General features: G+C 57.0%; 57 protein-coding genes (2 of these 57 only partly in view). 31 read left to right on the top strand and 26 right to left on the bottom strand.

Annotated elements, in window-relative coordinates; translation table 11 throughout:
• The 3 genes in view from gyrA to dnaN are tightly spaced (at most 53 nt apart) and all read right to left on the bottom strand, a layout consistent with a single transcriptional unit that may run on beyond the window.
• Positions 1–2,406, bottom strand: the 5' portion of a protein-coding gene (gyrA, locus tag ACWGKN_RS15305) for a DNA gyrase subunit A (protein WP_452095567.1). It extends 45 nt beyond the left edge of the window; the window shows 2,406 of its 2,451 coding nt (coding positions 1–2,406); it begins with the start codon at positions 2,404–2,406; its stop codon lies off the left edge, out of view.
• 53 nt (positions 2,407–2,459) lie between these two features.
• Entirely contained in the window at positions 2,460–4,877 is a 2,418-nt protein-coding gene (gene gyrB / locus ACWGKN_RS15300) for a DNA topoisomerase (ATP-hydrolyzing) subunit B (RefSeq protein ID WP_452095566.1), read from the bottom strand.
• Between the two features lie 36 nt (positions 4,878–4,913).
• The gene (gene dnaN, locus ACWGKN_RS15295; RefSeq protein WP_452095565.1) at positions 4,914–6,050 is read right to left on the bottom strand and encodes a DNA polymerase III subunit beta; all 1,137 of its coding nucleotides are present in this window, start codon (positions 6,048–6,050) and stop codon (positions 4,914–4,916) included.
• 316 nt (positions 6,051–6,366) lie between these two features.
• Between dnaN and ACWGKN_RS15290 the strand changes: the two genes are divergently transcribed.
• Positions 6,367–7,509, top strand: a complete 1,143-nt coding sequence (locus ACWGKN_RS15290; protein ID WP_452095564.1) for a serine hydrolase domain-containing protein — start codon at positions 6,367–6,369, stop codon at positions 7,507–7,509.
• A gap of 69 nt (positions 7,510–7,578) precedes the next feature.
• Here ACWGKN_RS15290 and ACWGKN_RS15285 read toward each other — a convergent pair whose 3' ends face one another.
• The 4 genes from ACWGKN_RS15285 to ACWGKN_RS15270 form a co-directional block, all read right to left on the bottom strand.
• Positions 7,579–7,752: a hypothetical protein gene (locus ACWGKN_RS15285; RefSeq protein ID WP_424254817.1), complete on the bottom strand. Its 174-nt coding sequence runs from the start codon at positions 7,750–7,752 to the stop codon at positions 7,579–7,581.
• 26 nt (positions 7,753–7,778) lie between these two features.
• Complete coding sequence (locus ACWGKN_RS15280; RefSeq protein WP_035231752.1) at positions 7,779–8,084, bottom strand: hypothetical protein; 306 nt, start codon at positions 8,082–8,084, stop codon at positions 7,779–7,781.
• Between the two features lie 11 nt (positions 8,085–8,095).
• The gene (locus ACWGKN_RS15275) at positions 8,096–8,410 is read right to left on the bottom strand and encodes a hypothetical protein (protein WP_035231755.1); all 315 of its coding nucleotides are present in this window, start codon (positions 8,408–8,410) and stop codon (positions 8,096–8,098) included.
• Between the two features lie 91 nt (positions 8,411–8,501).
• Positions 8,502–8,759: a sulfurtransferase TusA family protein gene (locus ACWGKN_RS15270; RefSeq protein WP_052160187.1), complete on the bottom strand. Its 258-nt coding sequence runs from the start codon at positions 8,757–8,759 to the stop codon at positions 8,502–8,504.
• A 315-nt stretch (positions 8,760–9,074) separates the two neighbouring features.
• Between ACWGKN_RS15270 and ACWGKN_RS15265 the strand changes: the two genes are divergently transcribed.
• The 6 genes from ACWGKN_RS15265 (at position 9,075) to cmk (ending at position 14,900) form a co-directional block, all read left to right on the top strand.
• Entirely contained in the window at positions 9,075–10,319 is a 1,245-nt protein-coding gene (locus tag ACWGKN_RS15265) for a YeeE/YedE thiosulfate transporter family protein (RefSeq protein ID WP_035231756.1), read from the top strand.
• Between the two features lie 77 nt (positions 10,320–10,396).
• Positions 10,397–11,014: a 5-formyltetrahydrofolate cyclo-ligase gene (locus tag ACWGKN_RS15260; protein ID WP_424254820.1), complete on the top strand. Its 618-nt coding sequence runs from the start codon at positions 10,397–10,399 to the stop codon at positions 11,012–11,014.
• Positions 11,015–11,145: 131 nt separating this feature from the next.
• A complete protein-coding gene (locus ACWGKN_RS15255) occupies positions 11,146–12,252 on the top strand; it encodes an HD domain-containing phosphohydrolase (protein ID WP_035231758.1) in 1,107 nt (368 codons plus the stop codon).
• A 33-nt stretch (positions 12,253–12,285) separates the two neighbouring features.
• On the top strand, positions 12,286–12,570 hold the full coding sequence (gene gatC / locus ACWGKN_RS15250; RefSeq protein ID WP_035231760.1) for an Asp-tRNA(Asn)/Glu-tRNA(Gln) amidotransferase subunit GatC: 285 nt from the start codon (positions 12,286–12,288) through the stop codon (positions 12,568–12,570).
• Between the two features lie 63 nt (positions 12,571–12,633).
• A complete protein-coding gene (gatA, locus tag ACWGKN_RS15245) occupies positions 12,634–14,091 on the top strand; it encodes an Asp-tRNA(Asn)/Glu-tRNA(Gln) amidotransferase subunit GatA (RefSeq protein ID WP_424254823.1) in 1,458 nt (485 codons plus the stop codon).
• An 80-nt stretch (positions 14,092–14,171) separates the two neighbouring features.
• Positions 14,172–14,900 carry a (d)CMP kinase gene (gene cmk / locus ACWGKN_RS15240; RefSeq protein WP_452095563.1) on the top strand — a complete coding sequence of 243 codons (729 nt, stop codon included), beginning with the start codon at positions 14,172–14,174 and terminating at the stop codon, positions 14,898–14,900.
• An 11-nt stretch (positions 14,901–14,911) separates the two neighbouring features.
• On the opposite strand, the gene pal is transcribed toward cmk, so the two are convergent.
• Positions 14,912–15,508, bottom strand: a complete 597-nt coding sequence (gene pal / locus ACWGKN_RS15235; protein ID WP_052160189.1) for a peptidoglycan-associated lipoprotein Pal — start codon at positions 15,506–15,508, stop codon at positions 14,912–14,914.
• A gap of 200 nt (positions 15,509–15,708) precedes the next feature.
• Between pal and rlmKL the strand changes: the two genes are divergently transcribed.
• The 9 genes from rlmKL to tsaA all read left to right on the top strand — a co-directional run bounded on the left by rlmKL (position 15,709) and on the right by tsaA (position 24,523).
• On the top strand, positions 15,709–17,844 hold the full coding sequence (gene rlmKL / locus ACWGKN_RS15230) for a bifunctional 23S rRNA (guanine(2069)-N(7))-methyltransferase RlmK/23S rRNA (guanine(2445)-N(2))-methyltransferase RlmL (protein ID WP_035231767.1): 2,136 nt from the start codon (positions 15,709–15,711) through the stop codon (positions 17,842–17,844).
• Positions 17,845–17,980: 136 nt separating this feature from the next.
• The gene (locus ACWGKN_RS15225) at positions 17,981–18,196 is read left to right on the top strand and encodes a response regulator (RefSeq protein WP_035231768.1); all 216 of its coding nucleotides are present in this window, start codon (positions 17,981–17,983) and stop codon (positions 18,194–18,196) included.
• A 251-nt stretch (positions 18,197–18,447) separates the two neighbouring features.
• On the top strand, positions 18,448–18,666 hold the full coding sequence (locus tag ACWGKN_RS15220) for a hypothetical protein (protein ID WP_424254826.1): 219 nt from the start codon (positions 18,448–18,450) through the stop codon (positions 18,664–18,666).
• A 243-nt stretch (positions 18,667–18,909) separates the two neighbouring features.
• A complete protein-coding gene (locus tag ACWGKN_RS15215) occupies positions 18,910–20,625 on the top strand; it encodes a response regulator (RefSeq protein WP_424254828.1) in 1,716 nt (571 codons plus the stop codon).
• A gap of 145 nt (positions 20,626–20,770) precedes the next feature.
• Positions 20,771–21,829 (top strand): 3-oxoacyl-ACP synthase III, encoded by a 1,059-nt coding sequence (locus ACWGKN_RS15210; protein WP_424254830.1) that lies wholly within the window; start codon positions 20,771–20,773, stop codon positions 21,827–21,829.
• Positions 21,816–22,376, top strand: coding sequence for an AmmeMemoRadiSam system protein A (gene amrA, locus ACWGKN_RS15205; protein WP_035231774.1), 561 nt, complete (start codon positions 21,816–21,818; stop codon positions 22,374–22,376). The genes ACWGKN_RS15210 and amrA overlap by 14 nt, the downstream gene beginning before the upstream one ends.
• Before the next feature lies 1 nt (position 22,377).
• Complete coding sequence (locus tag ACWGKN_RS15200; protein WP_035231777.1) at positions 22,378–22,983, top strand: hypothetical protein; 606 nt, start codon at positions 22,378–22,380, stop codon at positions 22,981–22,983.
• Between the two features lie 21 nt (positions 22,984–23,004).
• Positions 23,005–23,586 carry a PaaI family thioesterase gene (locus tag ACWGKN_RS15195; protein ID WP_452095562.1) on the top strand — a complete coding sequence of 194 codons (582 nt, stop codon included), beginning with the start codon at positions 23,005–23,007 and terminating at the stop codon, positions 23,584–23,586.
• A 202-nt stretch (positions 23,587–23,788) separates the two neighbouring features.
• Complete coding sequence (gene tsaA, locus ACWGKN_RS15190; RefSeq protein WP_052160192.1) at positions 23,789–24,523, top strand: tRNA (N6-threonylcarbamoyladenosine(37)-N6)-methyltransferase TrmO; 735 nt, start codon at positions 23,789–23,791, stop codon at positions 24,521–24,523.
• On the opposite strand, the gene lptC is transcribed toward tsaA, so the two are convergent.
• From lptC to ACWGKN_RS15145, 9 genes are all read right to left on the bottom strand, one after another.
• Positions 24,510–25,088, bottom strand: a complete 579-nt coding sequence (lptC, locus tag ACWGKN_RS15185) for an LPS export ABC transporter periplasmic protein LptC (protein ID WP_424254835.1) — start codon at positions 25,086–25,088, stop codon at positions 24,510–24,512. The two genes, tsaA and lptC, sit on opposite strands and share 14 nt — an antisense overlap.
• Positions 25,085–25,729 (bottom strand): KdsC family phosphatase, encoded by a 645-nt coding sequence (locus tag ACWGKN_RS15180; protein ID WP_035231783.1) that lies wholly within the window; start codon positions 25,727–25,729, stop codon positions 25,085–25,087. The genes lptC and ACWGKN_RS15180 overlap by 4 nt, the downstream gene beginning before the upstream one ends.
• Before the next feature lie 22 nt (positions 25,730–25,751).
• The gene (kdsA, locus tag ACWGKN_RS15175) at positions 25,752–26,594 is read right to left on the bottom strand and encodes a 3-deoxy-8-phosphooctulonate synthase (RefSeq protein ID WP_035231785.1); all 843 of its coding nucleotides are present in this window, start codon (positions 26,592–26,594) and stop codon (positions 25,752–25,754) included.
• The gene (locus ACWGKN_RS15170) at positions 26,587–28,245 is read right to left on the bottom strand and encodes a CTP synthase (protein WP_035231787.1); all 1,659 of its coding nucleotides are present in this window, start codon (positions 28,243–28,245) and stop codon (positions 26,587–26,589) included. Before ACWGKN_RS15170 ends, kdsA begins: the two co-directional genes overlap by 8 nt.
• A 134-nt stretch (positions 28,246–28,379) precedes the next feature.
• Positions 28,380–29,012 carry a nitrite reductase gene (locus ACWGKN_RS15165; protein ID WP_035231790.1) on the bottom strand — a complete coding sequence of 211 codons (633 nt, stop codon included), beginning with the start codon at positions 29,010–29,012 and terminating at the stop codon, positions 28,380–28,382.
• Positions 29,013–29,017: 5 nt separating this feature from the next.
• Positions 29,018–29,761 (bottom strand): hypothetical protein, encoded by a 744-nt coding sequence (locus tag ACWGKN_RS15160; protein WP_052160193.1) that lies wholly within the window; start codon positions 29,759–29,761, stop codon positions 29,018–29,020.
• Positions 29,762–29,848: 87 nt separating this feature from the next.
• Positions 29,849–30,298 carry a YqaA family protein gene (locus ACWGKN_RS15155; RefSeq protein WP_035231818.1) on the bottom strand — a complete coding sequence of 150 codons (450 nt, stop codon included), beginning with the start codon at positions 30,296–30,298 and terminating at the stop codon, positions 29,849–29,851.
• 32 nt (positions 30,299–30,330) lie between these two features.
• A complete protein-coding gene (locus ACWGKN_RS15150; protein ID WP_424254839.1) occupies positions 30,331–30,525 on the bottom strand; it encodes a hypothetical protein in 195 nt (64 codons plus the stop codon).
• A 132-nt stretch (positions 30,526–30,657) separates the two neighbouring features.
• A complete protein-coding gene (locus ACWGKN_RS15145) occupies positions 30,658–32,313 on the bottom strand; it encodes a hydantoinase/oxoprolinase N-terminal domain-containing protein (RefSeq protein ID WP_424254841.1) in 1,656 nt (551 codons plus the stop codon).
• Positions 32,314–32,572: 259 nt separating this feature from the next.
• On the opposite strand from ACWGKN_RS15145, the gene ACWGKN_RS15140 reads away from it, so the two are divergent.
• From ACWGKN_RS15140 to ACWGKN_RS15130, 3 genes are read left to right on the top strand one after another with little or no spacing between them, the layout of a single operon-like run.
• A complete protein-coding gene (locus tag ACWGKN_RS15140) occupies positions 32,573–33,388 on the top strand; it encodes an enoyl-ACP reductase FabI (RefSeq protein ID WP_452095561.1) in 816 nt (271 codons plus the stop codon).
• A gap of 18 nt (positions 33,389–33,406) precedes the next feature.
• Complete coding sequence (locus ACWGKN_RS15135) at positions 33,407–34,240, top strand: nitroreductase family protein (RefSeq protein WP_035231795.1); 834 nt, start codon at positions 33,407–33,409, stop codon at positions 34,238–34,240.
• 25 nt (positions 34,241–34,265) lie between these two features.
• On the top strand, positions 34,266–34,802 hold the full coding sequence (locus ACWGKN_RS15130) for a signal peptidase II (RefSeq protein WP_452095560.1): 537 nt from the start codon (positions 34,266–34,268) through the stop codon (positions 34,800–34,802).
• On the opposite strand, the gene speB is transcribed toward ACWGKN_RS15130, so the two are convergent.
• The 5 genes from speB to ACWGKN_RS15105 all read right to left on the bottom strand — a co-directional run bounded on the left by speB (position 34,766) and on the right by ACWGKN_RS15105 (position 41,149).
• Entirely contained in the window at positions 34,766–35,674 is a 909-nt protein-coding gene (gene speB, locus ACWGKN_RS15125; protein ID WP_452095559.1) for an agmatinase, read from the bottom strand. The genes ACWGKN_RS15130 and speB overlap by 37 nt on opposite strands.
• Positions 35,671–36,852 carry a carboxynorspermidine decarboxylase gene (gene nspC, locus ACWGKN_RS15120; protein ID WP_424254849.1) on the bottom strand — a complete coding sequence of 394 codons (1,182 nt, stop codon included), beginning with the start codon at positions 36,850–36,852 and terminating at the stop codon, positions 35,671–35,673. Before nspC ends, speB begins: the two co-directional genes overlap by 4 nt.
• Positions 36,853–36,856: 4 nt before the next feature.
• A complete protein-coding gene (locus ACWGKN_RS15115; protein WP_424254851.1) occupies positions 36,857–38,074 on the bottom strand; it encodes a saccharopine dehydrogenase family protein in 1,218 nt (405 codons plus the stop codon).
• Positions 38,075–38,117: 43 nt separating this feature from the next.
• The gene (gene speA, locus ACWGKN_RS15110; protein WP_035227425.1) at positions 38,118–40,043 is read right to left on the bottom strand and encodes a biosynthetic arginine decarboxylase; all 1,926 of its coding nucleotides are present in this window, start codon (positions 40,041–40,043) and stop codon (positions 38,118–38,120) included.
• Positions 40,044–40,864: 821 nt separating this feature from the next.
• On the bottom strand, positions 40,865–41,149 hold the full coding sequence (locus tag ACWGKN_RS15105) for an antibiotic biosynthesis monooxygenase family protein (protein WP_035227427.1): 285 nt from the start codon (positions 41,147–41,149) through the stop codon (positions 40,865–40,867).
• A gap of 236 nt (positions 41,150–41,385) precedes the next feature.
• Between ACWGKN_RS15105 and pyrF the strand changes: the two genes are divergently transcribed.
• Complete coding sequence (pyrF, locus tag ACWGKN_RS15100; protein WP_035227428.1) at positions 41,386–42,099, top strand: orotidine-5'-phosphate decarboxylase; 714 nt, start codon at positions 41,386–41,388, stop codon at positions 42,097–42,099.
• A gap of 23 nt (positions 42,100–42,122) precedes the next feature.
• Here the strand turns inward: pyrF and ACWGKN_RS15095 are convergent, their stop codons facing one another.
• Positions 42,123–42,575, bottom strand: coding sequence for a hypothetical protein (locus tag ACWGKN_RS15095; protein ID WP_424254854.1), 453 nt, complete (start codon positions 42,573–42,575; stop codon positions 42,123–42,125).
• Positions 42,559–43,587 (bottom strand): omptin family outer membrane protease, encoded by a 1,029-nt coding sequence (locus tag ACWGKN_RS15090; RefSeq protein WP_424254856.1) that lies wholly within the window; start codon positions 43,585–43,587, stop codon positions 42,559–42,561. The genes ACWGKN_RS15095 and ACWGKN_RS15090 overlap by 17 nt, the downstream gene beginning before the upstream one ends.
• A gap of 328 nt (positions 43,588–43,915) precedes the next feature.
• Between ACWGKN_RS15090 and ACWGKN_RS15085 the strand changes: the two genes are divergently transcribed.
• Positions 43,916–44,395 (top strand): hypothetical protein, encoded by a 480-nt coding sequence (locus ACWGKN_RS15085; RefSeq protein ID WP_424254858.1) that lies wholly within the window; start codon positions 43,916–43,918, stop codon positions 44,393–44,395.
• Here the strand turns inward: ACWGKN_RS15085 and surE are convergent, their stop codons facing one another.
• Positions 44,396–45,208 carry a 5'/3'-nucleotidase SurE gene (gene surE, locus ACWGKN_RS15080; RefSeq protein ID WP_424254860.1) on the bottom strand — a complete coding sequence of 271 codons (813 nt, stop codon included), beginning with the start codon at positions 45,206–45,208 and terminating at the stop codon, positions 44,396–44,398.
• A 30-nt stretch (positions 45,209–45,238) separates the two neighbouring features.
• The gene (ilvY, locus tag ACWGKN_RS15075; RefSeq protein WP_035227434.1) at positions 45,239–46,147 is read right to left on the bottom strand and encodes an HTH-type transcriptional activator IlvY; all 909 of its coding nucleotides are present in this window, start codon (positions 46,145–46,147) and stop codon (positions 45,239–45,241) included.
• Positions 46,148–46,307: 160 nt separating this feature from the next.
• Between ilvY and ilvC the strand changes: the two genes are divergently transcribed.
• From ilvC to ACWGKN_RS15025, 10 genes are all read left to right on the top strand, one after another.
• A complete protein-coding gene (gene ilvC, locus ACWGKN_RS15070) occupies positions 46,308–47,780 on the top strand; it encodes a ketol-acid reductoisomerase (RefSeq protein ID WP_452095558.1) in 1,473 nt (490 codons plus the stop codon).
• Between the two features lie 162 nt (positions 47,781–47,942).
• Positions 47,943–48,392 (top strand): ComEA family DNA-binding protein, encoded by a 450-nt coding sequence (locus ACWGKN_RS15065; protein WP_052159733.1) that lies wholly within the window; start codon positions 47,943–47,945, stop codon positions 48,390–48,392.
• A 779-nt stretch (positions 48,393–49,171) separates the two neighbouring features.
• Positions 49,172–49,636 (top strand): universal stress protein, encoded by a 465-nt coding sequence (locus tag ACWGKN_RS15060; RefSeq protein WP_035227438.1) that lies wholly within the window; start codon positions 49,172–49,174, stop codon positions 49,634–49,636.
• Positions 49,637–50,169: 533 nt separating this feature from the next.
• On the top strand, positions 50,170–51,009 hold the full coding sequence (locus tag ACWGKN_RS15055) for a hypothetical protein (protein ID WP_452095557.1): 840 nt from the start codon (positions 50,170–50,172) through the stop codon (positions 51,007–51,009).
• 36 nt (positions 51,010–51,045) lie between these two features.
• Positions 51,046–51,660, top strand: coding sequence for a trimeric intracellular cation channel family protein (locus tag ACWGKN_RS15050; protein WP_035227440.1), 615 nt, complete (start codon positions 51,046–51,048; stop codon positions 51,658–51,660).
• 268 nt (positions 51,661–51,928) lie between these two features.
• Positions 51,929–52,336, top strand: coding sequence for a 4Fe-4S dicluster domain-containing protein (locus ACWGKN_RS15045; RefSeq protein ID WP_035227441.1), 408 nt, complete (start codon positions 51,929–51,931; stop codon positions 52,334–52,336).
• A gap of 9 nt (positions 52,337–52,345) precedes the next feature.
• Positions 52,346–53,230: a heterodisulfide reductase-related iron-sulfur binding cluster gene (locus tag ACWGKN_RS15040; protein ID WP_452095556.1), complete on the top strand. Its 885-nt coding sequence runs from the start codon at positions 52,346–52,348 to the stop codon at positions 53,228–53,230.
• A gap of 61 nt (positions 53,231–53,291) precedes the next feature.
• On the top strand, positions 53,292–54,089 hold the full coding sequence (locus ACWGKN_RS15035; protein ID WP_452095555.1) for a 4Fe-4S dicluster domain-containing protein: 798 nt from the start codon (positions 53,292–53,294) through the stop codon (positions 54,087–54,089).
• Positions 54,090–54,126: 37 nt separating this feature from the next.
• Complete coding sequence (locus ACWGKN_RS15030) at positions 54,127–55,803, top strand: FAD-binding protein (protein ID WP_035227444.1); 1,677 nt, start codon at positions 54,127–54,129, stop codon at positions 55,801–55,803.
• Positions 55,804–56,016: 213 nt separating this feature from the next.
• Positions 56,017–56,665, top strand: partial view of an ABC transporter substrate-binding protein gene (locus tag ACWGKN_RS15025; RefSeq protein WP_035227446.1) — the 5' portion only. It continues 512 nt past the right edge of the window; only the first 649 of its 1,161 coding nucleotides appear in the window; it begins with the start codon at positions 56,017–56,019; the stop codon falls past the right edge of the window.

The following is a 56,665-nucleotide window of genomic DNA, read 5'->3' as shown; positions in this document are numbered from 1 at the left end:
GACTGAATCCATGCCGACGACCTTTTCCCCCTCTTCCAGGTTTATCATTTTGACCCCCTGAGTGCTTCTGCCGATGATTCGAATCGACGATAGATCCATCCGAATCATCTTCCCCGAATCGGCGATGACGATGATTTCATCGTCATCCTTAACCTGTTTTGCGTCGATCACATTACCATTCCTTTCGCTGGCCTTGATTCCAAAAACACCCTTGCCGCCCCGTTTTTGGATCCGGAACTCGTCGATCGCACTGCGCTTGCCATATCCGTTTTCGGTAACGGTAAGGATGGAATGATCGGAAGAGACGACGATCGCACTGACGACCTTGTCGTTGCCCACAAGTCGGATGGCCCTCACTCCGGCCGCGGCCCGTCCCATACTGCGAATATCATCTTCATGAAAGTGAATGCACATTCCTTTTTGGGTATAAAGCAGAATACTGCTGCTTCCATTCAGTATATGAGCGGCGATGATCTCATCGCCCTCGTTAATGGTAAGGGCTTTTTTTCCACGTCGCAGTGGGCGGCTGAACTCCTGCATATCGGTTTTTTTGATACGTCCGGAACTCGTTACCATCATGATGGTTTTATCGCTGTTTTCCACATCCAGATAGGAAACCGGCAGTATGGCAGCCACCCTTTCGCCATCCGCCAGGTTCAGGAGGTTGACAATCGCCTTGCCCCGCGCGATTCTTCCGGCCAAGGGTATCTGATAGACTTTTCGCCAGAAGACCTTGCCATGGTTGGTGAAAAACAGGAAGGTATCGAGAGTCGACGCGACATAGAGATTGGAGACAAAATCCTCCTCGATATTCTTGACCCCGGTAACGCCCTTGCCGCCTCGGTTCTGTGATCTGTAGAGACTTACCGGGTTTCTCTTGATATATCCCGAGTGGGTGACGGTGATGACCATGTCCTCCGGGGCGATCAGATCCTCAGGCAGGATTTCATCTGTGGCATCGACTATTTCCGTTCGGCGATCGTCACCATATGTGTCTCTGATTTCGAAGAACTCCTCTTTGATTATCTCCATGACAAGGATTTCGTCACCAAGAATTTTTTTGAGTTTCTCGATTTCTATTAATATTTCATTATATTCCGAGACGATCTTTTCTCTCTCAAGGCCGGTCAGGCGCTGCAGCCGCATATCGAGAATAGTCTGCGCCTGAATCTCCGAGAGGCTGAACCGGCTGATCAATTGCTCCTTGGCCTCCTGCGGGTTTTTCGCCGCCTTGATCATCTCGACAACTTCATCCAGGTTGCTGATCGCGATATTCAGTCCGGCCAGGATATGGGCCTTTTCTTCCGCCTTGTTCAATTCGAATGCGGTCCGACGGTAAACGACACTCTTGCGATGAATAATGAAATGCTCGAGGATTTCCTTGAGGTTGAGTATCTCGGGTTTGTTGTTGACGATAGCGAGGAAGATGATGCCAAATGATTTTTGCATCGGCGTCATCTTGTACAACTGATTGATGACGATATCGGCTATCTCGTCCTTTTTGAGTTCCAGGACAATTCGTAATCCGTGCCTGTCCGATTCATCCCTTACCTCAGAAATTGAATTTATTTTTTTGTCTTTGACAAGTTGTGCGATTTTCTCAACCAGAACAGCCTTATTCTGCTGAAAAGGGATTTCGGTCACTATGATCGATTCCTTCTTGGAATCTTTCGATCTCTCGATATGAGTCAAGGCGCGAGTGACTATAATTCCTTTCCCGGTTTCATACGCCTCACGGATCCCGGCCCGGCCGCAGATCAACCCACCGGTTGGAAAATCGGGGCCGGTGATGATCTTCATCAGTTCACTGATGGTGATATTGGGATCTTCTATCAGGGCAATGAGGCCATTTATGACTTCCGTTATGTTGTGGGGAGGTATATTCGTCGCCATGCCAACGGCAATTCCGGAACTGCCATTGATAAGCAGATTTGGAATCTTGCATGGCATGACCGAAGGCTCGGTGAGAGAATTATCGTAGTTTGGTACGAAATCAACGGTGTTCTTATCCAGATCACCTACCACCTCCCGATCGATCCTGGTCATCCGCGCCTCGGTATATCGCATGGCGGCAGCGGAATCTCCATCCAGGGACCCGAAGTTGCCCTGGCCATCAACCAGAGGATAACGCATCGAAAAATCCTGCGCCATGCGGACTATTGTATCGTAGGCTGCCGTATCCCCATGAGGATGAAACTTACCGATAATGTCGCCGACAATTCTGGCTGATTTGACATATGCCCGGTTATAGAACACACCGAGTTCGCGCATCGCATACAGGGATCGCCTGTGAACAGGCTTCAGTCCATCCCTGACATCCGGCAAGGCCCTGCCGATGATGACACTCATCGCATAATCAAGGTATGATTTCTTTAATTCATTCTCTATTGCTATGTTACTGATCATATTTTTTCACTGTCCGGTTATTACTGAAAATCTCTTGAGGTAATGCAGGAATATCAGATATCAAGATCGACAACTTCCAAGGCGTGGTTCTGGATGAATTCCCGTCTTGGTTCCACCTTGTCGCCCATGAGGGTTGTAAAAATATCATCCGCCTGTTCGGCATCATTGATCATCACTTTGACCAACCGTCGCTTTTCGGGGTTCATTGTGGTATCCCAAAGCTGCTCCGGATTCATTTCACCCAGACCTTTATACCTCTGCAGGTGACTTCCCTTGAAGGATTCATCGCGTACGGTCTGGAGCAAAACTTTCCAGTCCGGTACATTCAGTGTCGTTTCCTGACCGCTGCCTGTCTGTATGCTGAGAATGAATCCCTCGGTCAGAACCGGTTTGATCTGCTGAAAAAGATTGATGGCTGTGCGGTATTCGTTGATCAAGGGTATCTGCGGCCCCAGTGTCGTCCTGGCCTGAACCTGGCCTTTCAGGGCAATATCGAACTCATAACAGGTGGGTCGCCAACGGCAGGATCGGATCGTTCCTATGATGTATTTCTTTTCCGGAATCTTTCCAATCAGGTCTCTGACAAACGATTCATCGGTGAATTGATCTGCCGACTGGAGCCCGTTCTCAAGCAACAGATAAAGCAAATCCTCAGTTATGTTCATCCGCTGCATGTATGAAACTATTTTCTGATACACCGAGAGCTTTTCGAGTATGGAGACAAAGTCGTTCCCATCGATGAACGATTCTCCATTTTCAAATTTCATTTTGATCCTGTCGCTGGCCTGACTGAAAAGAAAACTGTTCAATTCAGATTCCTCGAGGAAATATTGTTCCTTTTTCCCTTTTCCCAGCCTGAACAGCGGCGGTTGGCCAATATAGACATAGCCCCCCTGAACGAGCGGCAGCATCTGTCGATAAAAAAAGGTCAGCAATAATGTTCGAATATGGGCGCCGTCGACGTCGGCGTCGGTCATGATGATGACTTTATGATAACGCAGGCGTTCGAGATCAAATTCATCCTTGCCGATGCCGCATCCCAAGGCGCTGATGAGTTGCTTTATCTCCTCACTTTCAAGCACTCGATCAAAACGAGCCTTTTCAACATTCAGAATCTTGCCGCGCAGGGGCAGGATAGCTTGGATAGATCGGTCTCTGCCCTGTTTGGCCGAGCCGCCGGCGGAATCACCCTCGACGATGAATATTTCCCGTTTTACCGGGTCTTTTTCCTGACATTCAGCCAACTTTCCAGCCATCAGCAGACTGGTTGAGCCTTTTTTCCGCGACAGTTCCCGTGCCCGTTTGGCTGCCTCACGGGCACGGGCCGCTTCAACCACCTTGAAGAGAATTTTCTTGGCGATAACGGGGTTCTGTTCAAAAAATATGGTCAGCTTTTCATTGCAGACGGATTCGACGATTGATTTGACTTCGGAATTTCCCAGCTTGGTCTTGGTCTGCCCTTCAAACTGCGGATTGGGGACCTGCACGGAGATGACGCACGTCAGTCCTTCACGCACATCATCCCCTCCCATTTTTTCCCGCAGATTCTTGGGGATGATATCGTCACTGGCGTATCGGTTGATGCACTTGGTCAGAGCCGCCCTGAACCCGGCTACATGCGTTCCACCCTCTCTTGTGCTGATATTGTTGACAAAAGAAAAAAGCCGTTCAGAATATCCATCAAAATACTGTATTCCTATCTCTACCTTGACCTGGTCCCTTTCCGCGGCGATCACAATCGGTTCAGGAAACAGGGGTGTTCTGTTCCTGTTGAGATATTCGACATAGGAGTGTATTCCTCCCGGGGCATGAAATTTATCCTCTGCGCCGCTTCGCTCATCCTTGAGATAGATGTGCACATCCTTATTGAGAAAGGCCAGTTCCCTGAGTCGGTTTTTTACCGTATCGTAAATATAGACAGTCGTTTCCTGAAATATTTCGGGATCAGCCTGAAAAGTTATTTTCGAACCCGTTCTTTCACTCTCGCCAACAATTTCGAGTTCGGTTGTCTTTTGTCCACATCGATAGGTCTGTCGGTATATTTTGCCGTTTCTCTTTATCTCCGCCACAGTGTGGATCGAAAGCGCATTAACGACGGAAACACCCACGCCGTGGAGACCTCCTGAGACCTTGTACGTAGCGTGGTCAAACTTTCCTCCGGCATGGAGGGTGGTCATGACAAGTTCAAGGGCCGAAATTTTCTCCGTGGGATGCATATCAACAGGAATACCACGACCGTTGTCTTCAACTGAAACAGAGTTGTCGGCATGTATGGTTACCCTGATATGGGAACAATAACCGGCGAGGGCTTCATCAATGCTGTTATCAACCACTTCCCATATGAGGTGGTGCAGACCTTCTTCACCTGTATTTCCAATGTACATCGAAGGTCGCTTGCGCACGGCCTCCAATCCATCCAAAACCTTGATCTGTTCAGCACCGTAATCTTCGTGTTTTTCTGTACCGCTCATTAGCATTGCCTATAAATTCTTTTAAAATTCAGTGTATTATAGCTGCATCGGCATAATAATACTAAGAAAACCAGTGTCTGTATCCGATCTCAACATGCATGGACTGCTGCTGCTGTTGATGTAGGCTTCCAAACGTTCACATTCCATGACCTGCAGGGTTTCAATGAAATAACGACAATTGAAACCCAAAACCATTGGCTCGCCTGAATACGAGATGGTCTGTTCGTCCTTGGCATTTCCCAATTCGGCGTTTTGTGACGACAGAATCATTTTGTTATTTTCTATGCTTATCCTGATGGTATGAAAATTATCCTCAGTAAATAGATTGATGCGTTTCAATGAATCAAGAAAAGGAATCCTATCCATCTCCATTTTGTTTTCCTGTCTGATAGAATTGACTATGGCATTGTAGTTGGGAAATTCGCCGCCTTTCAATCGAATGACCATCGTTGCCTTGTCATCTTTTAAAACCATTTGTTTTTTTTCAAACGAAACAGAGAAACCGTCTCTCCCTTCACAAAATTTCTTCAACTCCTGAATTCCTTTTTTCGGGATCAGCGTAACGGGATTGAGAGTCAACGCTTCAATATCCTTGTCAACCTGCTTTTCCATAATGGATAGACGATGGCCATCGGAAGAGATCATCTTGAGGTAGGTGAGACCTTCCTTCTTTTCTTTTTCAAAGAGTACTGCGTTCAACGAGTAGATGTTCTCTTGTTCATTGGCGATCGAATAGAAAATTTTATCGATGAGTTCGAGAAATATATGGGAATCTAACAAGACGAACGTATCGTCTTCGATTTCTGGAAATTCAGGAAAATCGTCACTTGCCATGCCTGCCAGGTTGTAGGTGCTCTTCCCGGCGGTAATGACGACCCAGTTGTTTTCAGTTTCCTGGATAGTGATCATGTTGTTTCCTGATTCACGTACTATCTCGAAGAGCTTTTTGGAGGGAAGGGTAATGCTTCCTTCTTCCATTACGTCGGCGCTGATATGCAATCGAAGTCCTACCTCAAGGTCGGTGCCTGTAAGAATCAATTCTCCTTCGCGTACTACCTCGATGAGCACATTGGAGAGTATTGCCATGGTAGTGCTCTTTTTTGTTGTTATGTTCTGCAGACTGTTCAACCCTTCGATGAGAATATCACGAGACACGGAGCAATGGATAGGCATCGTAGACTCCTTTTATTATTTCTTTTTATTATTGTTATTGTCAGTGGGGAAATGTTGAAGTGTAGGATAAGACACTGAATTAAAATAAATTTTATTTAACAACCACACATTGTATAAGTGGTCGGTTTTTGCCGATATCGAGATATGAACAACCTTTGCACAAACAGTAATAAAAATTTTGAGAAATTCGAGTGGAAATTAATGTTAATATATGGTGAACAGGCAGCATAAACGATTATAAAAAAATCAATAAAAACAGACAAATAAAAAACGACCTGACAAATGGTTACTTTACTCCAAATTGGCTGAAAATTCAATGAAATTGCGTCCTGAAACGGTGAAAGGTGGCTTTTCTCAAGACCTTGAAAAAAAAGGGCTGGAGGTGTTGCAGAAAGGTTTGTCCGACGGGGTATTTCCGGGAGGGGCCGGGGGTATAATAATTGATAGGCATGATATAAAGGAAAACGTGGTATGGATCTGCGGCTATACTGACCATAATCGCAGCAGAAAGGTTCAGAGAACGACATTTTACGATCTTGCTTCGTTGACCAAACCTTTTGTTACGGTATTGTCCCTGCTCGTTCTCATCGAGAAAAAATTGGTCACTTGGAACACACCACTCGCAGACCTTCTGCAGCGCAGTGTTCCAGCCGAAAAGAAAGGAATAAACCTTACCGGTCTGATACAGCACAGTTCGGGTTTGCCGGCGTATAAACCCTATTATCTTGGTCTAATGCAAATTGCTGATGAGCAGGCTCGCAAGGCGAGGATGGTGGATTGGATACTCAACGAGCCAATTGAGTATATGCCCGGAACAAAAACCATTTACAGTGATCTCGGCTTTATACTCCTCGGTCATGCTATTGAACAACTGTCGGGCGAATCTCTTGATGCGTTTTGGGAAACCAATGTTGCGATGCCTCTATCGCTGGAAAAAAAACTATTGTTTTCACCAAATAGGAAAAAAATAAGCGACAGACTTGTGGCTTCGACGGAATTGTGTCCTTGGACCAAAAAAATGCTCTGTGGAGAGGTTCATGACGAAAACTGCAGAAGCATGGGGGGAGTTGCCGGCCATGCGGGACTGTTTGGCACAGTTGAAGGGGTACTGAGCATCTGCAGCCATTTACTCAGACAATGGAGAGGAGATGAAGAGCATCCGAACTATTCTTCGAATCTCTTGCGGGATATATTCGCGTATAGGTCCGATTCGGCCTGGCGCTATGGCTTTGATACACCGTCAAAGATCAATTCAAGCAGCGGACAATTATTCTCATCTCTGAGTGTCGGTCATCTCGGCTTCACCGGCACATCTTTCTGGATCGATCTCGAAAGGGGAGTGGCAGTTGTCCTACTGACCAACAGGGTTCATCCAAGTCGAGCGAACGAAAAAATACGCTGGTTCAGGCCAATATTCCACAATGCTGTCATGCAGTCAGTCATCAAACTTATCGCTTAAAAGATCAAGGCACGATGTTTCTTTTCTCCATCGTGCCTTGATCCTTCTGTTTCATGCAATCCCTTTCTCTTACCACCAACTTATGGTTTGATCTGCGGCAAAAATTTTATCAACAAGCTGATCGTAATCAGGTTTTTCGACATTGAGATAGAACTCATCCGACTCCCTGTCTCTGGTAACAATTTCAATAAGCTTTTTGGTAGTATCGTCAGGTTCGGATCGGTATACATTTAAAATCTTCATAAATAACGGTCTCCCTTGGATATGGGCTATTTTATACCATAAGGAATGATATGGGTCATATCGCGCAGTTTCTCTCCCAATTCTTCCAAAGAAATCGCTTCAAGACTGAGATTCTCAACATTTGCAGGTACGGTCGAATAGATTTCACCTTCCATATCACGCAACATTTCGATGCTTTCCTGAGTGTTGTCATCCAGGGCTTCGATCTGTGTATCCATGACGACGCCATATGAGTACATATTCTCGACGGCAAGCCCCAGGGCCGACCTTATCCCGTCAACAGCGTAGTCTTTGTGTCTGTACATGAAACAAACTTTTTTATAATCGGACATCACTCCCTCCTCTACAGACTGAGATAACAGTCGAAATCTTCAATTATTATGCCGTGCTGTGCTTGAGTGGCCATCTTTTTTGGCGTCAGACCGGTAGGAACGTCGTTGATGTCGTATCCTTGTTTTCTATAGCTGTCGACACATATCGACACATCGTCGGCTATTTCACACAGAGTCGGAAAAAGGGGATCCTTGCTTGCGTGAGTGGCGATCCAGGTAAAGAAGACCTTGACCGTTGATCCCTTTGCCTTGGCAGCCTTGGTTATGCCAAGCACGTGGGGGAGACTTTCTTTTGTGGTAACGAAAATACCAAGACTTTTTGCCATAGTATCCTCCGGCGGAGTAAAGAGATATGCTGGAAAGTGGTTCAGAGCGGACCGGTCCGGTTAAAGACCGATCCGGGAGGTAATATTTGAATCAACCTTTTTTGATGAAAAAGCTGATATAACCGGAGTGTTCCTTCTCACCGAGATATTCATGGCCCGATCTTTCACACCAACCGGGAATATCGTTGCGGGAACCAGGATCGGTTCCATCGACCTGCAGGATCTCTCCGGCAGAGAGTTTTCCGATCTCTTTTTTGGTGCGCAGCAGCGGCATCGGGCAACTCAGACCTTTTGCATCAAGCACCACTTTCGGCTGAATTCCATCGGCGGCTACTTTAAAATCACTCATGATTGTCCTCCTGGGATTGAATAGGTAGTCTGTTAGGTGAATACACGATCTAAGTAAACATATTTCTTCTGAATTTTACAATAACATTATGTGTTATTACTTTAGCGAAAATGTAAAGTCAAGATCAAAATTTCTGTATGGTAAGTGTTTGATAATAGAAAAAAATATGATTAAAAAATTTTTAGGAAATCGAAAAATTGAGACCATAACGGAGTCCCTGGCCATACATTCTTGACAAATGATTTTTCGGAGGGTAGAGCTTAAAAAATTCGTTTGAAAACAAGGAACAAACATTATTTTCCTGGAGGATGAGTCATGAGTGAAGAAAGTATTGTGAAAACCAAGGCTGGTGAACTCTACAAGGCGATCTGCCAAAGTGAGTGGAATCCAACCGTAACCGGGGTCGTCATCGCCTTTCTCTCGGTCATGATGATGGCCTGGTGGCGCCCCTGGGGTGCTGTAGGAGCCCTGAGGAATTGGGGCGACTGGATCATGTACTGGCTGGCCGGCCTGCTCGGTACGGATGCCGGAATCTTTGCCTTCTATGAAGAAGCCCCAAGATCGGTATTTATCGACTCCGGATCAATCATCGGGATCGGGTTTATCGGCGGCGCCTTCATCTCCGCCTGCCTGGGCAAGGATTTTGCCTTCAGGATTCCCCCTTATCGGGAGATGGTCAAGGCGATCATCGCCGGTATCCTGATGGGCGTTGGCGCCTCGCTTGCCGGCGGGTGCAATGTCGGGGGGTTCTATAACGCCATCGGTAATCTGGCCGCCAATGGTTTTGCCATGTGGCTGGGACTGGTGTTCGGGGTCATTCTGGGACTCAAACTCCTCTATCTCGAGATGGAACATATCGAGTGGGGCGCGGGCGGAGCCAAGACGCTGAGTATCCCCACCGGTGTCCTGCCCTACATCGGTATCGCGGGTGTAGTTGTCCTTCTGTATGTGGCAAACGTGTTTTCCGGCAACGAGGATGACGATTATATCGCCTCGCTCGGAGGTGTCATCATTCTTGCCGCCGCTCTGGGTTATGCGATGCAGCGAGGACGGTGGTGTATGGTTCAGGGCTTCCGCGAACCTCATATGACCGGTGATTGCACGATGGCGAAATCGGTCATGTTGTCGATCGTTCTCGTGGCGGTTGGAGCCGCGATCTTGAAATATGCCGTGCCGATGCGGGCCGGGGGAGAGGCGGTGCTCGACCCCATCAGCTATGTACGTGGGACCTTCGGCTGGGGAGGGGTTGTCGGGGGTTTTGTTTTTGGACTTGGCGCCATGTTTGCGGGTGGCTGTGGTTCCGGAACCCTGTGGCGCGTCGGGGAGGGACAGGTGAAGCTGATGATGGTGGTGCCGTTTTTTGCCGTTTCGACCTCGATCATGACCGCATGGTTCAGGGAGAACGATTTTGAGGCGGACGGTGTCCTCGGTTCATACGTTTATCTGCCGGATGTCATGGGGTATGGCCCGACCCTGCTGTTGATCATTGCCTCCATGGTCATCTGGTATCTGGTGGTTACATGGAATGAAGAGACCAATAAACTGATTGTGCCGATGTGAATTAACCCCCTGTCCGGAGGGATACATCGCCAGCTCTCAAGGTCGAGTTGGCGATTTTTTTTTGGAGGATTGAAACCATGTGCGATACCGACAGTATGCGTAAGCAGGTGCTGGCACAACGGGATATGCTCGGTCCCGGGGAGAGAAAAGAAAAGAGCGAGAGGATTCGTCATCGCTTTCTTGACCTGGTGAATCCCTTTGATCCCGCCACGTTCTTCCTGTTTGTCAACTTCAGAAGCGAAGTTGAAACGTTGGAACTTATTGGGCAACTGCTCGAATCCGGTAAGACCGTTACGGTGCCCCTTGTCTCCGTTAACGAAAAATCAATGACCGCTGTGCGTCTGATCGATCCCGATAAAGATCTCGTCCCCGGCTATTACGGGATTCTTGAACCACGCAAGGATTTGCTGAAGACACGGACAATCGATCACAAAACCATCGATATCGTGGTGCTGCCGGGGTCGGTTTTTGATGAAAGAGGGGGCAGGCTCGGGTATGGGGGAGGATTTTATGACCGTTTTATTGCAAATGAGGTTCTTCCTTCGGCCCTGCGGATCGCCCTGGCCTTTGAGCTTCAGGTTCAGAGTGAAATTCCCCAGCAACCGCATGATCAGCCCGCCGATTTCATTATAACCGAACAACGGGTGATCCACGGGAATCTGGACCCCTCGCGTCGAATATATACAGGGAGATAGTTGGTGCATCAATCCTGAGAAAAGTATCGGCAGTGGTATATACTGGTAGGGGAGTTGCAAAAAAAATACGGAAATTGTACATTTTGCCCTCGCAATCCACCTGAGAGGTGGTTCCTTCCGGAGACGTTCTGTTGATAAAGAAACAAGCAAAGATCCTTGTTGCGGATGACGATGTGATGGTCCGCACCACGGTGACGAAGATACTTGAGATGTTCGGTCACAACGTGGTGACGGTGTCTGACGGCAAAGGGGTAATCGATGCCGTTGACGACAGTTTTGATGTCATTATCCTTGATATCAACATGCCGGACATGGATGGTTTTGCAACCATCAATGCCTTGAACCAGCTGGACCACAACATCCCGGTTCTCTTTCTCACTGGAGCTGGTTCGATGGATTATGCGGTCAGAGCCATAAATCTGGGCGCCTATGATTTTCTGACGAAACCCATCGAGGATCTGGATATTTTCAACGTCAAGATTCGCAGAGCCATTGAAAAGAGAACGTATGTCCTGCAGGAACGGCGGTACAAGGAGTACCTTGAGGACGACATCCAAAAGAAGGCCCGGCAACTGGAGGAGCAGAACCAGCTCTTATTGAGATACAGCAACAGTCTGGAGAATGCTACCCTTCAACTCATGAGCAGTTTCCAGAACGCCATGGAGGAGAAGGACTACTACACGGCGGGCCATACCATGCGAGTCACTGAGTATGCGGTGATGCTGGGAAAAGCCGTGGGGCTGGCCGAGCAGGATATCTTGGTCTTGCGTCGGGCGGCCCAGTTCCACGATATCGGTAAGCTTGTCATCGATCTGTCGTGTATTCAGAAACCGGGAAAATTGACTGAGGATGAGTGGGTCCTCATCCGCAAACATCCGAGTGTGGGCGCCAATATCATTGAACCGCTCGGGTTCATGGAGAGGGAACAGTTCATTATCCGCCATCACCACGAACGCATGGATGGAAGTGGATATCCGGATGGTCTGAAGGGGGGAGATCTAGACGAACTGACCAAGATACTGATTGTCGTTGACAGCTATGATGCCATGACCTCCCGACGTAATTACAGAAAGAACATGACGATGAGGGAGGCTGTTTCGGAATTGCTCAGATGCAGCGGCAGTCAGTTCGATTCCTCTATCGTCGAGGTTTTTTCAAGGAGCATTTTCGATTTCACATCATCCAACACTATTTTTTCTCAGGGATATCTTGAACCGGCATGTAACAGGCGGAACTAGCCAGACATACCCCTGGATTCGGAGTTATGATCAATGAAGATATCAAGAGCCGAAGTAGAGCATGTCGCTCATCTGGCACGTTTGCACCTGACCGAAAGCGAATTGTCGAAGATGACAGAGCAACTGGGTATGATTCTTTCGTATGTGCAGAAGTTGCAAGGGTTGGATACCAAAGACCTTCCTCCGACCACCCACGCCATATCGGTGTGCAACGCCTTTCGTGAAGATCGGGTCTTGCCGTCGTTACCGCAGAAGGTGGCGCTTTCCTGTTCTCCCGGGCATAACGAGGAGATGTTCCAGGTTCCGCGGATCATCTGAAAATGTGCGATCCCGTTTCCAATTCCATCAGGCTGCGAAGCAGACCGGATTTTCGAGGGTTACATGAATCTGTATGAATTGACCGTCGCTGAGGCGATGTCGAGAATGGCGATCGGTGATCTAACCTCCGAGGCCCTGACCAGGAGCTGTCTTGATCGTATCGATCAGGTCGACGGTGAGGTGGGGGCCTTCATCACTCTTGATCGCGAGGGGGCTCTCGAGCAGGCCCGAAAAGCCGATAGTGAGCGTAGGCGGGGGCGGGTCGGGACCTTGTGCGGTATCCCCGTCGCCATGAAGGATCTCCTGTGCACCAAGGGCATGAGGACCACCTGCGGTTCAAAGATACTGGCAGATTTCATACCTCCGTATGACGCCACGGTAGTGGAAAAAATCAGAGGACAGGGAGGTGTCATCCTGGGCAAGGTGTCGATGGATGAATTCGCCATGGGTTCAACCTCCGAATCCTGTGCCTTCGGCGTACCGCAAAACCCATGGAAAAAAGGGTATGTCGCCGGAGGCTCTTCCGGAGGATCGGCGGCGGCGGTCTCCGCCGGTGAATGCCTGGCCTCGCTTGGTTCCGATACCGGAGGCTCAATCCGGCAACCGGCCTGCCTCTGCGGCACGGTCGGTATGAAGCCGACGTACGGCAGGGTTTCCCGATATGGCCTGGTGGCATTCGCCTCGTCTCTGGATCAGGTGGGTCCCCTCTGTCGTGATGTCACCGACTGTGCGATTCTGATGAATGCCATCAGCGGCCATGATCAGCGCGATTCGACCTCGGTGAAAATCGAGGTCCCTGATTTCACATCGTTTCTGGTTGGAGATGTCCGCGGATTGCGCATCGGGGTGCCCCGGGAATATTTTACCGCCGGGCTCGATCCTGAAGTTGAAAGGGTCGTCAGAAACGGGATCGATCTTCTCCGCCAGGCGGGTGCCGAAGTGGTGGACATTGCCCTGCCGCATACGGAATATTGTGTCGCCGCCTATTACCTGATCGCTCCAGCTGAGGCCAGTTCCAACCTGGCCCGCTATGACGGGGTGAATTTCGGCAGTCGTGATACGAGGGCCGATACCCTGATGTCCATGTACAAGGATACCCGCTCCGCCGGCTTCGGAGCCGAGGTGAAACGGCGTATCCTGATAGGTACCTACGCCCTGTCATCCGGCTACTATGATGCTTATTACAAGAAAGCCTCGCAGGTCCGTACGCTGATTTTACAGGATTTCCAGACAGCGTTCGAATTGTGCGATGTATTGGTGTCTCCTGTTACCCCGACTCCTGCATGGAGACTGGGAGAAAACAGCGATAACCCACTTGCCGTTTATCTCTCCGACATAATGACCATTTCTGCCAATCTTGCCGGCATACCGGGAATATCGGTCCCCGGGGGATTCAGTGAGGACGGTTTACCCATCGGCATTCAGATTCAGGGCCCCCATTTTGATGAGGGGACACTACTGAAAGTTGCGTATATCCTTGAAAAAATGCTTGGTGTAACGAGGATGCCGTCACTCGGTTAAAGGTGCGGAACGAGGTTACAGGTGATGATGATTGTGATTCAAGAGACAATGCCTTCTGCGCCTAACGATTGGTTCAAAATATGATCGAATCACAGGCTGTGATAGCCATAGATGGCCCATCCGGGGTCGGTAAATCAACGATCAGCAGAAAGATCGCCAGGGCGCTGGGTTTTACCTATCTCGATACCGGTGCCATGTACCGGGCGGTGGGGTTGTTTCTGCAATGGAATCGGATTGATCTGTGCGACGACCAGGCGATGCGGACCAGTCTTGCCAAGATTCAAATACAGTTGCTGCCCGGTAAAAATGAAGATGATGACACCGGGGTCCTACTGAATGGGGAGGATGTAAGCGGCGCGATCAGGACCCCGGAGATGGCGATGATTGCCTCGAAGGTATCGGCCAACCCCCTGGTACGTGAAAAGCTGACGGCGTTGCAGCGAGAACTCGGCAATTCGGGTGGGGTGGTTGCAGAGGGGAGGGATACCGGGACGGTGGTCTTTCCGCGGGCCAGGTTCAAGTTTTTTCTTGATGCCAGGCCGGAAGAACGGGCCCGAAGGCGAGTTCGGCAACTCCGTATGCGAGGCGAGACCGCCGATGAGCAGGAGATTCTCGAAATGACACTGCTGCGGGACAAGAACGACCGGGAGCGGGCGATTGCACCACTTCGACAGGCCGAAGACGCCAGGATCATTGATACAACCAGCAGGAGTATCGATGAGGTGGCTCGCTTGGTTTTGGAAGTGGTACTCGAGGGACGAACAGAAACGACTGACCCGCGGGAAGACCATATTCAACCCGCGGGTTAGGTGAACAGCCGCTACTGCATTATGAAATCGTCTCTTCTGTTCTGGCTGTAGCTTTCTTCATCCTGCCCGGGAAACAACGGACGTTCTTCACCATAGCTGATGGTCTGGATCCTGGATGCATCGACCCCCAGGTCGACTAGATACTGCTTGGCGGCCATCGCCCTTCTCTCCCCCAGGGCGAGGTTATACTCGTTGGTTCCCCGATCGTCGGTATTGCCTTCAATGACAATCGCCCCACCGGGGACAGATTGCATGTGCTCTGCGTTTTTTACCAGAACCTCGGTCATGTCGGCGCGGACGCCATATTGGTCGAAGTCGAAATAGATCGGGAACAGGTTGTCGGAACAACGACCGTGCAGCCTCTTGTATTCATCTGAAGCGCTGTCCGCCATGGAAGAACCACCACCGGTTTTGCCGGGGTCATCGAGGGTACCCTCCGAGGCCAGGGTGTTTTCATCGTATCCACTGCTTCCTGCACCACTGCCCGTTGCACTTGCACCACTGCTGTCGGGTGGAATGACCGCTTTTTTGCTGCAGCCGCCGGTGAACAGGGCAAGAGACCCGATAAGGGTGATGAGTACGGCGGTCCCGCAGAGTGTCTTTTTCATATGTTCTCCTGTCGTCGAGTGATTGATAGGTACGGTAGGCAATATTGAAAATGATATTGCATGATTATATACAGATTTCAACAAATCATATATTTTATCCTTAATCGTCGGGAGGTCAAGGAAATTTGATATTTTCCCGGCGTCGGTGACGCAGAAGCTGATCCTCCCCCAAACAGCTGAACTACAGAGACATAAAACTGATGGACAGTGCATACTACAGACTCGCGGCCAGCTGTGCAATTGGAATGGAAGGGTTGGTAACGGGGGAGGTCGAATCCTTTGAGGGCCGGAATATCCGTCAGTCGCCTGGACTGGTGTCCTGGGAGGGCGCCCTGGCCAGCGGCTATAGGGCGTGTCTGTGGTCTCGGTTTGCGTCACGGGTTTTCCTCGAATTGGAATCGTTCGACATGGCGGACGAGTCGGTGCTGTATGGCCGGAGCCGGGACGTGGCCTGGCAGGACCATCTGGAGCTGGAGACGACCTTTGCCATTGATTGCACACTGTCCGGGGAACCCCTTCTCAAGCACAGTCAGTTTGCCGCCTTACGACTCAAGGATGCGATTGCAGACAGTTTCCGCGACCGTCTCGGCCGCAGGCCGTCGGTCGATACCAACGCTCCCGGGGTTCGCTTCCATTTACATATCCAGGATTCTATCGCCCAAATCTCCCTCGATCTTTCCGGCGACAGTCTGCATCGGCGGGGATATCGTGTCAGCGGCGGTCCCGCCCCGCTCAAGGAGACCCTTGCCGCCGCTCTGGTGGCGTTGAGCGGCTGGACCGACCATCCGGGAGAGGCGTTGCTGGACCCGATGTGTGGAACCGGGTCCCTGCTGATCGAGGCAGCCCTGATGTTCGGCGACTCGGCGCCGGGATTATCGAGAAACAGGTTTGGCTTCATGGGGTGGAGGCAGCATGACGCCTCCCTGTGGGAAACGCTCGTTGACGAGGCGATAGCCCGTGAAGAAGCGGGCCTGTCTCAACATTGGCCACGGTTTCTGGGGTATGATGCCGATCCGGCGATGGTGACCGCCGCGAAAATGAATATCGCGCGGGCCGGCCTTGCAGATCATATCGAGATCAGGCAGGGAGAGATCGCCAGGCTGGAGTCGCCTGGAGGGAGCGGAATGCTCCTTACGAATCTTCCGTTCGGCGAGCGGCTTCTGGAGAAAGAGGAAGTGGCGCTCCTCTACCGGGCCTATGGCAGAATCGCCAGACAGAGATTTCCCGGGTGGAGGCTGGCGGTCTTTTTGTCCAGTCCGGAACTGACCGATTCGTTCGGGCTTGCATGGGAGAAAAGGTACAAGCTTTACAACGGTGATCTGGCCTGTCGATTGCTGGTGGGAACCGTGCCGGAAAGACATGATCAGCCGTTCATCTGGAATCTGGCTGAGGTCGGAAATAACGACGAGTTTGTCAACCGTCTGCGCAAGAATATGAAAAAAATGCAGAAATGGGCTGACAAGGAAGGTGTGCATTGCTACAGGATCTATGATCGCGATCTGCCGGAATATAATTTCAGTATTGATCTCTATGAAAAATGGGTGCACCTTCAGGAATACGCTCCGCCGGGATCGGTGGATCCGGATCTGGCATCGGCCAGGTTGAACCATGCGCTGCAGGGGATCAAGGAACTGTTCGGCATTCGGCGAGACAGGATATTCGTCAAGACCAGGCGGCGGCAGAAGGGCAGTGAGCAATACCAGCAGCGGGAAAGCAGGAAAAAGTTGTATGAGGTCCGGGAACATGGTTGCCAGTTCCTGGTCAACTTCACTGATTATCTCGATACCGGCCTCTTTCTCGATCACCGCCTTGTCAGGATCAGTCTGGCCGGAAAGGTGAACGGAAAGAAATTTCTTAATCTTTTCGGCTATTCAGGAACGGCCACAGTGCATGCTGGGATGGGGGGCGCTCTCTCGACTACAACCGTCGACCTGTCAGCAAACTATCTCCAGTGGACCAGGATGAACCTGGCCTTGAACGGATTCTCGAGGTTCGCCCATACCACGATCAAGGCCGATTGTCTGCAATGGCTCGAAGAAAATCGTGAACAATATGACGTTATCTTTGTCGATCCTCCAACTTTCTCTAACACCAAAAAAGAAAAGCGGGTATTCGACATCCAACGTGACCATGTTCGGCTGCTGACCTTGGCGATGGCGAGGCTGGTGGATGACGGATTCCTCGTGTTTTCAACCAATTTCAGACGATTTTCCCTTGATCCTGCGATCGGGCAGATGTTTGCACTGCGTGAGATCAGTAAGGAGACAATCCCCTTTGATTTCCAGAGAAACCCAAAAATCCACAGGTGTTGGGAAGTGAAAAAGAAAAATTTATAGCGAATGATGACCACTTGCTCATCGTTACATTTGATACTGCAGGATATATTTTATGCCCCATCATTTTTTCAATCAAATGGGATCGTGCTATACTACACCAAACACAGATGCGGTACCGAGAACAGGATGCCGGGTGATGGATGGTCAACAGGCATTGCAGGAGATCCGCAGGATCGAGGAACGGCATGGTATCAGGGGGCTTGACATGGTCAAAGTCATCATGGTTACCGCCGTCGATGATTCCAGCAATATCATGAAGGCCTTTCGTCAGGGACAGTGCGAGGCCTACCTGACAAAACCCTTGAATCGGGAAAAGTTGATAACCAAACCCATATCCGTGACCTCGGTCTGATAGAGCAGGATGTGATCAGGATATGATCACATCCATCACGGAGCTCCGGTATGATATCTTAAGATATGATCGTGATGGATACAGTGAATACACTCATGTCATGGTGACAGGTTTCGGTTGATAGTCAGCTGATCCCGGTCTCTGTCGATCGTCTGCGTCGACATTTCTCGCTAACCTACAAACTCAGCGACGAGCAGGGGGAGTTTATGGTGAGGAGTGCTGCGAGATCATTGCAGACAACCTTTGATTCTGTGGATCAGATTCTGGCCGGTGGTGATTCTGGTGCAGCCCAGGCCCGGGTGGCCCATAATCTCAAGGGTCAGCTGTTGAACATGGGGGAGACGGGATGGGCGGATATTGCCAGGATGGTTGAATTTGCCGCCAAGGCGGAAGAGGACCATGATTACGCCCCCCCGCTTCAGGCGATACGCGAGGCGATGTCGGCCATCATGGAGTATCGTTCGTCTTAATTCATCTCATCGTCCCCGATTATATTCCCTTCGATCGACTCCGGCTGGCATCTGGTCCGGACCGCCTTTCCCTGTTGCAATACCTGTTGTCCATTATGACAAATTCTCCTGACCGACCATACGGCGGCTATAAGTCAATGTTTGTTCTGTACCTTTTTTCATATTCTGGTAAGTTGAAAAAGTCATATCTCAGTTGGAGGATAGGGGGGAATCCATATAACCAGCGCAAGGGGAGGATCGTCGGTGTCGGAGTCAAGAAAACTGCAGCAGCAGATACAGGAACTGCATCAAAAAGTGAGTTCCCAGCAGAAAGCCAACGCCTTTCTCCGTGAACAAGTGAAACTCTCGATCCTCACTGGTGAGCGCCCCGGCGGAACCGTGGAAAGTGTGCTGGTCGAAGAAGAGGTGAAGAGAAGGACGCGTGAGTTGCAGGCGGCTCTCGAGCAGGCCAAAAACGCCTACCGCCTCAAGGCTGAATTTCTTGAAAACATGAGCCATGAGCTACGGAACTCCATGAACGGCATCATGGGGATGACCGGTCTGGTCCTGGAGACCGATCTTACGCCGGAGCAGCGACAGTACCTCGAAATGGTCGACGAGTCGGTCGATCGCCTCCTTGATGTCGTCAACGATATCCTTGATTTTTCACGGATCGAGGCTGGTCGTCTCGTCCTTGACCTCGAGGATTTCAACCTGAAGGAAAGTCTCGATCTCGATCTCTATCTGCTCGATCTTTCGGCGAGGGATAAGAATATTGCCCTGATTTGCGAAATAGCTCGCGATGTCCCGCTCTTTATTCATTCCGACCCGACCCGCCTGGTCCAGATTCTGACCAATCTGGTCGCCAACGCCATCAAGTTCACGAAAAAAGGCAGCGTAACGATCCGGGTTTCCAATGACGGCTACGACGACAACGGGATGTTGATCTTGAAGTTTACCGTCGCCGATACCGGAACCGGAGTCAAACCCGAACGGCGCAAGGAGATCCTCAATACCTTCCAGCAGGTCGGTTCGGAGAGTGCCCTGGCGACCGGGAGAGTCGGCCTGGGACTGACCATTTCTTCCCAGCTGGTCAGGCTCTTTGGGGGCGAGATTGGGCTCGAGAGCGGCGCCAAGGGTTCGACCTTCTGGTTTACCGTGCCGGTCAAGGAGGTAACCGATATTGAGGCGTTTGATGAGCTGGCCAACCAGTCGTACGAGATCCCCGAAGAAAAGGCGGTATACGCCCTGCGTGGGGCGCAGATCCTGCTCGCCGAGGATGAGCCGATCAACAGGGTCCTGACGGAAACGCTGCTGCGGCAGGCTGGTGTGGAGGTGACCTCGGTTGAAAATGGTCAACTGGCCGTACGCGAGGCCAAAAAAGGTTGTTATGATGTCATCCTGATGGATGTGCAGATGCCGGTGATGGACGGCCTCGAGGCAACCCGGAAAATCCGCGACTACGAACGACAGCATGGCGGCCACCAGTGTATCATCGCCCTGACTGCCCTCGCCATGCGGGGAGACCGTGAAAAATGTCTCCAGGCCGGTATGGATGATTATTTGACCAAGCCGGTGGAGAAGTCCGATCTTATCGATATTCTAATCAAATATCTCACCAACAGGGCCCTGGTGATCGACAATGACCCGGCGAGCCAGAACTTCATCATCAGTTCCCTGATCGAGTCCGGGTGGAATGTCGTGATTGCCGAAACCGGCCGGTCGGCGATGTATGAGGCGTCACTCGCCAATTTCGATCTGATCCTGCTCGATACCCAGATGTCTCAGGGTGACAGTCTGGAGGTGACCCGCATCATCAGGAAGCTGGAGGATTATTCCGGTCGGCATTCGTACATTCTCGGGATCGGTACCCTGGCCCCGGATGAAGGCCAGAGGTTTGTCGACAACGGTCTTGACGCCTATCTGCAGCGGCCGATTACAGGGGCCTCGCTGCACGAGAAGCTGGCACTTTTCGAATAAGGGGAGGGATTTTTTTCTTCCATGGCGGTGCAAATGGCGTCCTGATAATTCCCCAATAAATCGACAGGAAGCGATCTTTCCTGTACAATGGTTTCCCTGTCCCGCGCCGTCAACCCCATCCATCAATCGCCAGAGCCAGTCCATCATGCTGCAGTATTCCCGAGTCTGTCTTGATACCTTTGGTTATCAGCTCCCGCCACGAACCCTTACTTCGGCGGAGATCGAAAACCGTCTCGCGCCGTTGTATGATCGGCTGCGCCTGACGCCGGGACGGCTCGAACTGATGACCGGCATCCGGGAGCGACGCCTGTGGCCCCGGGGGACGAGACCGAGTGAGGCGGCGATCCTGGCGGGACGAAAGGCTCTCGAGAAGGGGGGGTGGGACCCGGCCCGCATCGATTGCCTGATATTCACCTCCGTGTCCCGGGACATGATGGAGCCGGCGACCGCCTCGTTTGTCCACCTCGGTCTGGGTCTACCGCCTACCTGTCTGATCTTCGATATTTCCAACGCCTGTCTGGGGTTTCTTGACGGCATGGTCATGCTGGCCAATATGATCGAGCTTGGACAGGTGGAGAACGGTCTTGTCGTCTCTGGTGAAACCGCCGAGGAGTTGCTGGAATCGACCCTTGAAACCCTCGTCCGCGATACCAGCCTGAGCCGGAAGGCGATCAAACCGGCATTTGCTTCTCTGACCATCGGTTCCGGGGCGATCGCTCTGATCATGGAGAGGGCCGGCGCCGATGAGCGGCGATGCCGCCTGGTGCACGGGAGATGGAGAGCGAGCACGGGTCACTCCGACCTGTGCCATGGCAATCAGCATGGGGCCAGGACCACCCTGATGGAGACCAACTCGGAGGAGTTGATGCACCGCGGGGTCGAGGCCGCCTGCCAGACATGGCAGCTTTTCTCCAGTGTTCCCGGCTGGGGGGGAGAGGATATCGATCGGTTTTTCTGTCATCAGGTTGGAACGGCCCATGCGCGGCTGCTGTTCGAACGCCTCGGACTCGATAGCGGCAAAAATTTTGAAACCCTGGCAAGGCTGGGAAACGTCGGTTCGGTCTCAGCCCCGATCACCATGGCCATGGCGATGGAGCAGGGGGCGTTCAAACCGGGACAGAAAGCGGCTCTACTGGGGATCGGGAGCGGCATCAACTGCATGATGCTCGGGGTGGATTGGAGGGCGACAGATGGAATGCACTGACGACCAGGGGAAGACGCTGCTCAAGCTGGCCCGCCGCATCATCGCCTCCCGGCTCGGTTGCGGTGAGCCCCCGGAATCCGGCGACGATCACAGGGATCTGCAGCAGCAGGGAGCCGTCTTCGTCACCCTGAAGAAACGGGGACGACTGCGGGGCTGCATCGGCAACCTCGAACCGGTCGGACCGCTGTGGCAGGGGGTCAGGGACAACGCCCTCAACGCCGCCTTCAACGATTACCGTTTTCCGCCGTTGACTGCCGAGGAGATCGACGAAGTACATATCGACATCTCGATCCTTGGTCCTCCGGTCCCGCTCGACTATGCCGATGCCGATGATCTCCTGGCCAAGCTGCAACCCGGGCAGGATGGGGTGATTCTGCGCAGCGGCACGGCCAGGGCGACGTTTTTGCCGCAGGTGTGGCAGCAGCTGCCGAATCCCGAAGATTTTCTCGATCACCTGTGCCGGAAGGCGGGGTTGAGCGACTCGGCCTGGCGGCATTCGCACCCGGAGATCCGGATCTACCGGGTCCAGAGCTTTGAGGAGGAATGAGTTGAACGAACTTGCACTCCCTGAGCCGCTGGTCCAGCGGCTCAAAAATATCTACCGGGCCATGGAGGAGGATTATGACGAGGTGGCGCGGCAGCTCCGGTTCGGCTGTTCAGGGTGTCCGGACAATTGCTGTGACTCGTATTTTCTCCATCACACCTCTATCGAATGGGCCTACCTGTGGCAAGGGATGAGACAACTGTCCCCGGAACAACAGCGGGAGATCCTTCACCGGGCCGCTGGGGTGGTCCGTGTCTGTCAGGAGGAGCTGACGCACGGGCGAAGACCGGTCGTCATGTGCCCGTTGAACGAACATGGGCTCTGTGTCCTGTACCCCTATCGGTTACTGGTCTGCAGGACCCACGGGGTGCCGGCGGTGATGACGCGGCCGGACGGCAAGCGGTTGTCCTTTCCCGGATGCTTTCGTTGTCAGGAAGTCGTCAGGGCCAGAGGAAACGATGCCGGGGTCCCCTTCGTCGACCGGACCAGACTGCTCCAGCAACTGGTCATGGTGGAAAACGAATTGACACAGAGATTTCGCCGTCCGCGCCCCAGGATCAGGATGACCATTGCCGAGATGCTGGTCGAAGGTCCTCCAACCCTACCCTGACCGGATCCGGTCTGAAGAGCCATGTGCACGCCGGCCCTGGCAGACAGGGATCCGGTGGGCACCATATCGTCTCACCTCAACACAGCGGTCGCCATGCAGGTCAATGTCAAAAAAAAGCAGCCGAATTCAAAGATGTGCTTTGTCTGCGGCCTGAAAAACAGGTTCGGGTTGAAATGCCGTTTCTACGAGCTGGAGAATGGTGAGCTCATGGCGATATTTCAGCCGTCGCCGGAACACCAGGGATATCCCGGACGGCTGCATGGGGGGATCGCCGCCACCATCCTCGATGAAACCATCGGGCGGGCCATAATGCAGTTGTATTCCGATCATATCTGGGGAGTGACCGTCGATTTTTCGATGCGTCTCCGCAAGCCGGTACCGATAGATCGGGAAGTCAGGGTGATCAGCAGGATCGTCAGTGACGGCAAAAGAAGCTTCGAGGGCACGGGCGAGATCCTCCTCGAAGATGGATCGGTGGCCATAGAGGGGAAGGGCAAATACCTCAAGATGGATATCGGCAAGATCGCCGATTTCGACCATCGGGAACAGGAATGGGGAATCGTTGAATCTCCGGATGATCCAGACTCGATCACGTTACCCTGAGACCGTGAAACGGGGTGGTCACAACTCCAGTGCAACACACATGCTCCCAGTGTGATGGCAGGTTGGAATCCACGGCAGGATCTGCCGCTTCATACGATTTTGACAGACCCGGATATTCCGACCGGGAACGGCATCGGGGCTGGAGGATCCATAGCATTTGCCGCGGGTCCGGAACGGTTCCGGGAATGGATGGGACACGGCAATGTCGACTGAACCGGAAATCCCCCGGGGGGGATGCACCCTCACCCCGATCGGTCGCATTCATTCCTGTTTTACCGAAAAATTCGGTATCCCGCGGCAGCCCGGCCTTGTTTCAGAGGCGAGGGCGACGCTGGAGATCCTTCCCCCCTTTGATCGTCGAGAGATGTTCAAGGGGCTCGACAGGTTCTCCCACATCTGGGTACACTTCATCTTTCACGAGATCCTTGCCGAAGGCTGGAAGCATACGATCCGGCCCCCATGGCTCGGGGGGCGGACCAGGGTGGGAGTTTTTGCCAGCCGCAGCCCGCACCGGCCGAACTTCCTCGGCCAGTCTGTCGTCCGTCTTCTGGCCCTCCGCTTCGAGAACGGAAAGATCCTTCTCGATCTTGGGGGGATCGATCTCCTCGATCAGACTCCGGTGGTCGATATCAAGCCCTATCTTCCCTACAGCGACCGGATCGCCGAGGCGACAAGCGGATATGCGATGTCGATGCCGGCCCCGGTTGCGGTGCTCTTCAGCGAGGAGGTTATCGCCTTTGGCGTGTCCTATCAGAGGGAGCAAGGAAGGGATATTCTCCGTTTGATCGGCCAGATCCTGCAACAGGACCCACGGCCGGCAAGTCAGAAAGAGGCGGGACGGGATTTCGGGATGAAGCTCTGGGACGTCAATGTCCGCTGGCAGGCGAGGGAGAATGATTTTTTCGTGCTCAGCTGTCGGCGGCTTATGGTCGGCTGAAACCTTCGATGACACTGCGCACCCGACCGCCAATCTCGTACTGGCCGGTTTCGACCTCGTACCGCAGACTGCCGCCGTGGATCTCGGCATCTTCGGCTACCAGTCTGGTTGCCCCCGGGCACCACACCGTCCGTTTTTCATCGTCATAGTAGAGCAGGTCGGTATACAGGCTCTGCTTGTCCTTGGTCTTGTTGATGACGACGTTGTCGATCAGGGTAAGCTGCTTGGTCTCGATGTTGTACAGTCCACGGTCAGCGGTGATATTGGTGATCGCACCGTTCTGGTCAAAGACATCGGTATCGACTTTGGTCATCACATACTCATCGGGCTTATCGCCCGTCCGGGCATTTTCCGCCCGTATTTCCGCCGACTTTTTACCGCTGTGGATCTGCTGGACCCTGATCTTGTCCATGGTGAAATTGTGGGTCTCGGTGTCCACGTTGGCGTAGGCCGGATCATACCCGCCGCGCGGGGTGAGAAAGGCGGCCAGGGGTATCCGCCACAGCGGGAAGGTGACGAGCAGGGCAAGCGGCACCAGCCAGAGGAGATTGCGTTGACTGATCATCGGCTCATGTACCGTTGCAGCAGGCCGGCAAGCAGTCCCTTCGCTTCCAGGATGACCTCGCAGGCCTCGCGGACCGCTCCTGCCCCTCCCGGCCGGGAAGTGACATAGTGGGCCGTCTCCTTGACGGCGGCAACGGCATTGGCCGGAGCGAGGGCCAGGCCGACTCGCGACAGCAGGCAGAGATCGAGCCAGTCGTCTCCCATGTAGGCGATTTGATAGGGCTTGAACCCGGAAGTTTTGAGGATCTCATTCAATGTTGCCAGCTTGTTTGAAGATCCCTGGTAGGTGTAGCGCAATTTCAGTTCATCGGCCCGGCGCGCCACCGCCCCCGATCGGCGGGCGGTGATCAGACCGGCGTCCAAGCCGGCCTCCTGCAGCAGCCTGAGGCCGAAACCATCCTGGGTATTGAAGCTCTTTCCTTCGTCCTTGTCGCCTGAATAGTGGATCGTGCCGTCGGTCATAACGCCGTCGACATCGAGCAGGAGTATCTGGATTTCCTTGGCCTTTTCGCGAACAACAAGGCTTTCGCAGCTGCTGTCCGAGTGCTGCGTCCGTTCACGGGCGCGGGTACGGTAGCCCTCGGTGATCTCACAGTCGGACGGGTAGGCGCCAGGATTGGCGGGGGAACACGGGTTGGTCATCGCGATGCGGTGTTTCCTGATTTCAGAGGGCGGCCCGGATCCTCAGCAGTTGGGCGAGCACAGGCTCGATGCCGTCAAGGGGCAGAGAGTTCGGACCGTCGCAGAGGGCCTTCTCCGGCTGCGGATGGATCTCCATGAACAGCCCGTCGATCCCGACCGCCATCGCCGCCCGCGCCAGAGGCACGATGAACTCCCGCTGGCCTCCCGATGATCCGCCGGCCCCTCCGGGAAGCTGGACCGAATGGGTGGCGTCGAAGATCACCGGACAGCCGAACGAACGCATCACCGGCAGTGACCGCATATCAACCACGAGGTTATTGTACCCGAACGTCGCTCCGCGTTCGACCAGCATAATCTTTCCGCCACCGGCGCCGCGCAGTTTGTTGACGGCGTTTTCCATGTCCCAGGGGGAGACGAACTGGCCCTTCTTGACGTTGACCGGTTTGCCGGTCCTGGCGGCGGCGACGAGCAGGTCGGTCTGACGACAGAGAAAGGCCGGGATCTGCAGGATATCGAGGATCTCGGCGGCGGCCTCGACCTGCGACACCTCATGGACATCGGAGATGACCGGGACAGCGAGCTCCTTTCTGATGCGGGCGAGGATCGCCAGGCCTTCCTTCAGGCCCGGGCCGCGGTAGGAATCGAGCGAGGTGCGGTTGGCCTTGTCGAAGGAGGCCTTGAAGACGTAGTTGATGCCGAGCCGGCCGCAGAGTTCCTTCAATGTTGCGGCAACCGTGCGGGCAATATCTTCCGATTCGAGGGCACACGGGCCGCCGATCAGCAGCAGCGGCTGGCCGCTTCCGACCAGGATGGGGGCGCCTGTCGGGTGATCTACGGCAACAGGGGCTATCCGGAGGTTATCCATTATGTTTCTTGGTCAGGGCCGCGCTGATGAAGTTGCGGAACAGGGGGTGGGGCTGCATCGGTTTGGACTTGAACTCGGGGTGGAACTGGCAGCCGAGAAACCACGGATGATCCTGTATCTCGACGATCTCGACGAGATTGTTGTCGGGAGAGACCCCCGAGATGACCAGACCGCAGTCCTCGAGCCGTTTCCGGTAGAGGTTGTTGAATTCGAAGCGGTGGCGGTGTCTCTCGGAAATCTGGGCCTGCCCGTAGGCCCGGGCCGCATGGGTATTTTCCGTTAAAACGCAGGGATAGGCACCGAGCCGCAGGGTTCCGCCCATGTCGGAAGTCTCGTCGCGCACCTGCATCTGGTTGGTGCGGTAATCGAACCACTCCTTGATCAGGTAGATGACTGGATCGGGGGTGGCGAAATCGAGTTCGGTCGAGTTGGCCCTGTCGAGTCCGGCGATATTGCGGGAGAACTCGACGACGGCCAGCTGCATGCCGAAGCAGATACCGAAGAAGGGGATCTTGTTGATCCGGGCGTGGGAGATGGCCCGGATCTTTCCTTCGGCACCGCGTTTGCCGAAACCGCCGGGTACGAGGATGCCATCGCAGCCATCGAGCAGCTCGGCCGGATCCTTCTCCTCGAGATCCTCGGCGCTGATGTAGCGCAGTTTGACCTTGATGCCGTTGGCCAGCCCGCCGTGAACCAGGGCTTCGTGGAGGCTTTTGTACGATTCGGTGAGGTCGACGTATTTGCCGGTGATGGCGATCGTCACGTCGTCCTTCGGGTGCTTGATGGTGTGGACCAGGTCCTCCCACGGTTTGATATTGGGCTGACCGGTCCAGACATTGAGCAGCTCGAGGATTTTCGCATCCAGGCCCTCGCGATAGAAGTGGAGGGGCATCTCATAGATGGTCTCGACATCGATACCGGTAATGACCGCATCCTTCTGGACATTGCAGAACAGGGCGATCTTGGCCTTGAGGCTGTCCTCGAGGGGGACCTCGGTCCGGCAGATCAGGATATCCGGCTGAATGCCGTCCGCCCGCAGTTCCCGGACCGAGTGCTGGGTCGGCTTGGTCTTGACCTCGCCGGCGGTCTTGATGTATGGGACCAGGGTCAGGTGGATGAACAGCGAGTATTCCCGACCGAGGTCGGTTCGTAGCTGGCGGATCGCCTCGATGAAGGGCAGGCCCTCGATGTCGCCGACCGTGCCGCCGATCTCGATGATGGCGAAATCGGCGCAGCCATCCAACTGCAGGATGGCCGCCTTGATCTCGTCGGTGATATGGGGGATGACCTGAACGGTGCCGCCGAGGTATTCGCCGCGCCTCTCCTTGGTGATGACCGAATAATAGATGCGGCCGGTGGTGTAATTGTTTTTCTGGGCCATCACGGCGTTGGTGAAACGCTCGTAATGCCCCATGTCGAGATCGGTTTCGGCCCCGTCGTCGGTGACGTAGACCTCGCCGTGCTGGAACGGGTTCATCGTCCCGGGATCGACGTTGATGTAGGGGTCCAGTTTCTGGAAGGTGACGGTGAGCCCCCGGCTCTCGAGCAGTGCCCCGATGGTCGCAGCAGCGAGCCCCTTTCCCAGGGAGGAAAGAACGCCGCCGGTGACGAAGATGAACTTGGTCCGTTTGCTGGTCTGTGGTGTTTTCATGCCGCCACTATAGCAATGGCACCCCTTTTTTGGAATAGAAAAGCCGGAATCACCGGTGAAATTATAGGCTCTATCTGTGCCAGGCGGGCGGCGGCTGATCGCCGGCCCCGGGCCAGCGGCAGCTGGTGCGGCGGTCAGACCTCGGCAAAGGGAAAATCGGGGTCCCCGAGCAGTTTGGCCATCCGCTGTTTGGTGCCGGTCTTGCGATCGTGGAAATCGATCAGGGTCTCGATGGCGGCCAGCATCTCCGCTTCGGTCACTTCCTTTTTGATCCTGCGGCCGATTTTCGGTGCCGGCCCGCCCTTGCCGCCGGCATAGACATCGTAACCGTTGCGGGTGGCAACGATGCCGATGTCGCTGGTCCTGGTTCCGGAACAACTGAGTATACAGCCGGAGAGGGCGAGCTTCAGTTTGGCCTTGGTGTGCCCACGGTCGGCGAACCGTGCCAGAATTCTGGCGCTCACGGCCTTCGTATCGATCAGGCCGAGGTTGCAGTGCGGTCCGCCGACGCAGGCCCGCGGTATCGGAAACCGGCCGGGGGCCTTGAACTCGGCGCCAAGGGCGGCAAGGCGCGCCCTGATCTCCGTCGTCGCCGTTTTCGGCACGTTGAGCAGGCGCAGGTTCTGCAGGGTGGTGAGATAGACCTCGAGACCGTATCGTACCGTCAGCTGGTGGACCTCGTCCATGATGGCGAGCGGGAGCCTGCCGGCCGGCAGCAGGACGGTTATGTGCTCGGTTTCGGTGGTGATGTCGGTTGCCGGATTCATTTGCTCTAAGACCTTGATGAAACAGCCGCGTTCGTTTTGCCGTTGAGGATATCCTCGACCGTGACGTCACCGACGCGGGTGGTGAAGATGGCCTGCAGCAGCGGCCGCAGTCGGCTCTCCTCGGCTTCGGTGACCAGGAAACCGGGGAGGGGGCGGGCGGTCATGGTGCGGAGTCGACCCTGCATGATCCGCGACGGGTCGGCGAGCGCCTCCGCCACCGGGCGGTAGGCCGAGATATCGAGAAGAGCCAGCAGGACGTCGACCATAGTGCCCCAATACTCCTTCTGGCCCAGGTGCTCGATCAGCTGCAGCATGGCGGTGCTGGCGGCGAGATAGTGCTCGTCGACCTGCGCCGGCCGGACCACCGAGCATCGGACGGTCGAGATGAAACAGCGGCAGGCAAACGGGCGCACCGGATAGATCCGGCAGACGTCATCTTCCAGCAGGGGACAGGTGGCCAGGGACGCGTTGGCCCCGGGATCGGCTTCCCTGTGGTTGATGCAGGCGTGGGCAAACTCGTTGGTGGTCATGCGCGACCGTTCCACCCGGGCCGGATTGCGCAACCGGTCGGCCAGCCATTGTTCCATCCCGCGGTCGATGACGAAGGCAAGAATCCTCTCCCCTTCGAGGGCGGTCATGGTGACATTCTCCGTGCAGCAGGTACTGCAACCCATCGAGCAGACACGGCCATACTGGTTTCCCCACTGTTCGAATTCCGTGATAATGGTCTGGTAAGCGGCTTTTTTCATAATGTTCTCTGTAAGTATCGTTATTGCATCGGGACTAGTATAAGGCGGATTTGGCGGTTGTCATCCCCGGGGCAAAACCGCAGTGGTTCAGCGCAGGCCCTGCAGGGTGAAAAAGGCCAGTGCCGCATAGCGGCAGACCTTGCCGAGCGGCACGAGCACCAGAAACAGCGGCAGGGAGGTCCGCAAGGCCCCGGCGACCAGGCAGAGAGGATCGCCGACCACCGGGACCCAGGAGAGCAGCAGCGACCACACCCCAAACCGGCGGTACACCGTTCTGGCCCGGTGGAGGTCTCGATCGGAGAGCCGCAGCAGCCTCCCGGTCAGGTAGTCGGAGCCGAAGCTGCCGATCAGGTAGGTGGTAACGGCCCCGAGGGAATTGCCGAGAGTGGCGACCGCCACAGCCGTCGGGGCAGGCTGCCCTTGGACGATGAGCAGAATCAGCAGCCATTCCGAACCGAGCGGAACCAGGGTCGAGGCGAGAAAACTGAGGCCGAACAGGGACACCAGGCCATAGGGTGGAGACAACATCCCGGTCATATCCATATCAGCGGCTCACCAACACGTAGTATTCACTTATCCCGGCGTTTTGTCGGCGGCGGCGGTTCGGATTTCTGCAACTCGTCATCGAGCTCGAGGCCGGTACCGCCGCAGGCAGGGCATTCTTCCGTCGTCAGCAGGAACCGGCTGACCCCCTTGAACGAAGAGATCTGGCCGCAGCCGTTGCATATCGGGCACGGCTTCGGCGCTGGAGACGTTTTTCTCATGTGACTACCTCCTCCGGGCAGCTGCAACCGAGGGAGTGGCGGATGAAATTCCTGACGGCCTCAAATTCGGTGACCTTGGTGATGGGCATGGTTTCCGGGTGGACGGTACTTGCACCGCTCTCCCGGTGCGGTTCAGACAGCGAGCGGTTCAGCCTGGCCGGCCAGGGTCTGTTTGCAGATCAGGGCCGCCCCGACGGCGTTGCCAACCTCACAGTATTGCGGGAACGATACCGTGGTCGCCAGCCTGGAGGCGACCGCCGGCAGAAAATAGCGGGCGGCGGCGCCAATGCCGATGAGCGGGATCTTCAGCGAGAAATTGACGCCGAGGACCGGATGGTCGTTGCGGCTGGCGATGAAGCTGGTCAGCGAATTGCCCCAGTAATGCTGGACGAGGTGATCGATGACGAGATTCTCGATCTGCTCTTCCGTCCGCCTGATGACCATCTCGCAGAAGGCCTCCGCGGTCATGCCGATCTCCCCGGCCAGCACCGCGGCACCGGCCAGGGCCTTGGCGCGGTCCCCCAGATCGATGCGGCCCAGGACATGCAGGGCGTCGGTCGGGGTGAATCCGCATTCGTAGGTCTGCTGCGATCTTTCCAGCTGTTCGAGATCCCGGCCGAGGGTGACGCCGCTGAGGCCGGTGGCCCGACGGATCTGCTCCGGGGTGGCCTGGCCCCGGGTGCGGAGAAAGGCCGTCAGCGCATCTGCCGCTGCACTATCGGCTTCTTGACGGAAGATGATGAGCCGGCTCCGCTCTTCCTTGCCGAGCCATTCATCGATCGGCGGCAGGTCGGCCGCCATCGCCAGGGGGACGACACGGTTGGGACCGATGGTGATATGCCCTTTTCCGTTCATGGAGACGTGCGAATCGCCGCCGATACCGCCGGTACTCATGTCGATGGCCTCCACATGGGTCCGCCAGTCGCCTATCTTGCAGCCTTCCGTGGCCATCAACGGCCGGCCGTTCTCGATCATCGCGATATCGGTGGTGGTTCCGCCGACATCGATGACCAGGGCGTTGCCTGCGATCTGGTCGGCACCGAAACTGGCGGTACAGGCGGGGCCGCTGGCCACCGTCATTCCCGCCAGTTCCACGGCCCGGTCGGAAGAAATGGTCCCGGCGTTACCGCTGATGATGATCATCGGGCAGGAGAGCCCATGGGCGGTCATGGCCTGCCGCACCCCGCCGACATACTCCTGCATGATCGGCATCAGTTTGGCGTGGAGACCGGCGGTCGCCGCCCGCTCGTGCATGCCGGCGGTCTGGCTGATGCGATGCGAACAGAATACCGGCTTGGGATCGATCATCTCGATGGCCTTTTCCGTCACCAGTTCATGGGTCGGGTTGACCATCGACATCGCCGCACAGACGCCGTAGGCATCGACCTCCTCCTTGAGGCCATGGATCAGGCTGACGAGATAATCGAGTTCGAGCGGTTCCTCCTCCTCACCCATGATGGTGTGGCCGCCTTTGACGAAGATCACCGCCTTGACCGGGAGTTTGAAATGCCTGACATAGCCGATGACGAACAGGGCGACCCGGGCCCCCTTGTTTTCGACGACGCTGTTGGTGGCCAGGGTCGAGGAGACGGCCACCGCGCCGATCTCGGCCGGGGGGGTTCCGGTACCCTGCAGCAGGGCGGCAAGGGCCGCGCCGGTGCTGTCCGCCAGTCGATAATGGGTGGTTGGTTTCTTGGCGGCAGCGACGATCCTGCCGGTCGTTTTCTCCATCAGGACGGCATCGGTGAACGTGCCGCCGGTATCGATACCGATTATGTATTTTTGCATGCCCGGTTATGTTTGTAGGGATTTCGAGATGAACGGTGCGGTTGCCTTGCGCGGCAGGTGATCTGCCGGGGTGTATTCCTGCAGATCATATACCGTAATCCAGGGGGAAAGGACAATGGAAAACGCCGGCGGCAGGGGCTGGCGGCATGCGCTATGGGTGAGCACACGATGATTGCGGCTTGTCTCGGGTTGCCGGGTAGTGTATCCTGCGGGGGATGGAAACGGTTGATTTTCAAGGACCTCCTCCGATTGTGGGACAATGGGATTTCTCGAGCTGGAAAACAGGCGCTTCGTGGTCTTCGGCCTGGCCAACAAAAAATCAGTGGCCTGCGCCATCGCCAGGGTCTTGGCGGCCGAGGGCTCCGAGGTCATTCATGTCGTGCGTACGGAGGAACGGCGGGCGACCGCCCGTAAACTGTTTCCGGGGATGCCGGTGTTACTCTGCGATGTCGAAGACGAAGCCGATATCGTCCGGGTCAGGGACGAGATCGCCGCGGCGATCGGCGCGGAACGGGGAGGGCGGCTGGACGGTATCGTCCATTCCATCGCCTTCGCCAACTATTCGGACGGCTTCAAGCCCTTCCACCAGACGGTAAAGCGGGATTTTCTCCAGGCCGTCGATATCTCGTGTTTCTCTTTTATCAGTATTGCCAATCACTTCAAGGACCTTCTCGATCCCGATGCGTCGATGCTGACCATCTCCATTTCGACCACGAGGATGGCGGCCGAGAACTACGGCTATATGGCACCGATCAAGGCGGCGCTCAACTCGTCGCTCTGTTTTCTGGCCAAGAGCTTCTCGGCCTTTTCCCGCATCCGCTTCAACGCCGTGGCCCCGGGACTCCTGAAGACCTCGGCCTCCGCCGGCATTCCCGGCTATGTCGACAGCTATCTCTTCGCCGAAAAGGTAATCCCGCGCAAACAGGCGCTGCAGATCGAGGAGGTGGCGAACACCGCGGCCTTCCTGCTGTCGCGACGGTCGTCCGGCATCAACGCCCAGGCCATTGTCGTCGATGCCGGGATGGAGGTGAACTATTTCGACCGGGAGATTGTCTGTAAGTCTGTAGGCAGTTGAGGGCGTCGGGGAGGGGATATGATTGCATTCCATGTGGACAAGGAAAAGTGTATCGGCTGTGGCCTGTGCGCTGCCGACTGCCCGATGGGCATTATCGCCATGGAAGAGGGGCTGCCGGTTATCCCGGCGGCGGACGAGGCCCGCTGCATCCATTGCCTCCACTGTTTTGCGATCTGCGATCCAGGGGCCATTGCGATCGACGGCCACACTGCCACCGCTCAGGATGCCCAGCATGAGAACCTGCCGTCACCGGAGCAGATGGAGAGCCTGGTCCGGGGCCGCCGCGCCATCCGCAACTACCTCAAGGAGAACCTGGAGCCGGGCCTGATCGACAGGATGCTGGCGGTGGCCTGGCATGCGCCGACCGGCAGGAACGAGCGCCGCCTCCTCTTCACCGTGGTCGATGACCGACAGGTGCTTGACCGCATCCGCGAGGAGGCGCTGCATGGTCTGTCGGCACTGGTCGAACAGAGAAAACTGCCGCACGGGATGGAGATCTTTGCCGACATTGTTGAGGCCTGGCAGGTCCAGAAGATTGACATCCTGTTCCGCGGTGCCCCGCATCTGCTCGTTGTCTCGGCCCCTCGCAACGGCATTTCCCCCCTGCCGGACGCGGTCATCGCCCTGACCACCTTCGAGCTCTTTGCCCGGAGCCTGGGTGTAGGGACGGTCTGGAACGGTCTGGCCAAGATCGCCATCGACGACCTGGTACCCTCGCTCCGCGCGCTGATCGGCATTCCCGAAGATCACCTGATCGGCTATGCCATGTGCTTCGGCCGCCCTGCCGTCCGCTATGCCCGGCATGCCCCGCGCCACCCCCAGGCGATCAACCGGGTCAAAATCGCCGGCTGACACGGCCGGGATGATCGACCCTCCCATGCCTTCACATTCGATCGGAAGAGGCGCACTTGCCGCCCTGCTGCTGGCCATCCTCGGCAGCGACCAGCTGACCAAGCGGCTGGCCTGGCGTCACCTTGATCCCGCCGCGCCGTTGTCTTTCGTCCACGATACCCTGCGTCTGTCCTATGTCGAGAACAGTGGCGGCTTTCTCGGCCTGCTCGGCGGCCTGCCCGAGGAGTTCCGTTTCCTGCTGTTGACCTGCGGCGTTGCGGTAGTGGTGATCCCCGGCATCGCCTATGTCCTGTGGCGGGCATCGCTGCCGCAGTCGACGGCGGTCGCGGCGCTGCTGGTGCTCGGCGGGGGGCTGAGCAATCTTCTCGACCGCCTGGTCCATGACGGCCGGGTGATCGATTTCGTCAACCTCGGTCTCGGCAGTTTCCGCACCGGTATCTTCAACCTGGCAGATGTCGGTATTCTCTGCGGCTCGTTTGCCCTGGGGGCGATGTGGTTCCAGCGGGGAGTTGGGGGAGGGGGAGGTCAGGGACCAGGGGCGGGTTCCGGCAGTCGCCAGTAGTGGCGGTTGAGCGGGCTGCCGACCAGATAGCCCATGATGGCGTAGGTCAGCTGGGCGGCGGTGAAGGCGGCGCCGTGCAGGCCGGCCAGCGGCGCGAACTCGACGACGTCGAAGCCTATGCAGACCCGTTCGGCCATGATCCGCTCGATCAGCCACAGCGCCTGGTACCAGCTCAGGCCTCCGGGCACCGGGGTGCCGGTGGCCGGCATGACTGCCGCATCGAAGCCGTCGACATCGAAGGTGAGATAGACCTTGTCCGGGAAATTCGCCGGCAAGGCGACGGTATCGATCCCCTGGCGCCAGATCGTCTCGGCATCGTAATAGGGGATGGCGTGATCCCGGCGGTAGCGCTGTTCCTCCAGACTGTAGCTGCGGGTACCGAGCTGCAGGATGGGGATGCCCTGCTCGGCGACCCGCCGCATCACGCAGGCATGGCTGAACGGTGAGCCCTGGTAGCTGTCGCGCAGGTCGGCGTGGGCATCGAACTGGATCACTCCGAAGCGGTCGTGCTTCTTGCGCAGGGCGGCGATGGCGCCACTCGTCACCGTATGCTCGCCCCCCAGCAGTACCGGGCATTTGCCCAGGGTCAGGCAGCGGCCGACGGCCGCCTCGATCCGCGACAGCACCAGCGGCGGGGACCCGGCGCAGTCGACCGGGGCGGCGGTGTGGATGCCGGAGTCGGCCGGGATGCACCGGCCGTCGAAAAGTTCCAGTTGGGCCGAGGCCTCGAGGATCGCCTGGGGGCCGTCGGCGGTGCCGGTACCGTAGGACACCGAATTCTCGTAGGGGGCCGGGATGACGTGGAAGAGGGCCGATTCCGGGAGTGACGGCGGGACATCGATGCCGTGAAAATTCAGGCTCTGGTCGCTCATGCCAGGCGGCTCCGGTAGTCGGGGTAGCCGAAGCGGCGGATCAGGGTAAGCCGGTCTGCCGCCGGGCTGCAGCTGTAGAGCGACGGCAGTTCGACCCCGTTGAAAGTGGTGTTCTTAACGAAGGAGTAGAGGGCCATGTCGGCCAGGACCAGCCGGTCGCCGGGGATGAGCCGGGCGGGAAAGGAGTAGTCGCCGATGACGTCGCCGGCCAGGCAGGAGATGCCGCCGAGGCGATAGGTATGGGCCAGCTCGCCCGGTTGGCCGGCGCCGGCGATATGGGGCCGGTAGGGCATGGCCAGGACATCGGGCATGTGGGTCTCGGCCGAGCAGTCGAGGATGGCGATATCGATGCCGTTGGAGATGGTGTCGAGGACGGTGGTGACGAAGACCCCGCCGTGCAGCACGACCGCCTCGCCCGGTTCGAGGTAGACGGCGATGCGGTCGTGGCGGCGGCGGAAATCGGTGACCGTAGTGCAGAGCAGGTCGAGGTCGTAGCCGTCGCGGGTGATATGATGGCCGCCGCCGAAGTTGACCCAGCGCAGCCGCGGCAGCAGGTGGCCGAACCCCTGCTCGAAGCTGGCCAGGACCCGCACCAGGACATCGGCGTTCTGCTCGCACAGGGCGTGGAAGTGCAGGCCGTCGATGCCGTCAAGGTCGACGCCGTCAAGTCCCGCCGCCGGGATGCCGAAGCGCGACCCCGGCAGGCAGGGGTTGTAGAGATCGATCTCGACCTCGGAGTGGCCGGGGTTGACCCGCAGCCCGACCTCGATCCTCCGGCCGCTGGCGGCGATCGCCCCCCGGTGGCGGTGCCACTGGGCGATCGAGTTGAAGACGATGTGATCGGAGAAGCGGATCACCCGCTCCAACTGGGCGGCGGTGTAGGCCGGGGCGTAGGTGTGGACCTCGCGGCCGAAATCCTCGCGCCCGAGCTGCGCTTCGATCGGGCCGCTGGCGCAGACCCCGTGCAGGGTGCGGGCGATCAGCGGAAACAGGGCCGGCAGGGCGAAGGCCTTCAGCGCGAGGAGAATCTTCGCTCCGGTCCGCTGCTGCACCTGATCGAGGATCCGGCAGTTGGCGGCGATCACGTCCTCGCTGATGAGGTAGCAGGGGGTCTCCACCCGATCGGTGAAGGCCTGCGGGAAGTCATGCCGCAACCGCTCGTCCAGGCTGGTCGTCATCGTCCTAATCCGGCAGCCGGCCGGCGAAATCGACGACCTGCCAGGGCAGACCGTAGCGGTTGAGGCAGTCCATGAAGCGGTCGGGATCGAGCTGCTCGACGTTGTAGACCCCGGCCCCCCGCCACTCGCCGGTCAGCATCATCATCGCCCCGATCATCGCCGGCACCCCGGTGGTGTAGGACACCGCCTGGGCCTGGACCTCACGGAAGGCCTCGGCATGGTCGCAGACGTTGTAGATGTACTTGCGGCTCCGCCTGCCGTCCTTGACCCCGTCGAAGACGCAGCCGATCACCGCCTTGCCGGTGTAGTTGGTGCCCAGCGAGCCGGGGTCGGGCAGCAGGGCCTTGAGAAAGCGCAGCGGGATGATCTTGTGGCCCTCGTAGTCGACCGCGTCGATCCGGGTCATGCCGACGTTCTCCAGCACCTTGAGGTGGGTGAGATAGGCCTGGCCGAAGGTCATCCAGAAACGGATCCGCTTCAGGCCCCTGATGTGCCTGACCAGCGATTCCATCTCCTCGTGGTAGAGGAGGTAGCTCTCGCGCGGACCGGCCTCGGGGTAGTCGAAGCTGAAGTGGACGCAGCGATCGTCGAGGATCGGCGGAGTCTCGATCCACCGGCCGTCCCGCCAGTGGCGGACGATCTGGGTGACCTCGCGGATGTTGATCTCGGGGTTGAAGTTGGTGGCGAAGGGGTGGCCGTGGTCACCGGCGTTGCAGTCGAGGATGTCGATGGTTTCGATGCTGTCGTAGTGGTGCTTCTGGGCCCAGGCGCAGAAGATGTTGGTGACCCCGGGATCGAAGCCGCAGCCGAGCACCGCCATCAGGCCCTTGTCCCTGAATTTGTCCTGGTAGGCCCACTGCCAGCTGTACTCGAAATGGGCCGAATCCGGCGGCTCGTAGTTGGCGGTGTCGAGATAGTTGACCCCGCACTCGAGGCAGGCGTCCATGATCGCCAGATCCTGGTAGGGCAGGGCGACGTTGATCACCAGCTGCGGCTTGATGGCGTTCAGGAGGACAACCAGCTGCGGGACGCTGTCGGCGTCGACCTCGGCGGTTCTCACCGTGACGTTGTACAGCTGCTCGATCTCGGCGGCGATGGCGTCGCACTTGGTCCTGGTGCGGCTGGCGAGGACGATCTCCTGAAAGACTTCGGGATGCTGGGCGCATTTTTTGGCGACGACGTTGCCGACACCCCCGGCCCCTATGATCAGTATCCGTGACATGGTCTCCTCCTGTGGCTGAAGATGGTCCGATATCTATCCGACATCATTCTTTTTCGTAATAGGTGTAGCCGCGCAGACCCTCATCGAATTCGGCCAGGATCGACTTGCGTTCCTTGGCGGTGATGAAGCCCTTGTGGATCGAGTCTTCGGCGATATGCTTGAGGCGCTTCTTCAGCGACTTGACATCGTACTCGACGTAGGACAGGACATCGGCGACCGAATCACCCTCCAGCTCCCGGAGAAACTTGTAACTGCCGTTCTCGTTGACATGGATCGACACCACGTTGGTGTCGCCGAAGAGGTTGTGCAGGTCGCCCAGGGTCTCCTGGTAGGCCCCGACCAGGAAGACGCCGATATAATATTCCTCGTTGTCCTTGAGGTCGTGGAGCATGATGCTGTTCTTCTCGTGCGAGTAGTCCGGGAAGGTATCGATCTTGCCGTCGCAGTCGCAGGTGATGTCGGAGATGATCGCCGAGCGGCTCGGCGGCTCGGTGAGGCGGTGGATCGGCATCACCGGCAGGATCTGGTCGATCGCCCAGACGTCGGGCAGCGACTGGAACAGGCTGAAGTTGCCGTAATAGATGTCGTAGACCAGCTTATTGATCTCCTTGATCTCCTTCGGTATGTGCTCCATGTTACGGGAAAGCTTGGAAATCTTGATCAGGGTGTGCTGGGCCAGGTTTTCGGCCAGGGCCCGCTCGCGGATATTGATCTGGCCGTGCTTGAACAGCTGACGAGCCTGGGTGCGGTAGAACAGGGCGTCGTTGAGGCACTCCTGGATGTTCTTCGGCGACACCATGTCGTAGGCGATCATCAGGTTTTCGAGCAGATCGTTGGTCGATTTCGGCAGCTGCTCCGGGATCGGCGGCGGCAGGAAAGAGGAGACGTCGAGGATGTTGAACAGCAGCACCGAGTAGTAGGCGACGATGGCCCGGCCCGACTCGGTGATGATCGTCGGGTGGGGGATGTTGTGGCGCGACAGCACGGTGATGATCGACTCGACGATGTCGCTGCAGTACTCCTCGATCGAGTAGTTGCGGCTCGAGTGGAAGTTGGTGTTGGAGCCGTCGTAGTCGACAGCGAGACCGCCGCCGAGATCGAGGTAGCCCATCTTCGCCCCCTCGTTGACCAGTTCCTCGTAGATCCGGCAGGCCTCCATCGCCCCGGCCCGGATATCGCGGATGTTGGGGATCTGCGAGCCGATATGGTAGTGGAGGAGCTGCAGGCAGTCGAGCATGTCCTCTTCCTTGAGGCGGTCGATGACATCGACGATATGGGTCATGCCGAGGCCGAAAACGCTGGCGTCGCCGCCCGACTCGGTCCACAACCCCTCGGCCTGGGTCGACAGTTTGATGCGCAGGCCAAGGTTGGGGGCGACCTTGTGGTACTTGGCGCGCTCGATGATCAGGTCGACCTCGCCGGGGACCTCGATGACGAAGAAGACCTGATATCCCATCTTGATCGCATAAAGACCGAGATCGATGAACTCCTCGTCCTTGTAGCCGTTGCAGACCAGGCAGGCCTTGCGGCTCTTCATCATCGAGATCGCGGCGATCAGCTCCGACTTGCTGCCGGCCTCCAGGCCGTGATTGAAGTCCTTGCCGAACTGGGCGATGGCGTCGACGACCTCCTCCTGCTGGTTGACCTTGATCGGGAAGACCCCCTTGTACTCGCCTCCGTAGTTGTTTTCCTTGATGACCTTGCGGAAGGTCTCGTGCAGCAGTTTGATCTGCGAACCGAGGATATTTTCGATGCGGAGCAGCACCGGCATGGCCATGCCGCGTTCCTCCACCTCCTTGGCGATCTCGTGCAGACTGATCTTCGGGCCGTGATCGGCGCCGAAGGGGGTAACCACCACATCCCCGTGTTCATCGATGGAAAAGTAACCGGCGCCCCATTTGTCGATACCGTAGAGTTGTGTGGCCTTTTCTATTGTCCACTGTTCTTTGCTGTAAAAATCTTGCCACATGATATACGTACCTGTTGCGGATAGTGGTGGGGTGAATGGGGCATGTCTCAGGTGTGGGACATGAAATATTTTCGGGTTGCCAGTAATATGAAAAAAGAACAGAAAGTCAATATCTTTTTCAGTCTGCGGGGTGATTAATCCGAGGTGCCGCAGGGTGCGTCCCGACCCGACGGGGAAGTCCGGCACCACGGTCGGGCGCGAGGGACATCGCCTCCATCACCAGTCCATACGAGTATACCTTTTTCCTGCACATTAATCCATGGATCTGCACCAGTTAGCCAGGCATGAAGCAAATTGACCGGCAATTGCACTGGTTGGATGAAATATCCCGGATTGAGATAGTGGGACAGGAAATCAAACCGGCGACTGGAGCCGCTTTCCCACTGGAACGTCGCCCGGTAGTACAGACACCAAGGTTGATCGTAGGCAGGCGGTCTCGGGCGGGGGCTCGGGTTTTGCCGTGTCGCCGGGACAACCGTTGCCAAGGGGGCTGACTGTGGCGGCTCGTGCAGGCCTGGCCGTTGCGGCCGAGGCGTGATAATGAGATCTTTCCCATGCAACGAAGGCCGCGGTGTTATCGACTCCGGCCTTCTGGTTTTTGGTCCGGTGATTGCCGCAGGAGCGGATGCCCGTCAGGGCAGAGAGACTATCGCCACGTCAGATGCTGTCCGACGTTCGGTGGATGCAGCCAATGTTCTCTATTCCCGTGCCAGAGGAATCCCGTTGGTGCAGAGAGGGTCCCGCCGCATCGTTTCAGAGGCTGAAAGGCCGTTCTCTCCACTTCGAGAGATGCAGAGTTTCAGATTGGCAATGGTGTTGAATTATTCCTCGTAAACTGCATATTCGGTTCTCTCGTCAAGCAAGGCCTCGATTTCGTTCTGCACCTCTTTCCGTCGGTCGTTATTCAGCCACGCCTCCCATGCCTCCTGTGAATGCCAGGTACTGATGACCAGGAATTCATTCCGGGCATCGAGTCTGCGCATCGTCTCGCCATTGACATATCCCGGCTGGCTCAGGGCCATGCCCCTGAGCTTTTTGAGGAGGGAAGACAATTGGACAACATGTTCCGGCGCGACACGGCGTTTGATGAGGATTTTGACAGTCATCGGTAGTCTCCTTTGAAGCGGCGGCCATCTTGTGCCTCCATTGCAAGCGGTCGAACAGCCTGTCCTGATGCTCCCTGGTGGTCATATTGTGCCGGTCGGCAGCCAAGGTGAATCACCCCATGCTGCCGGAACAAAGAGATGGCAGTCTCCTGTCTTTTACGGTATTGCTTTCAGCAGGTGTTGTAAAGACAGGCCAGTCAATCTGGCGGCTGAAATACGATAACGGGACAGAGAAGATGAGCACGGAGATTGCCCTGCGCGACAGGATCATTGTCGCCCTAGATGTTGAGCGCCCCGACCTCGCGAAGGAGATGGTGAAAAAGTGCGAATCCAGAACCGGATTTTTCAAGGTCGGGTTGCAGCTCTTTATGGCCGGCTGGTTCGATACAGTCGATTGGCTGGTCGACCGTGGCCATAAGGTCATGCTCGATCTCAAATTTTTCGACATCCCGGAAACCGTCCGGTTGGCGGTTGAACAGGTGAATCGTCGTGGCGTGACGTTTGCCACCGTCCATGGCAACGATCCGATTATCCGCGCCGCCGTCGAGGCGAGGGGGGATATGAAGCTCCTCGCCGTGACGGTCCTGACCAGCTTCGGCGAAGAGGACATGCGCGCCATGGGGATGACCGCCACCATCGAGGAACTGGTGTATTACCGGGCAAAAAGGGCTCTGGAACTCGGTTGCGACGGTGTCGTTTCCTCCGGGCTCGAAGCCAAACGCCTGCGTGACGGCCTGGGAGACAGGCTCCTGATCGTAACACCCGGGATTCGCCCCGGGGCCAATGTCGAGGACGGATCGGATGACCAGAAGCGTATTATGACTGCGGGCATGGCGATCCGGGGCGGGGCGAGCCATGTGGTCGTTGGTCGACCAATCACCAGGGCCGAAGACCCCGCCGGTGTCCTGGCGATGATGCAGGAGGAGATAGTTGCCGGTATCGGCGGCTGAGGGGCTGCCGTGATTCTTGCCGTCTATTGCAGTTCGATGCAGTTCCCGGGCAGGGGAGGATATGCCACGTCGGCGGCAACCCGTGGGGGGGTGTGGACGCTCACGATGGTCCGGCCGGCGGGTGAGGAGTTGCTTTCGGCCACGGGAAAGCCTTCAAGCAGGTCGAGGAGGCCGACCGGATCGATCCGTCGCAGCAGTGGGTATTGTTGAAAAACCCGGCGATGCTGACCGACAACGGCAAAAAGTTCTGCGACGCCTGGTTGGTCGCGGGATATCCGGTATTCGGCCGTGGCGAATGGGAACTGCTGTCCCCATAATTGCGGTACCGCTGCCACTGCTGTCTGGGCCAGCGCCTGCCGCAGGCCGAAACTGATACGCCGCCGGTCCGGGGCGGTTTTCGAGGCGATGACTGCGAAGGAGGCAGCCGGCAGATCGGCATGCGGTCGGCCCTTTCGTGTTTCAGAACATGTAGCCAACCGACAGGAACCCCGAGGTCTGGGTGCTTTCGGATTCTTCATCGATAGTGCCGAGGGGAATCCCCCAGCCGTATTCCTGAGTCTGGTCCCCATCCACCTCGATCTTCATGAATTGAAAACCTGCCTCCATATAGATGGACGGAGTGAATGAGTATCTGCCGGTTATGTCGAGCATGAAGGCATCGCCGTCCATATCGCCGTTACTGATCTTGCCGCCGTATTCTCGAAGCAGATGATGGTCGGTATCCTCGGCTTCGACGATGGGGGAATAGGCAAGGCTGCCCTCGAAGGACAGCTTGGGATTGACCCGCAGGTCGCCGCCGATTTTGAGGTAGGGGATTGAGTAGGTCATCTCGTAGGTGATGGCCACCCTGCCGTCGCCGTAGTAGTCGAAACCGGGGAGGCCTGACGGAGAATACTGGTGCAGGACTTTCGCCTCGTAATCGAGATTCTGGTAGAGATAGCCAACCCCGGCATACACCGACAGACCATTGCTCCGGAAGAACGACCACTCGATATCGGTATCGAAGATGAAGGCGTCAAAACTGGAGATCTCCGATTCGGAGTAGACATCGAGGCGGGAAGGATTCGTGTCGGTGAGCCAGTCCGAGTCTTCCATGTTGTCGCCGGGGGTGCTCACGTCTTTCTTGATCGTGGCGTTGATGCGCCACTGGTCGTTGATCGTGGCCCTGCCGTCAAGCCTCACCAACCAGAAATCAAGTGGCCAGGCCAGTTCGCTGAGTGGAAAGTAACCATTGTAAACGACGCCAGAGGGATCGACTGCCGGGTATCCAATCTGGTAGGTTGTGTCACCGGACATCAATTCAGGACCGATCGACAGCGAATAGCTGGCAGCATTGGCCGATATCGCCGGGGCCTTCGCGGGACCGCTTACCGGTCCTGCTCCATCCCCCAGAACCGCATCGTCCGCTGCGGTCGCCGTTCCTGCGCCGGCCGCCAGCATCACACCGATTCCAAGGGAGATAATCCTTCTGTGTGTATGTTTTTTCATTGGTATTTTCCCTTTCTCCTTGAGGTGGGAGTTACAGGGGCAGGGGGAAACCGTTTCTCCCTTATCCCCGTTAAATGAGTGCTGAATTTATTGCAAATATAGCCTATCAACCTTTATTTATCCAGAAAAGGAAAAAATCATGTGCGCCGGATGAGGCCGGAAGGTGGCGATTTTGAAAGAATGGATGTGATTCTCTGATGTTATGAAAATATATAGTTATTTTAAATACGTAACTTATATCATCCTCAGGCCGCACACGCCAGTCGTCCTTGGTTTTAACCTGGGGAAAATCATAGCCGCAGCGATTTTTGTTGTTGTGCACATCGAGGTGGCAGCGGCGTTAGAGCAGGCGCAGCCGACAGGCCTTCCTGCGGGCACGAGCCTGGTCTGCACCGGTGAACAGGCCATCGGCTTCCGGTGGGTGAAGGGGCGATGGAAATCGACGGATTTCGTTCCCAACCGCTACCTGATCGAAAAGAGAGCGGCCGGCCAGGCACGGACCACAGCCTGTCGCGACATATCGCATGGGGCTGTGAGTGATGCGGGGCGCAGGACGGCGGTCCTGTACGGCTGCTATATCATCCGGAGGGACGGTGATGCTGAGGAAGGCGCGGAACAGGTCTGTCTCGAGCGGTGGAAGTCGATCGGCAGCCGTTGGGTCCTTGACGAGGTCGCTTGCGACAACTTCCGGTTCCTTCCGGACGGCTGGTTCCACCGGACCTCCCTGCACGGCGAGCTGTCCACCGGTCCGCCGAATAACGAAAAAGATCCTCTTTCGGTGTCGGTCGGGCACTGCCGCTTGCGCTGATCAGGTATTGTCGCGGTGACCGCGGTTGGCCGGCTCTACCTTGTCCTGCATCCTGTCGAGATCCCAGGTCCCGCGTAACAGGTGAAGCCCCGAGTGGTTGGTCAGATCAAGATGAATGGGGGTGATCGAGACCAGGCCCTTGTGGATCGCGGCCACATCGGTGTCTTCGCCATGGTCCCTGAGCGGGGTGCCGCCACCGATCCAGTAGTGACGGCGCCCCCAGGGGTCGAAGGTCTCCTGGATACTGTTCTCCCACAGCCGCCTTCCCTGCCGGGTGATGACCATTCCCGCGCAGGCCTTTCCCGCCGGGATGTTGATATTGAGCAGGGTATTGTCCGGCAGTGGGTCTGCAAGGACCGTCTCGGCCAGGGTGATCGCGATCCGCATGGCGAGGGCATAGTCATACGGTGGTTCGCCGACCAGGGAGAACGCCACCGAGGGAATGCCGTACATCGTGCCCTCGATGGCGGCCGAGACCGTACCGGAATAGGAAATATCGTCGCCGAGGTTCGGTCCGGGGTTGATCCCCGACACCAACAGATCGGGTCTGGCATCGAGCAGTTTGCCGAGACCGATCACGACACAGTCGGTCGGGGTGCCGTCGAGGGTATAGGTGTCCTGGTTCCGCCGGCGGATGCGCAACGGCCGGCTCATCGTCAGGGCGTGGGAAACGGCGGAATTGTCGCGTTCCGGCGCGACCACGATCGTGCGGCCGACAGCGGTCATGGCGTCCCGCAACGCCAGGATGCCGGGACTGTCGATCCCGTCGTCGTTGGTGACCATGATCAATGGCAGGGCAGGTGAGGTTGGCATGGTTTGATACCCCCGGTGGGGAGAAGGTTTTCAAGAATCTGTGGCGGTGGCTTGCCTCGCCGCAATCTCCGCATCGATGATCCGCCAGAATGACTGGACGACCGGGTTGCGCCGGCCTCTGGCCAGGGTGCAGGCGCCGACACGGAACGGTTCGAGTTGCGGCGAGACGTCGAGGATGGTCACCTGGTCCTGCTGGGGACTTTTTTCGAGGACGAGCCGGGGAACGATGCCGACCCCGCAGCCCATGCCCACCATGGCGATGATGGCCTCGTTGCCGGCGACCTGGGAATAGATGTTGGGCTGGATGCCCTTCTCGCTGAACCAGCGATCGGCACGTTGCCGGCTCAAACCGCGTTCAGCCACAATCACAGGGGTTTTCCGCCAGTCGATGAAGCCCTTGTCATAGATGACCGAATCCGGGGAATGGGTGGGTCGAATAAAGATCAACGGGGTTCGGATGAGCTCGATGAACTCCAACTGCAGCGGCAGGTGATCCGGCAGGGCGGCGACGGAAATTTCAGCCTCGCCGTTCTGCAGCTTGCCGATCGCCATTGCCGCATCGCCGGTCTGGAGGTGGATCAGGACCTCGGGGTGGGCCTTGCGGAAGCGGGCAAAGATATCCGGCAGGATGCTGAGAATGGCCGTCACCGAACAGTAGAGGGAGATCTCGCCGGCGAGTGTACGGTCTCCGGCGAGATTGGCCTGCAGCCTGCTCCATTGCTGTATCGCCTCTTCGGCATACTCCCGGAAGATCATGCCGGCCGGGGTGAGGCTGACCGAACGTCGATCGCGGAACAGCAGCTGCCGCCCCAGTTCGTTCTCGAGGCGCTGAACGGTTCGGGTGAGGCCGGATGGCGTGATATTGCAGGCCTGGCTGGTTCGGCCGAAATGGAGAGAACGGGCCAGATGCCTGAAGATTTTCAGTTCATGAATATCCATCGGTGATGGGGCGGGCAGGTGAGGGGTTTCTGTTGCAAGAGATGCAATACAATATCACGAACAAATCACTTGACGCAATAGATCTTTGCCAATATATCCTCTTGACAGGTATGATGCCTGTCAGTGACCGAAAATAATCCAAAAACGAGGAGATAAAAAAATGAGTACGAACTATTTCAATACCCTGCCGCTGCGTCGGCAACTGAAGGAGCTGTCTCAGTGCCGGTTCATGGATGCCTCTGAATTCAACGGCGTCGAGACCTTGAAAGGAAAGAAGATCGTCATCGTCGGCTGTGGCGCCCAGGGCCTCAACCAGGGGCTCAACCTCCGCGACAGCGGCCTCGATGTCGCCTATGCCCTGCGCGCCGAAGCGATCGCCGAGAAGCGGCAGTCGTGGAAGAACGCCACCGACAACAATTTCAAGGTCGGCACCTACCAGGAATTGATCCCGAAGGCCGACCTGGTGATCAACCTCACCCCCGACAAGCAGCACAGCAAGGTGATAGCGGCGGTCATGCCGCTGATGAAGAAGGGGGCCTGCCTGTCGTATTCGCACGGCTTCAACATCGTCGAGGAGGGGATGAAGATCCGCGACGACCTGACGGTCATCATGATGGCCCCCAAGGCCCCCGGGACCGAGGTCCGCGAGGAGTACAAGCGCGGCTTCGGCGTGCCGACCCTGATCGCCGTCCATGGGGAGAACGATCCGCGGGGCGAGGGCTGGGAGCTGGCCAAGGCCTACTGCTGCGCTACCGGCGGCGACCGGGCCGGCGTCCTGCAGTCGTCGTTCGTCGCCGAGGTCAAGTCGGACCTGATGGGCGAACAGACCATCCTCTGCGGCATGCTGCAGGCCGGGTCGCTGCTCTGCTACGACAAGATGATCGAGAAGGGCATCGATTCCGGCTATGCCTCGAAGCTGGTGCAGAACGGCTGGGAGGTCGTCACCGAGGCCCTGAAGCATGGCGGCATCACCAACATGATGGATCGCCTGTCGAACCCGGCGAAGATCAGGGCCTTCTACCTGGCCGAGGACCTGAAGGAGATCCTCAAGCCACTGTTCGAGAAACACATGGACGACATCATGTCGGGCAGATTCTCGAAGACGATGATGAAAGACTGGGACAATGACGACGCCAAGCTGCTGAAATGGCGCAAGGAGTCACGGGAGACCGCCTTCGAGAAGGCCGTCTCGATGACGACCGACATCCCCGAGCAGGAATACTTCGACCACGGCCTCCTGATGATCGCCATGGTCAAGGCCGGTGTCGAACTGGCCTTCGATACCATGGTGTCGGCGGGGATCAAGGAAGAATCGGCCTATTACGAATCGCTCCATGAGGTGCCGCTGATCGCCAACACCATCGCCCGTAAAAAACTGTACGAGATGAACGTCGTTATCTCCGATACCGCCGAATACGGCAACTACCTGTTCGCCCATGCCGCGGTGCCGCTGTTGAAGGATTTCATGATGACCCTTGACACCGATGTCATCGGCAGCGGGCTCGAATTGAACGACTGCGGAGTGGACAATATCGAGCTGATTCAGGTCAACGAGGCGATCCGCTATACCACCGTCGAGGCCGTCGGCGAGGAACTGCGCTCCCATATGCGGTCAATGAAGTCGATTTTCTGAGAAGACGATACGTTCAGCGACACGATTTCACTTTGCTGCCCGGAGGGAACCTGGTTCCTTTCCGGGCATTTTTTTTGAGAGAAATTTGATTCCTCCAGCAAGTTGTTGTGAAATTGTCAGATTGGTTCCCTATCCTCTCGTAGTTTCAGGAGATACGATCTGATGGCGGGACATGTGGTTTCGTTCTCCGATTTTCTTCGTATTTGTCCTGAAATCCCTTCCTGGCCGGGATTGAACGTATTGGGTGCGGCGCTAAACAAGGAGATCAATTCGGAGGACAAATTTATGAACAAGATGAAGACGGTTGTTGCGATACTGCTTTCCCTGATGGTCGTATTCTCATTTTCTCCGGCGATGGCTGCGAGCAAAGATGACAAGCAACAGGTGGCTACGGAGGAACCAATGCCGGCAGTTTCGGCCAAGGTCAATATCAACACGGCCGATGTCGATGAACTGACGAAGATACCCGGTATCGGACCCAAGACCGCTGAGGCCATTGTCGCTTATCGCAAGGACAAGGGGCAGTTCAAGAAAGTTGAGGACCTGGTCGAGGTGAAAGGGATTGGAGAGAAGAAACTGGAGAAAATCCGTCCCTACGTGCAGAATATTTAGGTTTTGCCTGCCCGGCGGATGGGGTTCATCCTGTCCGCCGGACTTCTGTCGACAGCGCCATTGTGGCTGGTTTGCTGATCCGGAAATCGTCGGATGTTCCGGTCCCGGTCGCTGTGGGCCGGACTGATCGATTCAACTGACAGCGGTTGTGATGGCGCTTGAACCAACTGCCCCTTCCGTTGTTCAACTGGGGTCAGCCACCAGGCCGGTCGCCGTTTCAGGCTGAGCTGACAATGCGACCCGTGCCAATATCAAGGCTGTTACCCGGGCGCCGGCATTACCGGTATCCCCCTTGTCTTTCGGATTGGCCGGACCTCAGGTGCACGTCCTGCCGCAGATCAACCTGCCTGCATTCCGGTCGGAATGGGAGACGACGCGCTGCTCCGATTCGAGGATGATCAAATCTGCAAAGGTCGGTCTTCATCCCCCTCCAATACAAACAAGCGGCAGTCGGTTGCGAGTTGCCCCAGTTGACTCAATTCCCGCCGCAATAATCCTCCCCGCTCGATGTAAGGCCACATGGACTCCGCCCCCTCTTCCCTTCCCGGGTTCATCCACCGCCTTCGCCGGATTCAGAACCGCACTGCACTGACACAGGGTTGATAATATTTCGACACTCTTTCAGCGCTGTCAGGAAGTATGCTATACTGCATCATAGCCGGATATATGCTCGGCTGGATTTTGCAACGGGAATACAAGGGTTCGATTTCCATGTCCTGTATGCTGTCGCGGGATGGCAAGAGGGTGGAGTCCGCAAACATGTGGAAGGGGGGGTGCGTATGGGAAAAAGAATTTCTGCGATCCTGGTGCCGACCGATTATTCCAACTGCACCGGTGAAGCCATCAGCTGGGCGGTAGCCCTAGCCGCACCGCTGAGTGCCGACCTCCTGCTCCTGCATGTCATCCGCCGTGAAACAGCCGATGAACTGCTTTCCATCCCCGGTATGTCATGGGAAATTATTGTGCGACGGGAAGAAAAGGCGCTGATCGAGATGTTCAGGACCTGGATGACGGATGAGGGGGAGATCTCCCTGCTTCGGGAGACCCTGGTCACCGTCGGCGAACCGGTGGAAAAGATAGTCACAACCGCCTTCGAAAGGCAGGTCGATCTCATCGTCATCCCGACATACGGCCGTAAGGATTCCCCGGAGGAAGGCATCAGCGTGAGCGACAGGGTGGTGCGGATGGCGACCTGCCCGGTGATGACGATCCAGGCGGCCTGCTGCGAGGAACCCTGTTTCTGATCAATTCATTTGAGCCAGGCGTTCACGACGCCCCGTCCCTCCTCTTGTCCTCCCACCGTTCTTGTCTTCTCCTTCTGCAGGCAAACAACGGGGGAAACACCAACTTCACCACAAAAATCGAAGGTTGACGAGAACCACTCTGTCGGCATCAATATGTTTCGTATGACACCGGGCAGGAGCTCCGGTCGGATAGTCCGGGAGAACCCGGCGCGACCATATTGCATGGTGGCAGGGCGCCATCGTGGGAGTCACCTGGCGGGTTGACCGTGACAACATGGAGGGCCGCTTGACCCCATTTGGGGCGATAACCTTGATAAGCTGGGAGTGCAGAATGGAATTTCTGTGACCTGTGGGTCGTTATGCGGTAAAAGGCTATGTTCGACAACGCTTTTCCTTACGGCAATATCTGGAGCAAATCCCGTACATCGATGATTATACTTCTCATAGCACTTCTCGGTAGCCTGTTAACGGCAACCCAGACCGTACTTATACTCGTTACAGGTGACGCCATATGCATCGGCGATGGATGCAGGGTGGTCGAAAGCCTGACAACAGTTTCCCCGATCGTTTTTAATCTTGCCGGCCTGGTCTTTTTTCAGGCTGTTTTCTGGGGGATGGTGCTCGAGAAAAAAAATCCCGGCACGGTCATGAAGGCGATCAAGGTGATGCTCCTTGCCGGCATGGCCTGCGAGGGAGTCCTTGTCTCCTTCCAGTTTTACATCTCGGAAGCATTCTGCATGTACTGTGTTGTAATTCTGGCGCTGGTACTTTTCCTGAATCTTGCGGTCGGATTCAAACAGCTTGGCACCGGTCTCATGATACTCGCCAGCGTCTTCGTCGTTTTTTCCGGTCTGCAATTCCAATCGGCATCTGCCGGCCAGGCCGAGGATGCGCCTCTGACCCAAGGGACGTACGGATTGCGTCCAGGTACGGGACCGAAGATTTCCCTCTTCTTCTCCTCCTCCTGCCTGTACTGTGAGAAAATCATCGAGACCCTGAAGGATCGAAACAGCTGCACGGTCCGCTTCCAACCAGTCGATCATATCCAGGACCTTGATTTTCCCGGACTGCAGATGGCCCCTTCCTTTTCTCCGGAGGTGAACAAGAATTTCCTCCGGACGCTCGGCATCGCTGAGATACCGGTGCTGCTGGCGCAAGATGCCGGCGGTATCCTGATCTTGAAAGGAGAAGGGCCGATCCGCGGTTATCTCGATCGGAGATGTCCGAAGGATCAGCCTGTTGACCACCCCGCCGGCTCGTCGCCGGCGACCTCGGGCAGCGGAGTCGGGTCGCAACCGGCGGACGATTCCTGTTCCGCCTTCGATGGATGCGAGGAGGGGACGTCACGTCAACCCGCCGGTACCGCCTGGTAGAGCACTTCATTCACACTGGATAATCCCAAATCAGGTATGACCTACACTCTCGGCATGCTGGCCCTCGCGGTCTTTGCCGTCACCGGCGTGGTCGCCGGCGGCAGAAAGGGCATGGATATTCTCACCATCGTCATCCTCGGCAATGTAACGGCTATCGGCGGCGGCACTATGCGCGATATCATCCTCGATGTCAACCCGATCTACTGGATCGCCGATCTCACCTATCTCCGGGTGTCGACCGGCGCCTCCATTGCCGCGTTTTTCCTGGTTCCGAAAATAAGCAGGACCTTCCAGCTTTTTGAGTATGCCGATGGACTCGGTCTGGCGATGTTTGCGGTGCTGGCGACCGAAAAAACATTGTTACTGGGATTTTCCGGCCCGGTGGCGGTGCTGATGGGCATGATCACCGGCATCTCCGGCGGCATGCTGCGCGATATCCTGACGGCGCGGATGCCGCTGCTCTTCGGCCGCGAGCTCTACGCCACCCCGGTCATCGTCGGTTGCTCGTTCTTTGTCGTCTGCCACGACTGGTTCGGTGCCGGTGGATATGGACAACTCATTGCCATTTCAGTAATTTTCGCCTTCAGGGCCGCTGCCATCCGGTGGGGATTGTACTATCCGGGTTGGCTGACCTACGCCGGAAACAGGTGACAAATTCCTGCTTGAATTCTCAAGGACTATTTGTTAAAGGATTGATTGGGCGTCAAAGGCGGGCTCGCGAAGGCGGGCTGGGTCTCGGGCGCTTTTCCCTCCTCAGGTGCTTTGGGTGAGAACTGCGTCAGCCTGGCAGGTAGCAGACCGCGTAATCTTGTTATCCTTCGTCACCATTATGTGTTAGACGCGTCTCTTGCCGGCAATCAGCTGTGAGCCGGCGTCGGATTCGAACGGACCATTATCAGCATCATCTGTGAGAGCAAACATGACACTGACAATTACCGCCCAGACAATTTCAACCAAATCGATCGAGCAACTCAATGAGCTAAGCGGAGAAAACGTCAAGCTCTGCATGCAGTGCGCGACCTGCACCGGTATGTGTCCGATGACGGCGGAGATGGATCTTTCCCCCCGCAAGGTCATGCACCTGGCCCAGTTCGGCATGCTGGACCGGCTCAGCGACAGCAATACCTGGTGGAAGTGCGCCTCCTGCCATGCCTGCACGGTGAGGTGCCCGCGGGGCATCGATATCGCCAAGGTGATGGAGGCCCTCAGGCAGCGGGTGCTGCGTACCAACAAGAACTATATCGAGCCATCGGCGCTGCCGGCGGAGAGGATCGCCGAACTTCCTCAGATCGCCATGGTCGCCGCTTTCAGAAAACTGACGAGTTAAGGGAGACCCATGAAAATCAGCTATTATCCCGGATGTACCCTGAAGTCCAAGGCCGCCAATCTCGAGGCGGCGGCGGTGGCGGCGCTGGCGGCCCTTGGTATCGACGTGGAGGAGATCGACAGGTGGAACTGCTGCGGCGCGGTTTTTTCATTGACGGCGGACGACCTCGTTCATCAGGTCGGACCGGTGCGGAACCTGATCCGGGCCAAGGAAAAGGGGGCGGCGCAGCTGCTGACCCTGTGTTCGATGTGCTACAACACCCTGGCCCGGGCCAACCGGATCATGCGCGATGACGCGGTGAAACGCGACACCATCAACCGCTTCATGGACGATGAGATCGACTACGCCGGCGAGGTGGAAGTCGTCCACATGCTGACCTTTCTCGAGCGCGAGGTCGGCTGGCAGAAGATACGGGAGAAGGTCAGGGTGCCCCTGGAGGGACTGCGGGTCGCCCCGTATTATGGGTGCACCTTGCAGCGTCCCGCCGATGTCGGTATCGAACCCTTCGGCAGTTTCAACCTGATGACCGGGCTGCTTACGGCCCTCGGGGCAACGGTGACACCGTTCGATGCGGCCGACAAATGCTGCGGTTCCTATCAGGTGCTGAACGGCGAGGCCGGGGCGAGGAGCACCGCGGCGGTCATTGTCGACCGCGCGGCGGCAGCCGGGGCCGAGGCCCTGGCGACCAGCTGTCCGCTCTGCGAATACAACCTCGGCAAGCAGCAGGGACGGCTGTTGGAGGCGGGGCAGATCACCACGGCGGTGCCGACCTTCTATTTCACCCAGCTGCTGGCGGTGGCCCTGGGCGTGGCCCCGGAGTCCTGTCTGTTCGAGCTGAACGATCCGGCATCGCTTGATCTGCTGAAAACCAAGAACTGCCTGGTCGCTGCCTGAGCGGCGTGACGCCGGCTTCCGGCACAACCGGGATATCATCGAGTAACTGGAGATAACGACAATGTGTGACGTTGACAACACCACGACGAAGAAGACCATCCGTGTAGCGACCGGCGACCGGGCGATCCTGCCGGAAGGGGCGAAGACGATTCCGATCTACATCATGGGCAAGAAATACGATGTGCCGGAGACCCTGACCATCATGAAGGCGATGGAGTTTGCCGGCTTCAAGTTCCTCCGCGGCGCCGGCTGCCGCGGCGGTATCTGCGGTGCCTGCCCGACCGTCTATCGGATTGCCGGCGACTACAAGCTCCATTACGGCCTGGCCTGCCAGACGGTGGTCGAGGCCAACATGTACCTGGCGCAGATCCCGTTCTTCCCGGCCAACCGCGCCGAGTACAACATCGAGGAGATCGGCGGCGCCGCCGAGGCCATCCACGCCCTCTATCCCGAGCTGTTCCGCTGCGTCGCCTGCAACCTCTGCACCAAGGCCTGCCCGATGGACGTCGATGTCCTCGGCTACATCTCGGCCCTCAAGCAGGGCAACATCAAGAAGGCGGCGGAACTGTCCTTCGACTGCATCCAGTGCGGCCTCTGCGCCAGCCGCTGCATGGGCGAGATCCCGCAGTACCATATCGCCCAGCTGGCCCGCCGGGTCTACGGCCGCTATATCCAGCCGCGGGCCGAGCATCTGCGGCAGAGGGTCGAGGAGATCGAGTCCGGCAAGTACGACGCCATGCTCCAGGATCTGAGTGCGATGAGCAGGGAGGACCTGGAAAAGTGCTATGTCGAGCGGGAACGGGAACCGGATATGACGTCCCCCGGCGCATGGCAGCCCAAGGAAACCCGCTACCTGTAGAATCACCGATAATCGTTTGGGATCAAGGAGAACGACAATGGCATATACCCCGGAAATGAAGGAACTGATCAAGAGAGTTGAGGCGACCCGTCCCGAACGGCTCGCCCGGGCCCGCCGCGGCGAGAATTATCCGGCCCTGACCATGGCCGAGCGCGAGCAGGTCCTGAGCAAATACCACCCCGACTACCAGTCCGACGCCAAACGGACGGTCAAGGTCGGACCGAACAAGGGCGACACCTTCCAGGAAGGCGTGGCCCGGCTGCTGGAATCACGCTCCATCGTCAGGCCGGACAAGGTCAACCTGCGCACGATCGATTTCGACACCGACGTGCTGGTGCTCGGTGGCGGCGGGGCCGGGACTTCGGCGGCGATCATGGCCAGCCAGGGCGGCTGCCGGGTCATCATCGCCACCAAACTGCGCCACGGCGACTCGAACACGATCATGGCCGAGGGCGGCATCCAGGGGGCGACCCAGGAGTGCGATTCTCCTTACTACCACTACCTCGACACCATCGGCGGCGGTCATTTCACCAACCAGCGCGATCTGGTGGCGGCCTTGGCCCACGACGCGCCGCTGTCGATCGCCTGGCTCGAGAGCCTGGGCATGATCTTCAACAAGCTGCCGGAAGGACGAATGGACTCCCGCCACTTCGGCGGCTCCAGCCGCAAGCGGATGCAGTCGGCCGGCGACATGACCGGGGCCGAGATCATGCGGGTCATCCGCGACGAGGTCCGCAACCGCTCCAGCCTGATCACCACCCTCGAGTTTCATCCGGCGGTGGAACTGCTGCTCGACGAAGAGGGCAAGTGCGCCGGCGCCATCCTGATGAACATGGAGACCCGCGAATTCTCCGTCGTCCGGGCCAAGGCGGTGGTCATCGCCACCGGCGGCTTCGGTCGTCTCCATATCAAGGGCTTCGCCACCACCAACCATTACGGGGCGACGATGGACGGTGTGGTCATGGCCTACCGGGCCGGGGTCGGCAACAAATGCCTGCACTCCACCCAGTACCACCCGACCGGCGTCGCCTATCCCGAGCAGAACGTCGGCCTGCTGATCACCGAGAAGGTCCGCGGTCTCGGCGCCCATGTCCTCAACATCGACGGCGAACAGTTCTGCTTCCCGCTCGAGCCGCGCGACGTCGAGTCGGCCGAGCTGATCCGCGAGGCCATGGACGTCGGCAAGGGGATCATCACCCCGACCGGTCGGGTCGGTCTCTGGCTCGACTCGCCGATGATCGAGGAACTGCATGGACCGGGGACGGTCAAGAAGGAGCTGCCGGCCAAGTTCATCCAGTTCGAGCGCCATGGCATCGACATCAGCAAGGAGCCGATGCTGGTCTACCCGACCCTGCACTATCAGAACGGCGGCATCAACGTCAACGGCGACTCCGAGACGATCATCCCCGGCCTGTACGGCGCCGGCGAGGCGATCGGCGGCGTCCACGGCGAGAACCGCCTGATGGGCAACAGCCTCCAGGACATCATCACCTTCGGTCGGCGGGCCGGCCGCAATGCCGCCACCTACATCCAGGGTGGTGTGACCCTCAAGGGGCTGAGCCTCGATCATGTAATGAAGTTCGAGCAGGAGCTGGCCGCGGCCGGTATCGAGGATCCGGCGATCGCCCCGATCCTGCTGCCCGACTACGCCACCGAAGAAGTCGTCGAACGGCGCTGGACCGAGGCCCTGACCGACCGGGCCGCGATTCGCTGAACGCCAGCGGATCATCCGACAAGCGAAAAGCCGTCCCGCCGCAAGGCCGGGCGGCTTTTTCGCGTTACCGGTTTCGAAGAAAACGGCCATCGGATGTCAACTGGTAATTTCTTGCCGATTTTAAGGACCTGTACTATACAGTACGAAGCTGGTAAACGGAGCTGATGGCGTACGAGGCGTGTGAATCGGTTTATTGCTCTTTCAGAGGAGGAAATGATGATGCGATGGTTGAAACTGCTGGTTCCCCGGTGTCTGTTGTCGGTTGCTGTCTTTCTCGTCCTTGTTTTGCCGTTGCAGGCGGCCGAATTGAAGATCGGGGCGATCCTGGCCGAGACCGGTCCGGCCTCTCTGCTCGGCGGCCCGGGCGTCCGGTCGCTGCAGATGCTGGCGGAAGAGATGAATGCCAGAGGAGGAATCCAGGGCAATCCCATCAAGCTGGTCATCCGGGACAGCGGCGGCAGTCCGGAGAAGGCGATTTCCTTCGCCAAACAGCTGATTGAAGAGGAACAGGTCTTCGCCATCATCGGCCCGTCCACCAGCGGCGAGACCCTGAAGATCAAGGATATCTGCGAAAAGGCCGGTACCATCCTGATCTCCTGCGCCTCGGCCGAATTGATCGTCAACCCGGTCGCCCGCTACGTCTTCAAGACAGCCCCCAACGACAGCCTGGCGGCGCGGCAGATCTACCGGACCATGCAGCAGAAGGGGATCACCAAGGTGGCGGTGCTGGCCGGCAATGACGGTTTCGGCAACGCCGGCAAGGCCCAGCTGACCAAGCTGGCGCCGGAATTCGGGATCGAGATCCTCGCCACCGAGGTCTACGACAAGGATGCCAAGGACCTGAGCGCCGTTGTGGCGAAAA

Source organism: Desulfoprunum sp. (genome assembly GCF_053613775.1).
The sequence above is the reverse complement of the archived record's forward strand: the minus strand, read 5'-3'. Positions and strand labels throughout refer to the sequence as shown.

Excerpts from the sequence above, each read along its gene's own strand:
- gyrB (WP_452095566.1), bottom strand. The coding sequence starts at position 4,877 with ATGAGCGGTACAGAAAAACACGAAGATTACGGTGCTGAACAGATCAAG.
- dnaN (WP_452095565.1), bottom strand. The coding sequence starts at position 6,050 with ATGCCTATCCATTGCTCCGTGTCTCGTGATATTCTCATCGAAGGGTTG.
- ACWGKN_RS15290 (WP_452095564.1), top strand. The coding sequence starts at position 6,367 with ATGAAATTGCGTCCTGAAACGGTGAAAGGTGGCTTTTCTCAAGACCTT.
- ACWGKN_RS15285 (WP_424254817.1), bottom strand. The coding sequence starts at position 7,752 with ATGAAGATTTTAAATGTATACCGATCCGAACCTGACGATACTACCAAA.
- ACWGKN_RS15280 (WP_035231752.1), bottom strand. The coding sequence starts at position 8,084 with ATGTCCGATTATAAAAAAGTTTGTTTCATGTACAGACACAAAGACTAC.
- ACWGKN_RS15275 (WP_035231755.1), bottom strand. The coding sequence starts at position 8,410 with ATGGCAAAAAGTCTTGGTATTTTCGTTACCACAAAAGAAAGTCTCCCC.
- ACWGKN_RS15270 (WP_052160187.1), bottom strand. The coding sequence starts at position 8,759 with ATGAGTGATTTTAAAGTAGCCGCCGATGGAATTCAGCCGAAAGTGGTG.
- ACWGKN_RS15265 (WP_035231756.1), top strand. The coding sequence starts at position 9,075 with ATGAGTGAAGAAAGTATTGTGAAAACCAAGGCTGGTGAACTCTACAAG.
- ACWGKN_RS15260 (WP_424254820.1), top strand. The coding sequence starts at position 10,397 with ATGTGCGATACCGACAGTATGCGTAAGCAGGTGCTGGCACAACGGGAT.
- gatC (WP_035231760.1), top strand. The coding sequence starts at position 12,286 with ATGAAGATATCAAGAGCCGAAGTAGAGCATGTCGCTCATCTGGCACGT.
- gatA (WP_424254823.1), top strand. The coding sequence starts at position 12,634 with ATGAATCTGTATGAATTGACCGTCGCTGAGGCGATGTCGAGAATGGCG.
- cmk (WP_452095563.1), top strand. The coding sequence starts at position 14,172 with ATGATCGAATCACAGGCTGTGATAGCCATAGATGGCCCATCCGGGGTC.
- pal (WP_052160189.1), bottom strand. The coding sequence starts at position 15,508 with ATGAAAAAGACACTCTGCGGGACCGCCGTACTCATCACCCTTATCGGG.
- rlmKL (WP_035231767.1), top strand. The coding sequence starts at position 15,709 with ATGGACAGTGCATACTACAGACTCGCGGCCAGCTGTGCAATTGGAATG.
- ACWGKN_RS15225 (WP_035231768.1), top strand. The coding sequence starts at position 17,981 with ATGGATGGTCAACAGGCATTGCAGGAGATCCGCAGGATCGAGGAACGG.
- ACWGKN_RS15210 (WP_424254830.1), top strand. The coding sequence starts at position 20,771 with ATGCTGCAGTATTCCCGAGTCTGTCTTGATACCTTTGGTTATCAGCTC.
- amrA (WP_035231774.1), top strand. The coding sequence starts at position 21,816 with ATGGAATGCACTGACGACCAGGGGAAGACGCTGCTCAAGCTGGCCCGC.
- ACWGKN_RS15195 (WP_452095562.1), top strand. The coding sequence starts at position 23,005 with ATGTGCACGCCGGCCCTGGCAGACAGGGATCCGGTGGGCACCATATCG.
- tsaA (WP_052160192.1), top strand. The coding sequence starts at position 23,789 with ATGTCGACTGAACCGGAAATCCCCCGGGGGGGATGCACCCTCACCCCG.
- lptC (WP_424254835.1), bottom strand. The coding sequence starts at position 25,088 with ATGATCAGTCAACGCAATCTCCTCTGGCTGGTGCCGCTTGCCCTGCTC.
- ACWGKN_RS15180 (WP_035231783.1), bottom strand. The coding sequence starts at position 25,729 with ATGACCAACCCGTGTTCCCCCGCCAATCCTGGCGCCTACCCGTCCGAC.
- kdsA (WP_035231785.1), bottom strand. The coding sequence starts at position 26,594 with ATGGATAACCTCCGGATAGCCCCTGTTGCCGTAGATCACCCGACAGGC.
- ACWGKN_RS15170 (WP_035231787.1), bottom strand. The coding sequence starts at position 28,245 with ATGAAAACACCACAGACCAGCAAACGGACCAAGTTCATCTTCGTCACC.
- ACWGKN_RS15165 (WP_035231790.1), bottom strand. The coding sequence starts at position 29,012 with ATGAATCCGGCAACCGACATCACCACCGAAACCGAGCACATAACCGTC.
- ACWGKN_RS15160 (WP_052160193.1), bottom strand. The coding sequence starts at position 29,761 with ATGAAAAAAGCCGCTTACCAGACCATTATCACGGAATTCGAACAGTGG.
- ACWGKN_RS15155 (WP_035231818.1), bottom strand. The coding sequence starts at position 30,298 with ATGACCGGGATGTTGTCTCCACCCTATGGCCTGGTGTCCCTGTTCGGC.
- ACWGKN_RS15150 (WP_424254839.1), bottom strand. The coding sequence starts at position 30,525 with ATGAGAAAAACGTCTCCAGCGCCGAAGCCGTGCCCGATATGCAACGGC.
- ACWGKN_RS15145 (WP_424254841.1), bottom strand. The coding sequence starts at position 32,313 with ATGCAAAAATACATAATCGGTATCGATACCGGCGGCACGTTCACCGAT.
- ACWGKN_RS15140 (WP_452095561.1), top strand. The coding sequence starts at position 32,573 with ATGGGATTTCTCGAGCTGGAAAACAGGCGCTTCGTGGTCTTCGGCCTG.
- ACWGKN_RS15135 (WP_035231795.1), top strand. The coding sequence starts at position 33,407 with ATGATTGCATTCCATGTGGACAAGGAAAAGTGTATCGGCTGTGGCCTG.
- ACWGKN_RS15130 (WP_452095560.1), top strand. The coding sequence starts at position 34,266 with ATGCCTTCACATTCGATCGGAAGAGGCGCACTTGCCGCCCTGCTGCTG.
- speB (WP_452095559.1), bottom strand. The coding sequence starts at position 35,674 with ATGAGCGACCAGAGCCTGAATTTTCACGGCATCGATGTCCCGCCGTCA.
- nspC (WP_424254849.1), bottom strand. The coding sequence starts at position 36,852 with ATGACGACCAGCCTGGACGAGCGGTTGCGGCATGACTTCCCGCAGGCC.
- ACWGKN_RS15115 (WP_424254851.1), bottom strand. The coding sequence starts at position 38,074 with ATGTCACGGATACTGATCATAGGGGCCGGGGGTGTCGGCAACGTCGTC.
- speA (WP_035227425.1), bottom strand. The coding sequence starts at position 40,043 with ATGTGGCAAGATTTTTACAGCAAAGAACAGTGGACAATAGAAAAGGCC.
- ACWGKN_RS15105 (WP_035227427.1), bottom strand. The coding sequence starts at position 41,149 with ATGACTGTCAAAATCCTCATCAAACGCCGTGTCGCGCCGGAACATGTT.
- pyrF (WP_035227428.1), top strand. The coding sequence starts at position 41,386 with ATGAGCACGGAGATTGCCCTGCGCGACAGGATCATTGTCGCCCTAGAT.
- ACWGKN_RS15090 (WP_424254856.1), bottom strand. The coding sequence starts at position 43,587 with ATGAAAAAACATACACACAGAAGGATTATCTCCCTTGGAATCGGTGTG.
- surE (WP_424254860.1), bottom strand. The coding sequence starts at position 45,208 with ATGCCAACCTCACCTGCCCTGCCATTGATCATGGTCACCAACGACGAC.
- ilvY (WP_035227434.1), bottom strand. The coding sequence starts at position 46,147 with ATGGATATTCATGAACTGAAAATCTTCAGGCATCTGGCCCGTTCTCTC.
- ilvC (WP_452095558.1), top strand. The coding sequence starts at position 46,308 with ATGAGTACGAACTATTTCAATACCCTGCCGCTGCGTCGGCAACTGAAG.
- ACWGKN_RS15065 (WP_052159733.1), top strand. The coding sequence starts at position 47,943 with ATGGCGGGACATGTGGTTTCGTTCTCCGATTTTCTTCGTATTTGTCCT.
- ACWGKN_RS15060 (WP_035227438.1), top strand. The coding sequence starts at position 49,172 with ATGGGAAAAAGAATTTCTGCGATCCTGGTGCCGACCGATTATTCCAAC.
- ACWGKN_RS15050 (WP_035227440.1), top strand. The coding sequence starts at position 51,046 with ATGACCTACACTCTCGGCATGCTGGCCCTCGCGGTCTTTGCCGTCACC.
- ACWGKN_RS15045 (WP_035227441.1), top strand. The coding sequence starts at position 51,929 with ATGACACTGACAATTACCGCCCAGACAATTTCAACCAAATCGATCGAG.
- ACWGKN_RS15040 (WP_452095556.1), top strand. The coding sequence starts at position 52,346 with ATGAAAATCAGCTATTATCCCGGATGTACCCTGAAGTCCAAGGCCGCC.
- ACWGKN_RS15035 (WP_452095555.1), top strand. The coding sequence starts at position 53,292 with ATGTGTGACGTTGACAACACCACGACGAAGAAGACCATCCGTGTAGCG.
- ACWGKN_RS15030 (WP_035227444.1), top strand. The coding sequence starts at position 54,127 with ATGGCATATACCCCGGAAATGAAGGAACTGATCAAGAGAGTTGAGGCG.